Origin of the sequence: Coraliomargarita parva (assembly GCF_027257905.1) — a bacterium.
GTDB classification, from domain to species: Bacteria; Verrucomicrobiota; Verrucomicrobiia; order Opitutales; family Coraliomargaritaceae; genus Coraliomargarita_A; species Coraliomargarita_A parva.
In genome coordinates this window covers 403,701-461,371 of sequence record NZ_JAPZEI010000003.1, presented here as the reverse complement: position 1 = coordinate 461,371, position 57,671 = coordinate 403,701, and the positions used below count along the sequence as shown (strand labels likewise).

Sequence of the window (57,671 nt, the reverse complement as noted above, 5' to 3'; positions counted from 1 at the left end):
TCGGCGAACAGTTCCTGTTCAGTGCCCACATGGTGCAACACATGTTGCTGATCTATTTCACTCCGACACTCTTCTTTTTTGGCACCCCGCCCTGGTTGGTCGACTGGCTGCTGCAGCCCCTCCCAATTAGGAGAACCATGCGTTTCCTCACCCACCCGGCCTTTGGCGGGTTTACCTTCACTTTTGTCTATACGGTCTGGCACATGCCCGTCGCCTACGAAATCGCCCTGCACGACAAGCGCCTGCATATCCTGGAACATTGGACCATGTTCTCGCTCGGCACGCTGATGCTCTGGCCCTTCCTGACCAACTCAAGCCTCGTCCCAAAACGCAGCTACCCGGTCCGGCTCGTCACCATCTTCCTGCTCATGGTGGGACAGTTGCCGGTCTTCGCCTTCCTGACTTTTTCCGGCGACGCGATTTATCCGACCTATGCCTGGGCACCCCGCATCATCAATCTGGACCCGTTAAACGACCAAATTATCGGCGGAATCATCATGAAAGTCGTGAATATGGGATTTTCGCTTACAATTCTGGGAACATGCTTCTATTTATGGGCGAAAAGTGAAGCGACTGATGATGTGGAGGCATCGATTCCTCCCGGTAAGGCCGCGCTCACTCGGTAACAACATGACATGGGAAATTATTTTCGTCTTCCTGCTGCTGGCCTTTGCTATCGGCAGTTTTATATGGGAACGCATCTCGGCCGATCTGACTGCGATGACGGTTTTTGGCGTGCTCATCTTCGTGAGCATGATCACACACAGCGATCAATTGCCGCCCCTGGAGCAGACGCTCGGCGTCTTCAGTAATTCGGCGCCCATCACCATCGCGGCCATGTTCATCGTCAGTGCCGCACTCGAACGGACCGGGGCCATCGACCTGATCACGGCCTACCTGCGCAAGCTGGTAAAGTTTCCTTACAAAGGCTTTATCTTCATCATGATCCTCGGGGTCGCGGCCGTGTCGGCCTTCGTCAACAATACGCCGGTCGTGATCGTGCTGATGCCGGTCATCCTCACCCTCTCACGTGAGATGGGCGTCGCCGCCTCCAAGTTGCTGATCCCGCTGTCCTATGCGTCTATTTTCGGCGGGACTTGCACCCTATTGGGTACCAGTACCAACCTGCTGGCCTCAGGCATCCTTCGGGATGCCGGCCGCGAACCAATCAGCATGTTCGAGCTCTCCTCGGTGGGCCTGCCGATCCTCATTTTCGGCGCCCTCTACCTGGTGTTATTCGGCAATAAACTCCTTCCACACCGGGAAACACTGACCTCCATCCTCTCGGACGAGGAACGCAAGGAATTCATGACGGAGGCATTCGTCCGCGCAGGATCCGCATTTGTCGGTCGAAACGTTGCCGACAGCGGCCTGTTGAAAGGTCGCGGAATACGTCTGCTCGAAATCGTCCGCCATGGTGTGGCGATTCAAGGGGATCCCAAAAAGACCACCCTCGAAGCCGGTGACCGACTGGTCTTGGCCTGCCGCCCCGCCGGAGTGGCCGAAGCCCATGCCATCAAAGGGATCACTCTGCCCGGCGAACTCTCCGAAGGCCTGGAAACCATTGCCAGTGACGAAGGTGCCATTGTCGAAGGTGTGGTTTCCCCGCACGCCTCGGTCGTCGGCAAGACACTGGGTGAGATCAATTTCCGTCAACGCTTCCGGATGGTGGTCGTAGCGGTCCACCGGAAAGGCACAAACCAGCGAGAGCGCCTCGCCAGCTTGCGTCTGCAGCAGGGCGACACCCTCTTGATGATGGGCTCAACCAAGGCCATTGATTCCCTGGCCAATAGTGACGAAATCATCATTTTGGACCGCCCCCGCGTACCCGCACGCAGTGTGCGTGCAAAAATGCCGATCGCCATGGCCACTGCAATCGGCATTGTCGCCCTTGCGACAGTCAACATCGTCCCCATTGTTGCCGCCGTATCCCTGGGGGTCTGCATCCTCCTGCTCACCGGATGCATGAAGCCGAAGGACGCCTATGCCTCGGTCGAATGGAGCATCCTGATCATTATCTTCGGCATGCTGGCACTCGGCCAGGCCATGGACTCCACCGGAGCCAGCCTCTTGATCGCCGAAAGCTTGACTAATCTCGTCGAGAAAATCGCGACCGGCACAACCCAACACCTCATCATGCTGGCGCTCATTTATATCATTACCTCGACCTTCACCGAATTCCTCTCCAACAACGCCGCCGTTGCGCTGATGGTCCCGATCGCGCTGGGAATCGCCGCAACGCTGGGGATCGACCCACGGCCACTCGTCATTGCAACCTGTATCGCCGCCTCGGCCAGCTTTGCCACCCCCATCGGTTATCAAACCAATACCTATGTCTACGGGGTTGGCGGCTACCGCTTCGGCGACTTTGCCCGGGTCGGTATCCCGCTGAACATTATTTGCTTCATCGTTTCGATGGTCGTCATCCCCATGGTTTGGGAGTTCTAGGACGCCCCCGAATGGCACTACCTCAAGGATAAATTGAGGTTCAGTTTCATTAATCTGTGTTTGATCAGTGGCTTGAACGGCAATGCTCCATCATTGCCGTTCGTCTGCAACTTAGCAAGGAGCTTGCCGCCTTCTACATGCGCGGAAACGACGGAGCGTTTCCCTCCAACTTATGCTTCAATCTTCCTTAATGTAGTGACATTCAGGACGCCCCCGCGAGTAAATCAGATATAATACATCTCTCCGGGCTCCGCGACCACGAAGGCATCCAGACTGTACGAGCAGAGCTTCTTTTCGAAATCGGAGCCCAGTTCCTTCCAGATCGCCGAGACCCTGCCACCGGAATGCCCCGCCGTATCGAAATTGAGCTCCAGCAACTCCGGATCAATCGCCCGGACAATCTCGTCCAGTCCGATCCGCTCCGGCGCACGGGCCAGCGCATAGCCCCCCTGCTTGCCGCGTTTGCTCATAATTAAACCCGAATTCCGCAGCTCATTCAGAATCTGAACCAGATAATTTGCCGGGACATCCTCCGCCTCGGCCAGATCCTCAATGTGCGCCAGTTTGTCCTGCCCGTAAGTACGAGCCAACTGGGCTAGAACACGGCAGGCATATTCAAGTTTATGCGATAGCTTCACAACAACATAAGTTAGGCTCTTAACTAAAGAAGTAAACTTATTTCTCCGGTGAACTGTCCGAAGGGAGGTAGAAAGCCCTAAGACACTCGTTATCAAAAGGTTTAGGGCGCACAAAAAAAACACGGCAAAAGTTACTTTTTGGTGGCCATCGGCCGTCCAAAACGATAATTGTTTACGCTTATGTCAGAAGAAAAAGAACCCGAGAATCTTACCCAGGAAGCGATTGCTGCGCAGGCCGCCAAAGACGTCTATGACTCGTCCAAGATCCAGAAACTGGAAGGCCTGGAAGGGGTCCGCAAGCGGCCCGACATGTACATCGGTGATACCAATGAACGGGGGCTTCACCACTGCGTTTTTGAAATTGTCGACAATTCCATCGATGAAGCACTGGCCGGTTACTGCTCGCAGGTCACCGTCAACATTCATAATGACGGCTCCTGCTCCATTGAGGACGATGGCCGCGGCATTCCGGTCGACATCCACCCGAAGTACCAAATTCCTGCCTTGGAGTTGGTCATGACCAACCTGCACGCCGGCGGCAAGTTCGGCAAGGGTGCCTATCAGGTGTCCGGCGGCCTGCACGGCGTGGGTGCCAAGTGTGTGAACGCAGTTTCCGAATGGTTCGAAGTCGAGGTGCGCCGTGACCACAAGGTCCACAAGATGGAATTCTCCCGCGGCATCACCACCCAGAAGATGAAGGTGATCGGTGAAACCAAGCGCACCGGTACCCGCATCGCATTTTCACCCGACCCGGAAATCTTCCTCACGACCCGCGAATTCAAGTTTGAGATTCTGGGCAAGCGCCTGCGCGAACTCGCCTTCCTCAACCCCGGAATCAAGATCCTGTTCAACGACGAGCGGGTGAATAAATCCGAAACTTTCCTCTTCAAGGACGGAATCGCGGAATACGTTACTTTCCTCAACGAAAACAAAAACATCATCCACCCGGAGCCGATCTCCTTCCACGGTGAAGCGCCGACGCCGAATCCCGACCTGGATGCAAACATTGTTGTCGATATCGCCTTCCAATACAATGACGGCTACAGCGATCAAATCTACGCTTATGCCAACTCGATTCACAATATCGAGGGCGGTACCCACTTGTCCGGCTTCCGTACCGCATTGACCCGCGTGATCAACGCTTACGCGAAAGCCAATAATATCCTGAAGGACAAGGACCCGAACCTCTCCGGTGATGACGCCCGGGAAGGCCTCACCGCGGTCATTTCGGTCAAGGTGCCCGAGCCCCGCTTCGAAGGCCAGACCAAGACCAAGCTTTCCAACGGCGAGGTCGATGGCATCGTCCAGAAAATCACCGGCGAGGAGCTTAAGTATTACTTCGAGACCAACCCGCAGGTCGCCAAGAAACTCATCGACAAGTGCCTCAACGCCGCCCGTGCCCGTGAAGCCGCCCGCAAGGCACGCGAAACGGTCCGTAAAGGCGCACTCTCCTCCGGTGGTCTCCCCGGCAAGCTCGCCGACTGCTCGTCCAAGGACCCGTCCATCTCCGAGCTCTACATTGTGGAGGGTGATTCCGCCGGTGGTTCCGCCAAGCAAGGACGGGACCGCGCCACCCAGGCGATCCTGCCGCTTCGTGGTAAACTCTTGAACGTGGAAAAGGCACGCCTCGACAAGGTGCTCGGCAACAACGAAATCCGCGCCCTCATCACTGCAGTCGGTACCGGCATCGGTGACCATGAAGGCGACGGCGCATTCGATGTGGCCAAGGCCCGTTACCACAAGGTCATCATCATGACCGATGCGGACGTCGATGGCGCACACATCCGCACCCTCCTCCTGACTTTCCTCTTCCGTCAAATGAAGGGACTGATCGAAGCCGGCTATGTTTATATTGCCCAACCGCCGCTCTATAAGATCAAGCGCAAGCGTCGCGAGCAATACGTCGACAACGACGGCCAGCTGAACCGCATCCTGCTCGAGCTCGGTTCGGAAGACGTCAATCTCGTCCGCCTGCGAGACAACCGCGATTTGGCCGGCGAAGCCGTTGACCTCCTTGTGGAATGCATGTCGCGCCTCGATATGATCGGTCGCGGGGTGACCCGCTACGGTTGCGATTTTGCTTCGTATCTCGACCAACACATCGCCGAAACTTACGAACTGCCCCGCTACATCGTGCGCATCCGCACGGGTAACGACGAAGAGTTCCAGTTCCTCAAGGACGACGACGAGCGCAGCGCCTTCCACGCGAAATTCGATCTCACCGAGGCCGATGCCAGCGACACCATTCAACGCGAAGTCGTCACCGACGACGGCATGAAGGTGCAGCAACGCATCTCGCTGCATGAGATTTTCGAGTCCACGGAAATGTCGAAACTGCTCCGCGAACTGGCCGAGGCCGGCATGGATGTCACCAAGTTCTCCCGCACCGAAGAAGCCCGTTATCACCTCATCGAGAACAAGGGCGACGAGAAGAAGGAAAACATCATCGAACTGCACTCGATCATCGAGCTGGTCGATAATATCCGAACCATCGGACGCCGCGGCCTGCAAATCCAGCGATACAAGGGTCTGGGTGAAATGAATCCGAAACAGCTCTACGAGACCACGATGGATCCGAACACACGTCGCCTCCTTAAGGTCGACATCGCCGACGCCGCTGTCGCGGATGGCATCTTCTCCATGCTCATGGGTGAAGACGTCCCCTCACGCCGTGCCTTCATCGAAGACAACGCACTCAACGTCTCCCACCTGGACGTGTAACGGACCCGCTCACTCGTATCCCGCAGCACGCATCTCGAATCTCTTAAAAAAATGTCTGAACAACCTCCCATTGATCCCAGCATCCAACGCGCGGAGCCGACGTCCATTACCGAAATCATGCAGACGGCCTACATCGACTATTCGATGTCCGTTATCGTGAGCCGCGCCCTGCCCGACGTCCGTGACGGTCTCAAGCCCGTCCAGCGCCGGATCCTTTACGCCATGTTGCGCGAAGGTCTCCTCCACAACCGTCCGTTTGACAAGTGCGCCGGTGTGGTCGGGGAAGTGCTGAAGAACTATCACCCGCACGGTGACAGTTCCGTATATGACACACTCGTGCGTCTCGCCCAGAACTGGGTTATGCGCTATCCGCTGATCATGCCGCAGGGCAACTTCGGTTCGATCGACGGTGACTCGCCCGCTGCCTATCGTTATACCGAGTGTAAACTGGAAGCCATCGCCGAAGACCTCCTGAAGGATATCGACGAAGATACGGTCGACTTTGTGCCCAACTACAAGGAAAGCACAACCGAGCCGTCCGTCCTCCCGTCCGCGCTGCCCAACCTGTTGATGAACGGCTCGACCGGCATCGCGGTCGGCATGACCACCAACATCCCGCCACACAATCTTTACGAGCTGATCGATGCCACCTGTGCGATCATCGACGATCCTAAGATCGATCTCGATGAGTTGATCAAGCTGATCCCCGGTCCGGACTTCCCCGGCGGCGGCTATATCCACGGCAAGACCGGGATCGAAAGCTACCTGAAGACCGGTCGCGGCATTGTCCGCACACGCGGTATTGCCGAGGTAGTGGAGAACAAGGGCAAGGAAGAGATTATCATCTCCGCCATCCCCTACAATGTGAACCGCGCCTCCCTCGTCATGCGCATTGCCGAGCTCATCCAGACCAAGGCGATCGAAGGCATTTCCGACCTCCGCGACGAGTCTACCGAGACGACACGTATCGTCATCGAATTGAAGCGCGGTGCCATCCCACGGGTGATCATCAACCAGCTTTACAAGAGCACGCCGCTCGAAAGCTCCTTCGGCGTCATCCTCCTCGCGCTGGATAACCGTCGTCCGAAGCAGATGAACATCAAGGAGATGCTCAACTGCTACATCGACCACCGCCGCGATGTCATTTACCGCCGCACCCAATTCCGCCTGCGTAAGGCCGAGGCCCGCGCCCATATCCTTGAAGGCTTCAAGATCGCCCTCGATAACCTCGACGATTTCGTTAAGATCATCCGGGCATCCAAGAACCGCGACGAGGCTAAGGTCAACTTGATGGCCAAGTATCCCCTCACCGAGATACAAACCAACGCCATCCTCGAACTTCGCCTCTACCAACTCACCGGCCTGGAACGCGACAAGATCGAAGACGAATACCTCCAGCTCATGGCCCTCATCGCCGAGCTCAAGGACATCCTCGAAAACGAGCAAAAGCTTCTCGCCGTCATCAAGGAAGAGCTGGGCGAAATGCGCGAGAAATACGGCAACCCGCGCCGCTCCCAGGTGCTGGCCATCGACGGCGACCTCAGCATGGAGGACATCATCCCGAACGAGGGCTGCATGATCACCGTCACCCACAAGGGCTTTATCAAGCGCACCAGCCTCGACGAATACCGCTCGCAGAAACGCGGCGGCAAGGGCGTGATCGGTTCCGGCCAGTATGAAGACGACTTTGTCGAGCACCTCTTCACCGCATCAACCCACGACTACATCATGTGCTTCATGAACAGTGGCCGCGTCTATGTGGAAAAGGTCTATCACATCCCGGAAGGTTCCCGCACCTCCAAGGGCCGCGCCATCGCCAATGTCCTCGAATTGCAGGAAGGCGAACGCATCGCCGCCATGATCTGCGTCAAGGAATTCAAGGAATCCGAAGAGTCCATCGTCCTCGCCACTCAAAACGGTGTGGTCAAGAAGACCAAGCTTTACGACTTCCGCAACCACCGCAAGGGCGGCATCATCGGTATCAACATCGATGAAGGCGACAACCTTATCGGAGCACGTCTCACTAATGGCGCAGACGATATTGTGCTCGTCACTTCCAATGCCCAGTCCATCCGCTTCCATGAAACGGACCTGCGCGACCAGGGACGCGCCACACGCGGTGTCCGCGGCATCAAGCTCAAGAGCGACAACGATAAGGTCGTCGCCATCGAGATCGTGAACAACGACGCGAAGCTGCTCATCGCCGGTGCCAACGGCCTCGGCAAGCGCACCGAATTTGGCGAATACCGTCAACAGTCCCGTGGTGGCTCCGGTATCATCGCAATCAAGTCCGACAAGGTCGCCGGCGCACTCAGTGTGACCGACGATGACGAGATCATGATGTTCACCCTCAAGGGCCAGGCCGTCCGCTCTCCGATCAAGGACGTCCGTATCACCGGCCGCGCCGCATCCGGAGTCAAGCTGGTCAACCTAGGTGCCAAGGATGAGCTCATCGGCATCTCCAAGGTCATCGCCTCGGAGGAAGATGAAGCCGGCGAAGGTGAAGAAAGCGAAGCCGGTGAAGGCGAAGCTGAAGCGCCCGCCGAAACCTAAAGCATCCGTTCCAGACCTTTAATACAACTGTCAGAGGCCGCCCATACAGGGCGGCCTTTTTCTGGTTCAAACACAAAAAACTCCTCCACTGCTTGCAGGGGAGGTGGCTGCGCTCGACGCAGACGGAGGGGTTCCCAAAAACCTGCTTCTGAGCACTCACGCAGGAACATCGCTGCAACTACTTGCACAAGGCCGCCAGCGAAGCATAAGCCTAAAGCCAACGGAGACAGGGCATCCTGCCCTGTTCGCTAAGAACAAACTACGGAAGTCACGGTATACTCGGAAAGGACTAGAGTTGAAAGCTGAGACCTGAAGGGGGCGAACCACCGACGTCGCCCGGCGGCCTAGCCTTCCGTGTATTCTGTGTTTTCCGTAGTGATAAAATCGTCATGCCGGAATACCGGTAAGACTTCTCTAAAGTGAATACCAACGGAGGCAGGGCATCTTGCCCTGTTCGTTAAGAACAAACTACGGTAACGGTGCCCCCCCAAAAAAATCGCAGTGGCGCGGGCATGTTGAAGGGTTCCGGATTGTCCGGTTCGTTATTTTGAGTGGAGCTGCGACTTGTCCCGGGGCGACGAAGGCCGGGCCCGGAGCCGAAGAGCAACCCGGAGAACCATTTCCGCAGGTCCGGGATGCCGCATCCTCGAATCTTGCGAACTCTCAGTCTTCCTGAGCTGATAGCGCGTTCAATGAAAGCGCTGCCGCATGTGATCAGGGAGATGCTTCGGTCACCAATTCACGGTAGAACAGATGAGGGGTGGTGTCGGGATCGTAGAGGAGATCGAGGGTGGTCGACAGGGCGCCTGGCGAGGCGGTTGTGTAATCGACGCCTTCTACCATCGTTTCCCAGGTCACGAGGTCGATGCTCTTTTTGAACTGATAGGCGACATCCGAGGCGTTCCTGCGGAGTGCGAGGGTGAGCTGGGTGCCATCGATGCTCACCAGTCCGACCTGCCCGCCGGTCGCGAGTGGATCGCGACCGAAGGCATAATCTTCAAAGTTGGTCAGGCCGTTGCTGTTGTCGTCGTCGCCCTTTAGCAGCGAGGGATAGAGAATCCCGAAGGTGAGCGGATCCGCCACCTCGTAGGCGCCGATGTCGATCGTCCCGAATTGGATCCGCGCACTGCCGCCGAGATCGGCGGTGGTGGGATTGGCACCGTTGTCGCCGATGTCGCGAAGCGGTGAATTCACCGCCAGACCGAGGTTTCCAGCGGTGGTGGGAGCCACCCAATCGGGATCGACCGGGAGAATGAAGAGCGGGTCGTTGGCGGGATCGGTTCCATCGAGATTTCCCGTGCCGGTGGCGGTGAGGTCGAAGTTCTGGACCAGGCTGTGGGAGAAGGTCGGTTCCGGTGGGTTGTAGATATAGAATGAAGCGGACTGGTAGGTGGTGCTCGAGTAGGAACTGTTGTTCCACACGACGCAGTTGGTGATGATGGCAGTGCACCCGTTATTCCAGAACACGCCGCCTTCGTGTTGGGCGCCGTTTCCCTCGAAGGAGCAATTGATGGCGGTCAGGTTGTTGGCGTAGTTAAACATCACCCCGCCGAGATCTCTGGACGCATTGCCCTGAAAGACACAATTGTAGGCAACGCAATCGTTCCGGCTATTGTAAATGGCCGCGCCCGAGTTTTGGGTAAAATTTCCATTGAAGAAGCAGTTTTCGAAGTGGATCGTGCCGAAATTAGAGACCACGGCCCCGCCCGCATTGTAGGCCCGATTGCTGATGAAGGAACAGCGGGTGAAAACCGGATCCGAATCGTAACTGTAGATGGCGCCACCACTGTCACCACTGTCACCAGTGACACTGAAGGTCGCGTTTTCCTCGAATCGACAATCCGTGAACGAGGGCGAGCTTTGATTGGCCATATAGATGGCTCCGCCGTGGGTCACGTTCGCACGGTTGTTGTAAAAGGTGCACGAGGAGAAGGCAGGCGATGATTGATTCAGGCGAACCGCTCCGGCGAAGCTGGCATTGTTTACGGTGAATTCGCAGTTGCTGATGGTGGGTGATGGAATGACGGAGGGTGATGTCTGAAAGCAAATCAGACCAGCGCCGCTACCGGAGTTCGAGTCGCCGGTGCCGTCCGCATTACCTGACTTGATCGTGAAGCCGTCAAGCACGGCGGTAGGAGTTATGGGAACGAACGCTCCCGCGATTGCCGAGACCACATGGTAGGCATTCTCACCGTGGTTCACGAAGTAGGTGTCATCGCCATTGAGGTCTCCGGAGAGGATGGTCGGGTGGGTGCCGGGATCCCGCTGGGTGCGGAGTGTTTCCGAACCGTTGAATCCCCCATAGATCCGAACCCCATCGATCAGTTTGAAAGTGGCGTTGCGATCCCCCGGGGTCGCACTGCCACCCTGGTCAGGGAGATAGGTGCCCGCGGCGACCCAGATCTCGTCGTCACCGGAGGTGGCGGCGGCGAGCGCGTCCTGCAGATTGGTGTAGGCATCGGCCCATGAGGTCCCGTCGGCCGCGCCTGACGCGCTCGCATCGACGTAGCGGGCTACGAAGGTGATCGTATAGTCCCTGTAGTTCAGAGCATACGTCTCGGAGGGATCGATCACGTAAAGCCGAATCGTGGCGACGCCGGAAGCTCCAGCCGCAGCGGTAAAGCGGAGCGTGCCGTCGGGGTCGACGCTTGGATTGCTGGCGAAGGTCAGGCCGTTGGTCGTGCCCATCAGATACAGTGCGGCCGGGGTGTAACCGTTGCCAACGGGATCGGCCGCCCAGTTCGTGACGACGCGTTCCGCGCCGGATGAAAGCGGGAACTGCAGGTTGGCGATGGCGAAGCCGCCGATGCGATCACTTTCATAGGCCCCCAGATCAATCGCGGTCGGGACAATCCGCGGATTCCCGTCGAGATCCGTCGAGAAGGGGTTCGCGGAGTCCAGGCCGACACCATTGGCGGCCGAGCCTATTCCAAGCCGCAGGTTGTCGGCGGCGAGGAAAAGCGGATCGTTGTTGGGGTCGGTGCCGTCGAGATTGGCGGTGCCCACCCCGGTGAGGTCGAGTTCTTCAACCAAGCAGTGAGAGAAACTGACCGTGCCGGAAGTAGTCCTGATGGAGCCGGGTAATCCCGGGTCAGCCGTGTTTCCCCACAGGACACAGTTGGTCATGGATGGCGTGGAGACCGCGTCGATCGTTTCCATGCCCCCGCAGGTGTAGGCGCTGTTCGATCCGAATGAGCAGTTGATGAACGAGGGCGAGGACGCAAGGTTGAACACCGCCCCGCCTGACACGGCTGCCTGGTTGCCTTGAAAGACGCATTGGGTGACGATGGAGGGGGTATAGTTGGAGATATTCAGGATCGCCCCCCCCCTATTCCCGGCCGTGTTGTTCGTGAAGTAGGTGTTATCGATGGCAGGATATGCATTGCTGTTATACAAGGCACCGCCGTCGGTAGTCGCTTCATTGTCGGTAAAACGACAATGGGTGATGGTGTATGAAGGTGCGGCGTTGTTGCTGTGGATTGCTCCTCCGTCCGTGCCGTGGTTCCCGGTGAATGTGCAGTTCGCGATGGTGAACTGGCCGAGCTCGTCGCCCGCGAAACCGCCCCCATGGTTGTAGGGTTCAAAGCCGCCATTGGCGTTTCCTGCCGTGATGGTGAAGCCATCGAACACCGTCGTGTCGTAAAGTCCATATCCACTGACGACGTTGTAGGCGTTGTCGGCATTATTGGCGAAATTGGCCCCATCATTCCCGAGGAGGTCTCCCGACAGGATGGTGGGATGAAGCTCGGGATCGCGCTGCGCCAGTTCGGTCTCGGTGCCGGAAAACCCTCCGTAAAGCGCGAGCTCATTGACCAGGGTGAAGGTCGAGGTGCGGTCATTGTCGATCGCGGTTCCTCCTTCGTCGGGAAAGTAGGTGCCCTCGGCGACCCAGATCGTCGTGCCTGCGGTAGCGACGTCCAATGCATCCCGAAGGGTCGGGAAGGCATCGGTCCAGGAGAGGCCGTTGTTACCGCCCGTGGCGTCGGCATCCACATAAATGAGGCCTTGGAATTCATAGGCACCGAGATCGATGGTGCCGACGATTCTGGGGTTTCCATCGGCATCGGTGGTGGTCCCGTTGAGGGCGTTGATTCCCTTGCCGATGGCGAATGATGCCGGCTGCAGACGGAGATCACCGCTTGAGATTGGAGCCGTCGCCGGATCGACGGGATCGAGGAACAAGGGGTCATTGCCGGGAACCGTGCCATCATAGTTGAGACCTCCGGGGGTGAGTCCCTCGAAAAGGCAAAATTGGTAAGTCGGAGTGCCCGATAGAACGGAGATGGAGGCCGTTGCGTCGGTGGTGCTGCCATTGCCGCTGTTGTTCCAGATGATGGTGTTGTCGATTTGCACCGATGAGTTGTTGATGCAGATCCCTCCGCCATCGCTGATGGCGTTGTTGCCCTGAAGCGAGCCGTTGATCAGGTTCGTCGTGGAAGACCAGAAGTAGATGCCGCCTCCGTCATTATCTGCGAGGTTTCCCTGAAACACGCAATTGGTGAACGTCGAGTTGGCGTCGATCTCAGTGAAAACGGCGCCGCCATAGCCCGCCTGGTTGCCGCGGAAGTCGGAGTTGGTGATCGCTGCTGCCGTGGAGGCATACAGGTAGATGCCACCGCCGAAGTCGACAGCCTGGTTGCCCTGGATCCTGCAATTGCTGAGAGTCGGCGAACCTTGATAGAGAAAAACGCCTGCTCCCGTCGCATTCACGTCCGTGCTGTTGGCGTTGCCTGCCGTGACCGTGAATCCATCCAGTATGGCCGAGGATGTGACGGTGCTGTCGGCGGAAACCACGTGGTAGGCATTGTCCCCGTTGTTGGCGAAGTTGGCGCCGTCGTTCTGCTGCAGGTCACCTGAAAGAATCGTGGGATTGGCGTTGGGATCGCGCTCGGAGAGCTGCGTTTCTGCGCCTGCGAACCCGCCGTAGATCGCGACGTTGTCGATCAGGTAGAATGTCGAACTGCGGTCGTTATTGATCTCGCCGGCTCCTTCGTCGGGGTAGTAGGTTCCCGCGGCGACCCAGATTTCATCGCCTGAACTGGCGTTAGCGAGGGCATCCTGCAAGCTGGGGTAAGCATCGCCCCACGAAGAGCCATCGTTAGTTCCTGTGGCACCGGAGTCGACGTAAAGCGTCGTGGCCAGCAGGGAATGCACGGCGAAGAGGCCGGCAAGTAGCAAAAGTCTGAATTTCATAATTGGTAGGAAATTGACTTTTGGCGGCAATAGCCACCGGTGGTGAGAGTTGATCGCTGGGCCGAAAATCGAGCGCTTACGTAAAGAACACGACCACTCCGGACCCGGAATTTGATGGTAGTAACGTGGAAGTCAGCTAGAAATCAACCGATGTCAATCCGATAACGATGTTTAATATCCGTAAACAGTTGCTCTAATGTCGTTTCGTTTGGATGAGTCACAGTTGCGCGAGCCTCTGGACCGCAAGATCACCGAGAGTGTGGAAGATACGCTGAACGGCCTACTGACGCCGATGTCTGCGCCGCGCCCCTGGTAATCGTTCTTTCTTTTTATTGATTAGGTTCTTACTATAGCGGACTTTAACCACATTTATAGATTATTGGTATGCGCCTGTTGAAACGCTTCTATGTAACCCCATTCATCTTGCTCTGGGCGGCCTGTGTCCCCACCGCGACCAAGGACAGCCTGGTCGGCTTCTGGTCCATCGAGACAAAATCCGTGGAGGCATTGGTTTCTGAAATGGACGACGGCTCGGACGAGCCGAACCTCAAGATGGCACAGGCGTTCATGAAGATGGCCGCAAGTGGTTTCGCGGTTGAATTCACAGATGCCGGCATGCGACAGATCCGAAACGGCAAGCCCTCTGCCTATATTCAATACTCCGTGCAATCCCTGGAAGGGAATCGCATTACGCTGGAGGCCGGCGGACGTTCCTTTGTGTATACCTTGATCAGCGACTCGGTCATCGAATTCACCCCTCCCGGTAGTGAATTGAACCTGCGATTCCAACGCATGGGTGCGGCGGCAATCACAAAATTGGAAGAACGGATGGAGATGGCTGCCAATGGGCCGTCTCCGAGCATACCTGCATTGCAACGCTTCATGTGGGTGGTGAATGCCTCTCCTGAAAAAGCCAAGGCATACCTGGAGAAATATCCGGCTTTGATTTCAGAACGCGACGAGCATCAAGCCACCCTGCTCCATTACGCGGCTCAATCCAAGAAAGCCGAACTCGCCGGCATGTTGATCGAGCTTGGCGCAGACAGGACGGCAGTGAATGCCAATGGGAGGACCCCCTTCCAACTCTCCCTGCTATTTAAATTTAATCCGGAGCTTTCCAAGCTACTCTACTCCGAGACCGAGCTAAGTCCCAAGGTAAAGCGGAAACGCTCTGCGCTCAACGGGGTGCTCAACAAGCAAGAATTTGAAAAGGCTGAGTTTCTCTTCGAACTCGGCCTGAGCCCCGACGAAGGAAAGCCCCGGGGTGAAAAGACTGCATTCCTACTCGCGATTGAAAACAGCGAACTCGAGACGGCTGAATTCCTACTCAAGCACGGGGCCGACATCAATCACCGCTTGTTTGCCAACGAACAAAGCGCTTTGCATGTCGCCGCACGCTACGCTTCGCTCGAAACCATACAATTTCTCCTCGATCAAGGCATGTCCGCCCGGATTGAAGACAACCAGGGAAAGTCCCCCCTCACGGAAATCCGATTCCGCTCAAAAGATAAAATCGAGGCGACCCGCCTACTGGTCAACGCGGGTGCCGACATCAATGAACGGAGCGCAACCGGATCCACCCTGCTCAGCCACGCACTGCAACGAAAGGACCCGGTGTTTGCAAAAGAGCTGGTGCTTGCGGGTGCCGATTTCATAAGCCCGGTCCGAGACAACAAGAGTGCCTACGATTTGGCCAAAGAACTAAACTACGCCGAACTACTGGAGGCCATGGATGCGGCAAGCGCCGAGTAAGGACACGGTCTTAGCTTTCTTCGCGAATCGTCTGCACCTCATCCAACAGCTGTCTGGTGATATCGGCCAAGTTGTAGAGGGTCGTGTACTGCACCTGGGCGAGTTCCCTAGCGCTCAGTTCCAGATGGTACCGGATCAGAGCGAGCGTGTCCGTCACGCGGACGGACTCCTGTGCCTCATTGACCGTCGGCTTGAGCCAGTCGCAGGCATTCTCCAGCGCGCGCAGGATATCGTCGGCAAAGTCCAACAACATCGGCGACTCCATCGGCTGTCCCCGGTGCGCGGCAAACGCTGACAAATAGGACAATAAGGCATGGTTCAGGTAAGTCAGCCGAAACGCTTCGGTTTGCACTTTCTGGCGACGACCGGGTTCCAGCTGTATGTCCCGCCAGGCCAAGACCAGTGCGTTGTCCGCACGGTGGGCCGCCCGCCGCGCAATCCGGTACTCATAGTCGTCCCCCTCGCCGGCTTCCCTGTACTCCTGAAGGATGGCCCTGAAATAAGCGGTGTTCTTAACCAATGCCTCGGTCAGGAGCGCCGGCAAACGACGGGATTGCCAGTCCGGCCAAAGCAGACGCACCGTGATCAGCGCGATCAGGGAACCGATCAGGGTATCCGTCATCCGCGGCAACATGACCGCGACGCCCACCTGTGCGATCAAGTTGAACGCGCAGAGTACGAAGGTCGTGATGAAGATGACCGAGACCGAGTATTTCCGCTTCAGCCAGACAAAGAAGAAATAGGCGGATGCCAGCATGAAGAGCAACTGCCCGGCCGGCGTCAGAAACTGCACCGTCAGGACCCCGAACACCACCCCGCAGAAGGTGCCAAGGATCCGCTGCCAGAGCCGCCGCCGCGTCTGGCTGTAGCTCTGTTGCATCACAAACAGGATCGTCAGGACAATCCAGGCGCCCTTCGTCACATCGAAAACCTCCGAGACGGAATACCCGATGAGAAAAGCGGTGCTCAATCGCAACGCGTAGCGCATGCGCGGATGTGAGATCCTTAAAAGTTCGCGAAATCGTTGCCAAAGCGGCCTGCGGTCTTCGGCCAGGCGGGGCATATAGGAGGCGCGGCTCAGGTTGTCGGCATTCGCGAGTGATTCGCTGGAACGGCTCAGGTTCCGGATCAACAGCGAGAGCGGATGCTGCTTCTCCAGGCCATGCGACTGCAGTTTCTCGTTCAGCGCGTCCACGATCCATTCAAGCGCGACCGGATGCTGGTAAGGCTCATGCGTCAACAAGCTCTCCCCGTAGGAACGCGCCGCTTTGGACAACTGGCGCATGAGCTCCCCGATGCCGAAAAGCAAATCCCGGTTCTCCGCCTCCCGGCTGAGCAACTCGTAACGTTCGTGACTGGATGCCGCCCGCTCGTGTAGCCCCTGGAGCACCATAAAGCGGTAAAGATAGGACTTGATCGCCGTCTCGTCCGCTCCCGCGTTCCGGTAGCTGCTCAAGACGTCGCGGATGCGGTCCAGCGCACCGACCGTCTCCACATTCAGCAGCGCGAGACGCGAGCGGATTTCATCCTGCCCTGCCGCATCACTGGGAAAGAGCCGCGCTTTCTCGGCCATGTAATGGCCCAAAGCGGCAAAGCCGGCAGCCAACTGCTGCTCCAGCAAGCGGTAGGGCCTGAAGTAAAGAAGCGACAGGGAAAACAGTCCATACACAAGCGCACCGGTAGTGAGGAGGATGGGCTGCAAATACCAGTTCGGACTGATCTCCGAGCCAATCATGGTATAGATGCCGACGAGCTGGGCGCCGAAGGTGATGCCGCGATAGCGCTCCCCCATCCCACCCAGCATGACAAATCCGATGGTGGACAGGAAGAAGCCGGCCCCAAGCAAAATGGGGTTGAATTTCAGCAATTCGGCCGATGCGCTGGCCACGGCAAAACTCAGGACCTTCAAGCTCAAGGACTTGATCCGCCCCTTCGGGTGGTCATCCGTCTCGGAAAGCGCCCCGGCCAGAACCCCCAAGGTCAGGCACACCCCGGCAAAGGCATGGCCGGTCCACAGGAGCGGCACGACCATGACTGCCATCACCACCGTGACGTTCACCGCGAGCAAGCGGTCCGGCTTGAGCCAGAGCCCGCGCTTTAGACGGGCCATGATCGATGCTGAATCTGCAGGACTGGATGACATGTACAAACCTGTGACCGGGTACCTTAGGCCATGGGAAAACCTTCGAAAAGATCATGCCATATCCTGCAGGCAATCTCGATCTTTTATCCCCGCTCGGGCAGAAGCTTCGCTACGAACAACTATGAGCAGCTGTTCAGGAGTCATCGCCCCCATGAACAAACTTCCACGACTTCTACCTCTGCGAAACACCCACCCGGGTCCGCCGCTTCGGCAACCAGATGAGCACCGGGCAAAGTGCTTGGCCCGGCATCTTGAAGCACAAATAAGCCATGCTCATGATGTCCCGGTCCGCTAAAGCGGCATTTCGAGGGTTGCAACGCCCGCCCTTGAGGCGTATACATGACCGTTGAACTGAAAATCTGAACGCGGCTTCTATGGTTGGAGCCGCTAAAAACGTCTGAAGCAACCGTCGATCACCTACGCACAGCCGCAACCCGTGTTTCACATAGGGTGGAGCGCAACGAGCACCCAAAAACAAGGTGTCCGCATGGGTGCGGGTGAATCAAGTCGACATTGTTTTTCAAGCATAGGCTTAGCGTTCGCCGCAACTACCGATCATGCCCATGACTAGTCTTCGAGCGGGCTCTCCTCCTTCTCAACAAATTCAAGGAGAGGGAATTTGTTACGTAACTCATCGGTAATATGGCCGCGACCACCACATGAATCGCGCACCAAAAGTTTCAGTACCGGATCGGACTCGGTGTGGTCGCTGGAGTTACGCGTCAGTGCCAGTGCGTTGCGAAGCAGACCGTTGCTCGCATTCTGGAAATCATGGCCGAGGGTCGTCAGCGGAGGATCACTAAAACGTCCCGCCTCGGTGTCGTTGTGACCGATAATGGAGAAATCCTCCGGTGCCCGCAAACCTTGCTTGTGCATCGCCGTCAAAACACGCAAGGCGTGCTCATCGTCATAGCAAAGAATGCCGAGATCACCGGCATAGCCCTTCAATCGCTCTACCAGTTGGTCAACCGGCCCACTCTTGGGTTGAACCAGGAAGCTCAGGTTCTCCATGGAAGCCTCCGAAACATAATAGGTATAACCGGTCAACATGCGTTGCAGGATGAGGTCATCCGGTGCTGCCGGTCCGATAAAGGCAAGTTTTTTGCGTCCCAAGGTCTGCAGGTAGCCGCATAGTGCCAAGGTCGGTCGCAGCAAATTGCGCCCGAAGAGCTCGGGATTACCGAAATAATTGGATTCAAGCCCAGGAATCACCAGCGGAATGCTGACGGGCAGTGGCGACTTCTCGATAAATTGGCGGACCGTTTCCGACAAATTGTGAGGAAACCAAGGCAGAACAATTGCGACACAACCTTCCATCGCCATGGCTTTCGCCTGCTCCAGCGCTTCCTCGTCGTAATTCTTCACCCAGGTCGAGCGCAGCTCCAAGCCGAGCTCCATCGCGGAATGGGCCAGGCTCTGCAGGACCTTGTAGGCGTAGGCATTCCCGTCCTGGTAGACAAGTACCGCAATTTGGTTCCCGTTCCGAACCGGCGGAAGCACGGTATTGTGCTCGCTCGGCTCCGGGTGCTTGGCGATAAATGTGCCACTCCCGATTCGACGGGTGATGATCCCCTCGTCCACAAGAGTTTTCAACGCTTTACGCACAGTCAGGAAATTGCACTCGTAGGAAGAGGCCAAATGACGCTCGGACGGAATTTTGGACCCGATGGGGAGAGTGCGTGCCAATTGGCGGATCTCTTTTTCCACCTGTTCAAATTTAAGTTGTCGCCGACTCATGGGTATAAATGCTGGGCCACGTGCTATAGCATGCCAAATTGAGATACAAACCAATTTTGCGTGATCCAACTACGTTTGAGTCCTTGTCTATCAGTGGCTTGGCCGAACTAACAGTCAGGTGTCTGCCGTTTTTCTGCCGCATGGAATGGATGCTGCTCTCATGGTGATATGCAAACTGGCAGATATCTCCTGTGTTGCCTTCTCTTCCCGCTTTCCCTCTTCGCGGAAGGCCGTATTGCGATTGTCTCCGCTTATGCCGGTGAGCTCCAAAGTGTGATGAAGGAATTGGGCTTGGAGGAGTTTCAGAAAGTGGAGGAATTGAACGGCATCCGTTTCTATTTTGCAGAAGTATACGGAAAACAAATTCTCTTATTCAAAACCAACGTCAGCACGGTGAACGCGGCCATGAATACACAATTGGCCTTCTCTAACTTCGACATCGACCTGCTCATCTTTTCGGGCATCGCCGGTGGCGTGAACCCGGAACTGGAAAAAGGAGACATCTCCATTCCGGACCGCTGGACTTACCATACAGAAGGCGGCTACTTCAATGAAGAGATCGATCCTCGCCAATATGCAGGCTCGCGCTTCCGTGACGTCAATCCCTATGGGATGTTCTACCCGGCTCCGGTCCGTGTGGCACGCGGCGGACAAACCACCCCGGTGGTGAAGCCTTACTTTCATGCCGATGAGGACCTACTCAACCTCGCCAAAACCGTACTGCAAGACATGGATATGCTCAATGCCCATGGTGAGAATGCGACAATCAAGGTTGGCGGGCTTGGCCTCACCGGGCCGGTCTTCATGGATAACCGCGATTACCGGGACTGGTTGTACCAGGAATGGGCTGCGGATTGCGTGGCCATGGAGTCGGCGGCAATCGCACAAGTGTGCTGGGCAAACCAGGTGCCTTTTTTAATTATACGCGCATTGAGTGATTTGGCCGGCGGACAGGAAGGCGCCAATGAGATCGAGGAATTTGCCGCCGCGGCCGAGGACAACTCCGCCGAAGTAGTGGCCCGTATTTTAAAAGCACTCTAGGATTCGCACGCACTCTCGATTGCACCCCACGCCGCTTAAAGCACTTGCCTTACAGATCGACTACGCGAAGACACCTAGAACCCGTCAGAACCGAACGGATGCGCGCTAATCTACTGTCAAAAAGAGACTTGCGCGATAAAATAAGCGGACTCTTGGAGCGGAACCGACAGTCTTTCCGGAGAATGTCGAACTTGATCCCAACCCCGCAGATTGCTCCATCACGAGCTCTCAACTCCCGGCCACAGGCTGTCTGCGGCCAAAGCTGAGCCCTATGCATTTTAACATAGGCATGTATTTTTCCATCTGCCTGGTCACCGCGTCCGGGGTCTCCGGCACCTTGGTTCAAATTCTCCGTTTTGAAAATCAGGATTCAACCGACCTGCTTTCACAATCCGCCTCCTCTAAGGCAGACTTCCTCAATCAGTCGAACATTGATCGTTCTGGCCCGGTCCTTCAGGATTTGACCACGCCGCCCGAACAAGACCTCCAGCGTGTGGATCATCTATTGAGACGATTCGTTGAACTCAACGAGCAGGCATTACCTTCAAGCAGCAATCGCCAACTAACCAAGACGCTGACACATCCGAACGGCTTGGGCAAAGCAGCACTTCCGTCCAACCACCCCTCCATCAACCGGAATGGCGAACTGGTGGACCGCTGGCGGACCGCATACAAATTCATGGGGCGCACCGACGGAGGCATGGAGATCCGCTCCGCAGGCGCCGATAGGCTCTATTACACCGCAGACGATCTCGTCTGGCCGCAGCCAGCGGCGGGCAGCATGACAGAGTTGGCCCAGACTCGTCGCCAAAGCGGACATTGATCAAATTACTTTGGGGTTTCCCCATTGTCAGGACATTTGCATCGAGATAGACTCACGACTCCCTTGCACCGGCCATAAGGGGCAGACACAAGAAAAGGTGCCCACAACCTTATGGGCACCTTTTGCAGTGAGTTAGTAGGGAGAAAAACTACTTGTTAGGACGGTCCGGCTTTTCCGGTTTTTCGGGCTTCTCCGGTTTTTCGGGTTTCTCCGGCTTCTCCGGTTTTTCAGGTTTTTCAGGTTTCTCCGGCTTCTCTGGTTTTTCCGGCTTCTCGATACCTTCAGGGCGACCTGTGCTACGATCGAGCTTGGCTACGCTTGCTTTTTTGGCAGCACCGGTTTCTTTATCCGTACGGATTGCCTTGTTCTTGGCCGACATCAGATCGCCCACTTTCACACCAAGCAGCTCCTGGCTGATCTCGCCCCATCCGGCCCCTTCCGCACGCATTTCGAGAATACCATCTGCCAGTTCCGGGTCGGTACCAAAGAGTGCGGCACTGATACTCGCCAGATCACCGTCAACGCCGTTCTGCGACAACATCTCTTCAGCAAGCAGCATACTGAGCTTCACATTACCGAAGCCCATGGCTTCACCGGTATTCTCGATGATGACAGTTTCAACCACAGTCTCGGTAACCACCTCGGTTTGTTGAACCGGATTCCCACTATCATCCAGTATCTGAGCGCCATTTTCATCGACCAGGTAAACAGGATTGCCAGCGTCATCAAAGACAGGCTCCACCACAACTTGTGTTTGCTGGATCGGGTTGCCGCTTGCGTCCAGAATCTGGTTACCGGCATCATCCAGCAGATAGACCGGATTTCCGGCGTCATCGAAAACTAATTCTTCTACCGGCACTTCTGTTGAGACATCGTAGCTCATATCGCTACCGGTACGTAGGGCTTCAACCAGAATTTGTGAATCGTCGCCGGCAAATTCCTCGAATTCAGCGGCAATCGTGTCAATTACCTTCTGTTCACCCAGCGAGAGGACAATTGCTTCTTCGACAGGTGTTTCGGGAGTTTCATCGATAACAGGATCCTCAATATCCTGGGCGCTCAATGTCGCTGTCGAGTAGCACAGCGCACCAGCTATTAGGGTGGTATAATATACTTTGTATTTCATATGTTTTCGTTGAGTTAGGGTTAGAAGTAGTATCCGACTTGAAGCCCCCCGCCGATGTCAGGACTGCCGTCCGTCAACCCGGTGTAGCCATAGACCGTCAATCGCCAGTCTTCATCGAAGCGGTAGCCGAGGTAAGTGAAGATCTCAGTCGCGTCTTCCGAACTGTCCGTGCTGGCCTCCTGGTAGTCCAGGGTCGCACCCACATTGAGTGAATCACTTAGCTTGTAGTCGGCACCCGCCGAAACATAGAATACATTGTCCAATTCATAGTCATCCGGATCTGTCTTGATCTTGTAGGCCAAAGTCAGCATCGGCGTTAGCTTGCCGAGCGACTTGAAGAAATCCGCCTGTAGCGTGTAGTCGAACTCGCCTGTCCCCAATCCCTTGTCTTCGTCGGCCGTCGGGATCTTTACCTTTCCAACAAGATCAAGAAAGAACAGGTCACTTGGGATCGACTCGACGCTATAGGTCAAGGAGGTCCAGATATCCCCCAACCCGGATTGCGTATCCACCTCGGTATTACCACCGCCGATCACCACGCCGCCATCCCCAGCACCGACAACATCACCCGGGCCTTTGATCTGTACCCAGGGCACTGTCACTTTCGCCATCCAAGGTCCGGTCGTGTAGGACAGGTTCACCGGCAAATAGAGTATTTCCGTGTCTTCACTGTCACCGTAGTCTCCGGTGCTGTAGTCGAAGCCCGTACTGACTTTCCAGGCATTCGTAGAGTCGGCGCGCACACTTTGCGCATACACAAAGAGCGCGGCCGCGAGAAACAGAGGTAGTGTTTTCGTCATTGCTTGTTGTTGTTTCCGAGTCGTCGGATTTCGCAGCGACTTGAAACACTTCAACAGTCACACAACAATCACATATCACTTAACATCAGACCTTTGTGACTTTTTTAACTCGACTCAGGCAATCTTCCTTAGAAATTTTTAAATTCCCCCTAACGGTCCTAGGGAATCTACGATTTTACCGTGTCCGTATTCGTGCTTAAGGCATACCGTCTAGATGACAGACTCGACGGATTTGAAGCACGTAGAAAGCCGAAGGAGATCACGGATGTGACGTGAGGGCCCCATTCTCACTGCAAGCTCAGTCATCCAGCAGTGATTTGAGGTCTTCCAAACTTACCTTCGCATTAGCGGCGGCACTCTCCTCAAACAACTCGTTCAGCAACTCGGCTTTACGCGCCTGCAACTCGAGCACCTTCTCTTCGATCGTATTCGCGGCGATCAGTTTGATGCTGGTCACCACCTTCGTCTGCCCGATCCGGTGAGCCCGGTCGGTCGCTTGCGCTTCAGCCGCAGGATTCCACCAGGGATCATAGTGCAGCACCGTATCCGCCCCGGTCAGATTCAAACCGGTACCTCCGGCTTTTAAGGAAATAAGAAAGACCGGGATGGATTCATCCTCGTTGAATTGGTCGCAGACCGCGAGACGGTTTTTGGTATGGCCGTCCAGGTAGCTGAATTTAAGCCGTTTTCGCGTGAGGTGATCTGATAGTAATTTCAGCGCGGTTACAAAGGAAGAAAAGACAAGGAGACGACTACCGTTGTCCAGGCACTCGTCCACGATCTCGTCGAATGCAGCGAGCTTGGCGCATTCACTGTCATCAAACTGCTCATCCAGGATACGCGGATCCACGCAGGCCTGTCTCAGGCGGAGCAGTTCGGTAAAGGCCGCAAAGCGCACCCGTCCGGAATCCGCACCCGCCATTTCCAAGTTGAAGATTTCGCGGCGGGTCTTCTCCAGCGTGTCCTGGTAAAAACGGGTCTGCCGCGCGCCCAATTCGCAGAAGAATGTCTTCTCGATCTTATCCGGCAGCTCTGGCGCCACCTCCTTTTTCGTCCGGCGGAGAATATAAGCGGCCGCACGTGTCGTCTGGCGCTTGCTGTGCCAGATACGATCCTCCTGCGACAGTTGCGGGGGAGCCTTTTGAAGGTATCCCGGCATCAGAAAGGCGAAGAGCGAAAGCAGGTCGTCCAACGAGTTTTCAACCGGAGTACCTGTGAGCAGAAAACGCCCCTTACTGTGCAGGCTAGTCAAGGTGCGGGCATTCTGGCTCCGACGGTTCTTGATATGTTGGGCCTCATCCCCGATCACGACACACCAGTCCATCGTCGACAACAGCCCGGCGTCCTGGCGCAAGGTGCCGTACGATGTGACGATCAAGTCGTATGCCTCAAGGACAACCGGTTCTTTCGCGCGCCCGGCGCCATGGTGCTTGCAGAGCTTGAGATGCGGCACAAAACGCTTCGCCTCACGCATCCAATTCTCAACCAGACTGGCGGGACAGACTACCAGCGCCGGATACCCTTCCGTATCTGCATCCCGGATACACTCGACCAAGGCCAACGCCTGAAGCGTCTTTCCCAAGCCCATTTCATCAGCCAGGATCCCGCCGAGATCGTGTCGGTACAGGTGCCACAACCAGGCCACGCCAATGCGCTGGTAACTGCGAAGAATCGCATTGAAAATGGGGCGCACCGGTGCCTGTTCAAGCGCTCCGACTTCCTTGAGTGCGCGGCTGCGGGACTGCCATGCTTCCGGTGGTTGCCATCCTTCCACCAGTTCGTCGATCAATTCCTCTGCGTCCACCAGTTCGGCAGTGTTCAACTGTCGACTGAAGGTCGGAGTGAATGGCCGGTCGGCCTGCCCGCTCACCGCTTTTTCGATCTGGTGCAAACGATCCACGGAAGAACGGTCCAGCAGGATGACTTGCCCCGCCTCATCCTCGAGATAGTTTTTACCAGTCGCGATCGCCCGTCGCATGCCGGATTCCTCGCCTCCGTGGGTGAGATTGATTTCGAGCTTGAAAGTCCCTCCCTCCTCTTTGGCCCTGACGTCGAGCTCCGAAAAACGGATCCCCTTCATCTTAGTCTCGAAATTATCCGTGAACAGCGCCCGCCAATCCTCCTTGAGCGTGCGCCAATAGCCGGCGAGAAAATTCAAGGCCTTATGCCGGTCCCGCAACCACCACTTCCGGTTGGATGGCTCAAGCATGAAACCCTCGTTTTTCAGTATGCGCCGGAGCGGTTGAAGGCCGTCATCATTGGTGGGAAGGCGTACCGCGATAAAGTGCATCGATCCGTCGATAATAACTCGGTTCGAGGGATATTCGCTCATATCGGACTGGGCCTTGGCACCCGCGACCGGAAAATCACCTCCTTTGGTCTTCCAACTAGCGAAAGCGCCCGCTTCCACCTCTCTGCGGCGGTTGGTGCTTGAAGGCTCCCGAAGGCTGATGCCTTGTCGCAGGCGAGGCTTGTTGACCGGATCTTCGTCGACCTTCGCGACCGGCACCTCGGCTGCTGGCTCAGCCGGTTCATCCTCACTTAGCTTCAGAAGCGAATGCACGCCCTCCAGCTTGCCGGCCTTCCATGCGATGGGCTCGGACGGCTTCTTCACCCAGTAAACCACGGGCTCACCCTCAAGGCACCCCAGCAGCTGATTGAGTCGGCTATTCGTCAATTGCAACAGTCCTGCAAGCTTGCCCCCACACCATTGCTCGACGTAGCCCATCGCACGCTCCTGACCTTCGCCCGGGGCATAGGCTCTTCCCGCCTTCAACTTGTTCAAGGGCATGATCTCGCGGCCGACCGCGACATCCAGCTTGACCACGATGGCATCTCGCTCCACCGCGGCTTCCAGGTTGGGAGGTAGAAAGACAAGCATTCGCAATGGCTCACCATTCGGATCGAGCTTGATGCTCTTCAACCTTGGAGCGCTTTGCGCTGGTGCCTCCTCCGCAGTGTTTTCGTGCGACGCTTCGACCGCCCGTACCGTGGCCTCACGTCTCAAATCCCGCTGCACGGCTTCATAATGCAAGGCTACGGCGATCGCATGCGCACAAACTTTGTTCTTACGACCGACCGGACAATTGCAGCGACACTCGGCAAATACGGTCGAACGAAGATTCAACTGGGGTTGGTAGCTGTCACGCAGGCCCTTAACCCGTCCGACCAACAAGGGGCTTTTCCATTCCGACGATTGCACCGCATGGGCTTCAAATAGCTTTTCGGCCTGCTGGTAGACAAGACCGCCTCCCAGTTCGATCAGGAAGCTACGGTCAAATGTCGGTGCTGGCTTATTTGAGGGCGTCATGTCTGAAGGCAAGGCTAGCAAAAAGAAGCATCAATCAAGGGAGTCAAGGCCGACTCCCTCAAACTTCCAAGTTGTCGTCTAAATTCAATAATCTGCAGCGGTAGATCGGCACAAAAAAGCCGCTCCAAAGAGCGGCTTTTGAAATAATAGATTCGCCAATCAATCAGGATCCGGTGGCTCCGGATACCGGCTGATCCTGCTCAAAACTGAGCTGGTCGCCGCTCTCATTCACACCCACATGGATCAACTCACCATGCTTGATCTCTCCGTTGAGGATGGCTTCAGCCAGGGAATCCTCGACGTACTTTTCGATTGCACGGCGCAGCGGACGAGCTCCGTATTTCTCGTCGTACCCCTTTTCGATCAGGAATGCCTTGGCTTGGTCACTAAAGTCGAAGGTCAACTCACGTTCCTTCAGGCGGTTCGACACATTGCGAAGCTCCAGCTCGACGATGGCCTGCATGTCTTCACGCCCAAGTGACTTGAAGATCACAAGATCGTTCAAACGGTTCAGGAACTCCGGCTTAAAGACACGCTTGGTCTCGTCGAGAATCTTCTCGCGGATCTTTTCGTACTCGTTCTCGGCGGTGTTCTCGATTCCGAAGCCCATCGACGTATTGCGCTGCAGGATTTCAGCACCGACGTTCGAGGTCATGATCAGAATCGTATTACGGAAGTCGACCTTGCGCCCCAGGCTGTCCGTCAAACGGCCTTCTTCAAGTACCTGGAGAAGCAGCTGCACCACATCCGGGTGCGCCTTTTCAATCTCGTCGAAAAGCACCACGGAGTAAGGCTTGCGGCGTACCGCCTCGGTCAATTGACCGCCTTCTTCATAACCAACGTAGCCGGGAGGCGAACCCACCAGGCGTGAAACCGCAAACTTCTCCATGTATTCGGACATGTCGATCTGGATGATCGCGTCCTTGTCGCCGAACATTTGCTCGGCCAGCACCTTGGCGAGAAGAGTCTTCCCCACGCCTGTCGGTCCAAGGAACATGAAGGAGCCAATCGGACGCTTGGGATCCTTGAGGTCGGCACGGGAGCGGCGAAGTGCCTTTGCAATCACTTCGGTTGCCATGTTCTGCCCGATCACCTCGCCTTGAAGTTCAGTTTCGAGCTTCAGCAGCTTCTTGCTTTCCTTTTGTTCCATGCGGGACAGCGGGATGCCGGTCCAGTCCGAGACGACTTGAAGCATTTCTTCTTCATCCACCACAATGGTCGTCTCCTCACGGCTCTGCTTCCATTGCTCGATGATGTCGGCCTGCTTCTGACGCAGCTGCTTTTCCTCGTCACGGAATTTGGCTGCTTCTTCGAAATGTTGCTTGCTGATCGCCTCTTCCTTCTGCGAGCAGACTTCTTCGATCGTGCCGTTCATCTCCTCGATTTCAGGAGGACGCTTGAGCGATTCAATCCGGGCGCGGGCACCGGACTCGTCCAGGATATCGATGGCTTTGTCAGGCAGGAAGCGGGACGTGATGTAGCGCTCGGAAAGCTTTGCAGCGGACTCGAGAGCGGCATCGGTGAATTGCACCTTGTGGTGGTCCTCATACTTGCCGCGAATGCCCTTGAGGATCAGAATCGTATCCTCGATCGAGGGAGCATCCACTTTGACCGATTGGAAGCGGCGATCCAAGGCGCTGTCCTTCTCAATGTACTTGCGGTACTCGGCCAGTGTGGTCGCCCCAATGCACTGCAGCTCGCCGCGGCTCAGGGCCGGCTTGAAAATGTTGGACGCATCCATCGCCCCTTCGGCCGCACCGGCCCCGACGATGGTGTGCAATTCATCAATGAAGATGATGATGTTCTTGGCGCGGCGTATTTCATCCATCACCGCCTTGATCCGTTCCTCAAACTGACCGCGGTACTTGGTACCCGCCACCATGAGGGCGAGATCCAGTGTGATCACTCGCTTGTCCGCCAGAATTTCAGGGACCACCCCGGAAGCAATCTCCTGAGCGAGGCCTTCGACAATGGCCGTCTTGCCGACACCGGCTTCACCGATCAGCACCGGATTGTTCTTCGTCCGGCGGCAAAGGATTTGGACCACACGGCGGATTTCATGCTGACGCCCGATCACCGGGTCCAATTCGCCCTTCTTGGCCAATTCGGTCAGGTCACGCCCGAAGGCCTTCAATGCCGGCGTCTTGCTGTCACGCTTGTCTTCGGCCTGTGCAGCCGGATTGCCGGCGGCCGCTTCTTCGGGCTCGGCAGAGAAATTCGGGTCCAGCTCGGCAAGGATCTCGTTACGGCAGCGTTCGATGTCCACATCCAGCGACTTCAGCACTCGGGCGGCGACCCCCTCACCTTCGCGTAGAAGACCGAGGAGAATGTGCTCCGTGCCGACGTAGGAGTGGTTCAATGCCTTTGCCTCCTTCCCGGCCAGCGCCAGCACTTTCTTCACCCGGGGCGTATAGGGAATATTGCCGGAGGGCTTGGCTTCCGGACCTGTGCCCACCTGCTTTTCCACTGCGGATCGTACCGTCTGCAGGTCCAGACCCATTTTTTGCAATACGTTAACCGCCACCCCCTGGCCCAGATTGATCAGGCCAAGCAGGAGGTGCTCCGTACCCACATAGTTGTGATGAAAACGATCCGCCTCTTTGCGGGCAAGCGCCAGCACTTGCTGGGCGCGGGGGGTGAAGTTATTCATGGGTTCCATAAGCTATAGGTTTAATTAGCCGAGATCGTCGATCTTGTCAAAAGTAAGAGCGGGAAGCTTGCCAAATTCTTCCCTAAGTTTGTTTGCGCGCGTAATATCACGTGCTTCGGGCTCGATGCCTGATTTTGCGGCAAATTGAATGTGCCCCGGTTGACACTCGATAAATAGGCGATCCACCTCCGAACGGCTTTCTTCCGGCAACATCCCGAAGTCCACTCCCAAGCGCACGAGCGAGAGTAAGTTCATCGCCTCGTTGGAACTAAGCACATGGGCGTTTAGCAGTACCCCGTAGGCCCGGCCGATTTTGTCCAATATCTTCGCGCGATGCTCTTCCAGGAACTTGTAACGGGCGTTTAATTCATGGTCGATCACCGTCTTCAGTACATTACCAAGACGCTCTAATATCGCATCTTCGGGTTCGCCCAGGGTCTGCTGGTTGGAAATCTGGAAAATGTGCCCCGTCGCATCCGAACCTTCGCCAAACAGGCCGCGGACCGTGATCCCCAGCTGATTGACCGCACGGATCACTTTCTCCATGTGCTCCGCAATCACCAGCCCCGGAAGGTGCATCATGACCGATGCGCGCAGCCCCGTACCCAGATTCGTGGGACAAGCCGTCAGGTAGCCCAGTTCCTCGGAAAAGGCCACGTCCAGAAAATGCTCCAAATCGTTATCGAAGTGATCAATTTGCTTCCAGACCGTCTTGAGATTGAAGCCGCTGCGTAAACATTGGATACGCAGGTGGTCCTCCTCGTTGATCATCACCGAACAGCTCTGATCCTGATTGATATAAACGGCAGATCCGCTTTCCGATTCGCTCAACTCCCGGCTGATCAGGTGGCGCTCGACCAAAACCTGTTTTTCCAAGTCGGAAAGTTCATCAATATTGTAATATACCCCCTTGTGCAGCAATGGCAGACTGGCAAGGATTGGCTCAACCTTGGACAGAATGTCTCGCCGCTGCGACTTAGTGGCACGCTCAGGAAACGGAGGCCCCTGAAGATTGCGGGCCAGACGCAAACGTGTACTGAGCACGACGGGAGCCGCCTTTTTCGTATTCTGGGTCAACTCCGCGCGCTCGCATTTAATGAGATTTTCGATCATGCTTGGAATACTTCGACGTTCTGATCGGCTTCAATTTGCCGGATCTGATCGCGGAATTTGGCCGCTTCTTCATACGCCTCCTCTGCGACGGCACGCTCCAGGGCGGCCTGCAGCTCTTCCAAGCGCGCTTTGCCTTTCAGTCGCTGCAAGGCGAATTTGGGAACCTTGCCTTTGTGGGTCGTGCCAAAGTGCATATCTTCCAGCACCGGACGCACATGATCCGCAAAGTGTTGATAACAAACGGCACAGCCTAAGCGGCCCGTACGTCTAAAGTCCGCAAGGTCATGCCCGCAGTTGGGACATGCGATACCGGTTTCCGACACTTCACGAGTCGGGGTAAAATCCGATTTACTGAGCAGGTCCGCCAGAGAAAAGCCTTCGGGGTCCGTCACCCCCTTTTTCTGCGCACAGGACTCACACAGATCGATCTTGTGGATCTTGTTATTCACAATCTGTGTCAAATGCACCGTAGCTTCCTTGTTACAGATGCTACACTTCAAATTCTCAGCCATAGTTATAATCTAAGGTTCGCCGGAAAAATCGCAAAGTGAAAATGCACTCCGCACCCCCACTCAGGCAGTTTCCCATAATTTAACAATCGAATAACACGCCGGCAAATTACATGCCAAACTTGCTTCGCTTGCATACCAGGCGGTGCCCCCGCCTGGTCCTAGCGACAACAAACTCAAAGCATCGTTCCCTGCTTGGAGACGATACGGCGGAAGACCTCGAGGAAACGGCCTGTGATGGGCCCGGGCTTGCCGTTGCCGATCGGGCGCGCGTCGACCTCTACGATCGGAACGATCTCAGCCGCCGTGCCCGTGAGGAACAGCTCGTCAGCCACCCAGATGTCGTAGCGGGTCAAGTTGGCCTCACGCCAGGGGATGCCGAGCTCCTCGGCGATTTCAAGTGCCGTGTCGCGGGTGATCCCGCGCAAGGCGCCCGCGCTCGCAGCTGGCGTGATCAACTCGCCCTTGTGGACGACAAAGACATTATCACCCGTACATTCGGCGATGTAGCCCTGATCGTTCAACATGATGGCTTCATGGTAGCCCAGGTGCTGGGCTTCGATCTTGGCCAGAATGTTGTTCAGGTAATTGAGCGACTTGACCGTGGGTGGCAGGGCGGCCGGATTGGAACGGCGAGTCGGAACCGTAATGATCTTGAGACCGTTTTCGTAGAATTCCTTCGGATACAGTTGGATGGTATCCGCAATGATGATCAACTGCGGCTTGTCACAGTTCTTGATCGACAAGCCCAGGCTGCCGACCCCACGTGTCACAACCAGACGGATATAACCGTCCTTCAGGCCGTTGGCCCGGCAGGTTTCACAGACCGCCTCCGCGATTTCCTCGCGGCTCCAGGGCATTTGCAGCATGATCGCCTTGGCGGAGTACTCCAGGCGCTCCAAGTGCTCATCCAGCTTGAAGACACAGCCGTCATAGAGACGGATCCCCTCGAAGATACCGTCACCATACAAAAGACCATGATCAAAGACCGAGACTTTAGCGTCTTCACGGTCAACCAACTTATCGTTCAGATAGATCTTCATAAAAATGCCCATCATGCGGTGGCAGACGCGTTTGTCTAGTCCGCAACTGCATCTGGATCCAGTATTCCTATCCGGATCGTATTTTCATCCGCTTGTAGGCATGGCTGACGCCGAGATGTGCCTGAAACCGCGTGGCTCAGGTTTCGTCTTGGAACTGCGACTGCAAATGCTCCACCACCGAAGGATCGGCCAGAGTCGTGGTATTGCCCAACTCACGCCCTTCCGCAATATCACGCAGTAGGCGGCGCATGATCTTGCCGGATCGTGTCTTGGGCAGGTCCGAGGAAAAGACAATACGTTCGGGCCGTGCGAATTTGCCGATCCCCTTGTCGATCATGGCTACGAGTTCCTTGCGCAAATGCTCATCCTGCGCGCAACCGTCGATCACGGTGACAAAGGCGACAAGCCCTTGCCCCTTGATTTCGTGCGGAATGCCGATCACTGCAGACTCGGCCACGTCCTTGTGCTCGACAAACACACTCTCCAACTCAGCCGTTCCGATCCGGTGGCCGGACACGTTGACCACGTCATCCACGCGTCCGAGAATCCAGATGTAGCCGTCTTCGTCGCGCCGGGCACCGTCACCGGGGAAATAATATTTGCCGCCCCACTTGCACCAATAAGTGTCTTTGAAGCGCTGCGGATCACCATAGATGCCGCGCAGCATGCCGGGCCAAGGCTTCTTGATCGCCAGAATCCCTGCGTCGACTTCGTCCCCCTCTTCGGTCAGGATGACCGGCTCAATCCCGAAGAACGGAAGCGTTGCACAGCCGGGCTTGGTTGGCGTAGCTCCCGGCATCGGCGTTAACATGTGCCCTCCCGTCTCCGTTTGCCACCAGGTATCCACGATCGGACATTTTTCCGAACCGATCTTCTTGTGGTACCACATCCAAGCCTCGGGGTTGATCGGCTCGCCCACGGTGCCAAGCAGCCGAAGGGTCGAGAGGTCGTGCTTCTCCACCCATTGATCGCCCCACTTCATGAAGGCGCGGATCGCGGTGGGCGCGGTGTAAAAGATAGTAACCTTGTGCTTTTCGATGATGTCCCAAAAGCGCCCTTCGTCGGGATGATTCGGCGCCCCCTCATACATCACCTGCGTGACGCCATTCTGAAGGATTCCGTACACAATATAGGTGTGGCCGGTAATCCAACCGACATCGGCGGTGCACCAGTAAACATCATCCGGCTGCAGATCGAAAACATATTTGGAGGTCAGGTAGCTGAATACCTGGTAGCCCGCGGTGGTATGCATGATCCCCTTGGGCTTACCCGTCGTGCCACTGGTATAGAGCAGGAAGAGCAAGTCTTCCGCATCCATCTCCTCAGCCGGGCAGATATCATCCACTTGGCCGATCAGTTCATGGTACCAGTGGTCGCGCCCTTCCTGCATGGGGCAGTCCACAGGATGCGATTCGCCGCGGCGTACGACAAGGACATCGCTAATGCAATCACAGCTCGCCACGCCTTCATCCACGATCTTCTTAAGCTCAAGCATCTTCCCCCGCCGGTAGCCGCCATCCCCGGTGATGACCATGCGGGCTTCACTATCCAGCACCCGGTCACGGATCGAATCGGCCGAGAATCCCGCGAAGATCACGGAATGCACCGCACCGATGCGCGCACAGGCCAGTACGGAAATCGCCAGTTCGGGAATCATCGGCAGATAGATGGCGATGCGGTCGCCCTTCTTTACCCCGAGTTTCTTCAAGACATTGGCACAGCGACACACTTCCCGGTGCAAATCGGAGTAGCTCAGGTCTAGCGTGTCGCCTGGCTCACCTTCCCAGTGGATCGCGACTTTGTCGCCACGGCCTTCTTCGATATGCCGGTCCAGACAGTTGTAGGACAGGTTGGTCCGGCTCCCCCGGAACCACTTGAAAAAGGGCGCTTCGGAACTGTCGAGCACACACTCCCAGGGCTGGAACCAATGCAATTCGGACGCGGCTTCCGCCCAAAAGGCCTCAGGGTCCGCGATGCTCCGCTCATAGAGGGCCCGGTAGGCCTCCATCCCATTGACTCGTGCAGCACTGCTGAAGACAGCAGGCGGGGCAAATTTACGGTTTTCGTGCGAAACAGACTCCATTAAAGAGGGACTTATGGTAGACATAGGGGAATAGGTTAACGATACGGCTCATTAATAACAGCCTTAAGTTCGACTTATTGCACTCCTAAGCAACTCGCCATACCGGCAAGGTCAATCGAAAGATGTCATTTCCTTTCGTCACTGTGCGGATCAATTGCTGTTGACAAGGCATCGGTCCAAAACCATCAAAGCCAATTCTTCGCGTGCCAAAGACGCTCTCAGAGAATGGATAATTTTGCAGATCAGTGCCTCGATATGGCCCAATCGATTCTGGGTCATAATCTCGATTCAATTAGTGAACAGGGAACTATTTCCCCTGTCGCCACCGAAGCTAGCCGCCCGGACGAACCGGGCCACGCAGCCTTGGCGATCGGCGAATACTACCGCGCGACGAACGAGACCTCACTCAACGGCCACGACTTGGTAGACCTCGCCGCCCGCGCCGTCACCGCACAGGCATTTACCGAAGAGGAATTTGAGAATGGTTTGGCCTACGCGGCACTCGGCCTCCTCTCCTTCGGCCCGGCCAAGGACCGCAACGCCGTCTGGGAACGCCTGCTGGAACCGACCCGCGAACAACTGGACAAGCGCCTGCTCGAACGCAGCGACTACCAGAACCACTTTCAAAGCTTCAACATCGCCAAGGCAGTCACTCGATACAGTCTCGGCCTTTCGAAGAAGGATGAAACCGGCCGTCTGATCGAACGCTTCCTCGAACGCATCGATTCGAACTCCGCCGGTGGCTATTTCGACGACTCCGGCAATCCCGAAGGCAAGCTGAACGGCGCCTACGACATCTATGGTGTCATGAGTTTCGTCTTCATCCGCCAGGCCCTGCAGCTGCACGCCAATATCAACCTGCGTGACCGCAAGCTTCCCAGCCTTCGCACGTATGCCGGCAAGTACCTGAAGCTGATCCCGGACATCGCCCGTCAGGACGGCGTGGGCTGGGCCTATGGCCGCTCCCTTGGCGCATACGGCCAGATGCACTGCATCAGCCTCACCCTGCAAGCCCTCCGTGACGGCTGGATCGGTGAGTCCGAGCGCGACCTCTATATCGATACGGTGCGTCGACTCTTCATGAATTTCTTCGTCACCTACCTTGACCAGGAACACGGCTATCTCGTGATCCGTGACGAAGAGCGCAACACCGTGCCGTACCACACCACACGGATGGCCAACTTCGACGCCGCCCGCTACCTCTGCCAGTGGGCCCGGCTTGCCAAGTCCATCGGAGGCACCAGCGCACCGGCCAATCCGGTCGCGGCCCGCAAGGTCGCCCGCTACATCAATTTCGACAAGACCCACAAGAAGGAACAAGGCCTCTTCGTCTATCAGGATCCGGACTCCGGCCTGGCCTTCCAGTTGCCGCTCATCGCTTCCAGCGCACAAGGCAAGAACACAACCGATTACCTCGCCTTCCCGCACGCGCCGGGGATCTTCGACTGGCCGGTCGACACCTATGTGCCGATCATGATGCCGGAACTGACCTTCGGCGACAAGGTCATCGTCCCCTCCTTCTACGGCAAGAATTGCACCACCAAGATGGGCCTGCGCAACTCTCTTGTCTTCAGCTACGACCAACCGGAGCTGATCACCACGGATGAAGAGTTTGTCAACGGTCTGGGTTCCTGCAAGGTAACTTGGTCCTTCAAGGGCGGCACGATCAACTGCGAGTTCTGCTTCAGTGTAAAGCAGCAGACCCAGCTGGACCGCATGCGTTATATCTTGGCCATCGCCACTCCGCACAGCCGCTACCGCGTGGGTACCGCCTTCACCCTCGGTGAAGAAGGCCACCGCACCAACGTGGTGAAGGACGATTTCCAAGCCGAGTGGAAAGAGCTCGAAACCGTCACGGAAGACCCGAAGTACCGTACCTACTACGGGAACATGCACTACCTGCAAATCCTGGAGCGTGACCACCCGCTGATCATGCGTCCGGGCATGCAATACCGCCTCGCGCTGTCCTTCGAGCCGGACATCGTGTTCGCGGATGAGTAATCGCGTCGACCGTTGCTGCTAGTTCGTTGTTCAGCATCGCTTTCAACTGACAACAATCAACTGGCAACTCTCAAGATGTTATCCGTCCGGATTATTCCCTGCCTAGACGTCCACGGAGGCCGTGTCGTCAAGGGTGTCAATTTCGTCAACCTGATCGATGCCGGCGATCCGGTCGAGCAGGCCAAGGCCTACGAAAAGCAAGGCGCCGACGAACTCGTCTTTCTCGATATTACCGCGTCGTCCGACGAACGTGCCATTATGCACGACGTTGTCGAACGCACCGCCTCCGAGTGCTTCATGCCGCTGACTGTGGGCGGTGGCCTGCGCAACGTCGACAATATCCGCGACATGCTCAACGCGGGGGCCGATAAGGTCAGCCTCAACACCGCAGCAGTCGTGGACCCGGATCTCATCCTCAAGTCTTCCTCCAAGTTCGGCAACCAGTGTATCGTAGTGGCCATCGATGCCAAGCGGGTCGGCAATGAGGACCGCTGGGAAGTCTATACCCATGGTGGACGCCGTGCCACCGGGCTGGATGCGATCGAATGGGCGCGCAAGGTCGTCTCCTTGGGTGCCGGCGAAATCCTGCTCACCAGTATGGATGCCGACGGAACCAAGGCTGGCTACGATATCGGGCTGACTCGTGCCATCAGCGATGCCGTTGAAGTCCCGGTTATCGCATCCGGAGGGGCCGGCACACTCGACCACTTGGCGGACGCGCTCGACCAAGGACACGCCAGCGCCGTGCTCGCGGCCTCCATTTTCCACTTTGGAACCTACTCGATCCGCGAAGCGAAGGAGCACCTCAAAGCCCGGGGGCTGCCAGTCAGACTCTAAGCGGAAGCCTTCATTGTAGAGAAGGCGCGACAGCCGACTTCTTCGAAAGATCCTCTACTCTAGGACTCTTTTCCGGAAAGCGTCTAGCACCCAATCCCTCTAGACATTCTTCCGGTAGGGCCCACCGCCATCATGTTTGGGCAGCGACTCGACCGCGGCCCCCCAGGGAACATGCTCCTCCCAGAAAATCTGTGCGCTCGGACGGATGCCAGGGTCCTCATCCAACAAGCCACTCGGAACCACCCAAAAATCCTGTTTGCGGGTCAGGCACGGCACAAAAGAGCCGCAGTTCTTGCAGAACCATCTGGAGTAGCCGGGATTTTCGGTTTGATCCACATAACGTTGAACCAGATCCTCACCCTGCACCCATTCAAGGGCATCTTTTGCGAAAGCAATATTAGCCGCATGCACCGAGCCGGTCGTTTTACGGCATGAGCGGCAGTGACAATACAGGTAGCTGAGCGGGGCCTTCGCCACCTGAAACACCACCCCGCCACAAAGACAAGAACCTTGTATTGTTTTCATAGGGGCAGCCCAAGCACCTATCGGACCTAACTCGGAGAGCTCGCCAGATTTCAGCCACGCCCCCGATACCGTTGCCACTTTGGTGACCAGCAGGTGGTGCGCCCGCCGATCTCCTCGCGCACCAGCAGGGCACCGGTTTGTGGACAGGTGCCCCCATCCTGCCATCGGTGATTGAATAGCCAGCGATCCGGAGGTGTCGCCCAGTCCGGGGCGATGACTGCCATCGCATCTTCACACACTTCCTTGATGCGCGCGTAAAGCTCCCTGCGATACCGGGAGCCGATTTGCCCGGCACGCGTCCCCGGCGCGATTCGGGCACGCCAGAGAATCTCGTCCGCCATCCAGTTGCCGATGCCGGGAAACATTTCCTGCATCAGTAGGACCGCTTTAATCGGGGCCTTCCCGCGACGCTCGAGAAACTCCGACATGCGCTCGTAGGTAAATCCCTCCGACAGCACTTCCGGAGGGAGTCCGGCAATCCAGTCCGGCTCCGAATTGCCAACGGCAAAACGCACCCGGCCAAACATCCGTGGATCACTGAAAACCAGAGTGTGCCCGCCCTCACAATAAAGCACAAGGTGATCATGTTTCCCCGGGAGAAAGCCTGCCCCCTCCATCCGCAGCTTGCCGGTCATTCCCAAATGGACCCCAATCCAATATTGGTCTCCAAACCGGAAATACATCTGTTTCCCGTGCGTGGCGGAAAGCGTCATCGTCTGCCCGACCAGACCCGAACAGAGTCGATCCGTATCCACATCACGGAACAGGCGCTTGGCCGCATGCAGGGCGACCCGCTCCACGCGACAGTTGTCGGGAACGGTCCACTGTCTTCGGTAGTATTCAACTTCGGCTAGCTCTGGCATGAACAGCATGAACCGTGAATGGCCATTCCCTGACGTCAATCTTCGGACGCATTCCGGGATTCAACGGTCAAGGGGTTCAGCGTTATGAAGCAACGATCATGGTGAAAAGTTTTTGTGTCCTTCGCCTTTTTTTGTGACTATAACGCATACAAACAAATGTCCGCACCACTCCCCATCATCGATTGCCATACCCACTGCTATCCAATGGAAGTAGCTGGGGATCCCCGCACATGGGCGGAAGCCCGCGGCGAATTGCACTGGGCGGCCATGGTCGCTCCCAAGGAGCGCAAGTCCATCCAGGGCTGGGCAAGCCCGGGAGAAATGCTCCGCGCGATGGACGAGGCCGAAGTCGAGCAAGCCGTTCTGCTGGGTTGGTACTGGGAAAAGGAAGCGTCCTGCCTCTGGCACAATTCAGTCATGGCGGACTGGCTCACCGAAGCCCCGGACCGCTTCATCGCGTTTGCGTCCATTCTGCCCAACGAAAATACGCTCGAACAACTGGAAGCCGCACACGCGCTCGGCTTCAAGGGCGTGGGTGAATTGCATCCGGGCGTGCAACAATTCGATTCAACACATCCGGCTTGGCAAGCCTTGGCGGAATGGTGCGCCGCCCGGAATTGGCCCGTAAACCTGCACGCCACCGAAGCCGTCGGACACGACCTGCCCGATGCCACCCCCACCCCTCTCGACGATTTCCTGCGCATGGCTCGGCGGTCACCAGACCTGAAACTGATCCTGGCCCACTGGGGCGGCGGTCTCCCGTTCTTCGAGCAGAACCCGCGGCTCAAACCGGACCTTCGGAACGTCTACTACGACACCTCCGCCAGCCCCTTGCTCTATGAGCCGGCAATCTTCCGCCATATGGTCAACATGGTCGGCGCAGATAAGATCCTCTACGGCTCCGACTACCCCTTGAGGATTTACCCGCGCAGCAAAGCTGGACCGGATTTCAAGCGCTTCATCAAGAGTATACGAGAAGACTGCGGCCTCAGTGAGCCTGAACTCGAAAAGATACTCTCCGGGAATATCAGGGCAGTCCTGACTGCGAACTGACGGGGCCTATTCAGTCACCGCCCGGGCTTCCCCCTTCAGCGCGGCTTCGTAAGTATGCCAGGGCAAGCTGGCACATTTGACTCGGGCCGGAAACTTCCGCACCCCGGCCAACGCCGCCACTTCCCCATCCACAGACAAATCCGTGCCGGTCTCGGTCGTCAGGATCTCCGTGACACGCCCGGTCAGGCGCTCGGCTTCTTCCAGTGACTTTCCAGACAGCGTCTCCGTCATCATGGACGCAGAAGCCTTACAAATCGCACAGGCGGCGGCCTCGAATTGCACGGCTTCGACCTGTCCATCCACCAGTTTCAGGTACACATTCACCTTGTCGCCACAAAGCGGGTTGTAGCCTTCCGCCGTATGCGTGTAACCGCTGAGTACGCCGTAATGCCTCGGCCGCTTGTTGTGGTCGAGAATGATCTCCTGATACAGGTCGTGCAGATCGCCGTCACTCATGCTCGCAAACTAGAACCTGCCTAGCATGAAGCAAATGCAAAGACCATAAGATGTCCGCCCATATCAACGCTTCAAACAAGCCCAAAACACAACATTGGGCCACATGTTGTCATCGCCGGCACCCAAAAGTTAAAAGCCCTTGATAAACAACAACTTCCCTCTACTCGGGGAGGGACTTGAACCCTCACGCCTTACGGCACCAGAACCTAAATCTGGCGTGTCTGCCAATTTCACCACCCGAGCAGTAGAAAGCGCATATGTTACGTCCGGATTGGACCTTCATGTCAAGCGCGCGCCTGAAAAAAGCTCCGCTTGTTACACGCACAAATTCTCAGGGCATCGCCCCTCCCCAATATAACCGTTCGGCAACTAGCCCTCGCGGTAGAACGAGTGCTGGCCGATCTTAACCTTGAATTCCATCTGAGCCTGCCAGCTGGCTGGCGGATGGATGCAGTAATGGGTCGCACCCCCGGTAAGATCCGGTCCCAGGCGTCCGGCAACATAGTCATCGACCAATTTACGGGCCAGCGTCCAGGTACGATCCTGCATCGCGCGTCCAATCGCAGGACCGTAGTCCGGATTTCGTTGGGAAGTGATCCCGTTCAGACAGGAAAAGGCTTTGCGGCGGGCCACTTGGCCGATCGCTCGTTCCGGATTCCCCGAGGCACGGTTGTCGATAACGTGCAAAACTGCTCGCATCCCGATCTCCCCCTGATTTGCCGCCTCCAACACTAGGACGGAGGCAATGATTTGACGCTCATAATCCGTCACTTCCGCATGTACCACTTGAGGTCCGGCTACAAAAATACCGGCTGCACAAGCGAGTCCTTTGAGCAAACGCGTCAGTCCGTGTGTCTGGGTTGCTGGCATGGTACTTCGGGTTGAGAACGTTAGAGGGTCGAATTTGAAAAAGGACCGCGGAAGATGGGACTCCCCACAAAAAAAGCAAGCCGAAATAAGCCAACCATCGCCACAAAATACGTAAAAGGCATACCCCGCCCTAGGAAGAACCCCCCAGGCAACACCCAATAAAGCTTATAATTAATGACTTATAAAACAAAAGACCTGAGCTCAGCGAAAATCCAGGTTACAGCTATATTTCACAAGTTCAGGAGCGGGATCGACCGCTCAATTCAATTCAACGCGCGAAAATCAGCTTCGGGGCACCAACCACAGCGCCTGATAAGGGGCCAGCTTGATGCCTTTTTTGCCGGAACCATGCGTTTTTCCGGAAAGGATGTCGTAGAAGCTCTTGGTCTTTTTCAGCAATTCGGTGTCCGCCGGATTGGTAATCGCCTTTGCTTGGTCGCTGAAATTATAGATGCAGAAGACGACCTCGTCCCGGTTGAGAGAGATGCGGCTGTGCACAAACAGCTCCGGATCAATGTCGAAAACGTGCTGTTCCGCATCCGGATGGAAGGCCGGATGGCCGGCTCGACGGCGCAGCATCTTCAGGTAAGTATCAAAGACCCGCTTCGCCTTGGGCTCTGACAGATGCGCTTTCAACTCGGTCATGTCATACTTGTGCCGGTTGATGCGACGGTTGATTCCGCTCGACTCGACTCCTTCCAGATCGTTTTCGGTACCGACCAGGCTGTGGAAGTAGATTCCGGGAATGCCGCGAAGCGAGAGCATCAAGGCTTGGGAGCAAAGGAATCGGGCGACACCCAACTCCGGATCCCCGGTATTGGCCAATGCCGAGAAGTAAGTGACATTCAATTCATAGGGCTGCTTGCTCCCGTCGGGCATCGTACGCCAGTTGATCTTACCGCCCGATTGCTCAACGTGCTTGATCAGCTTCATCTTCTCCTTCTCAGGAAGCAGTCCTTCGACGGGACGGACCCCGACGCCGTCGTGGCTGGCGGTAAAGTTAAAGAAGGTGCAGCCTTCCGGCGGCGGTGCCAACTCGCTCGCCCACCTTGTCAGATAACTGGCATTTCCGGTAGCCAGACCGTGGAGAAGTAATGGCGGCAGACTGAATTGGTAGACCATGTGAGCCTCGTCACCGTAGCCAAAGTAGCTCACATTCTCCTCGTGTGGCACGTTGGTTTCGGTCAGCAGGATGGTGCGGGGAGCCACGATGTCTATGATATCGTGAAAGAGCTTCACGATTTCATGCGTCTCCGGAAGATGGATACAATTCGTCCCCAGTTGCTTCCAACAAAAGGCAACCGCATCAAAGCGGACAATCCGCATGCCCATCGAGATGTAGAGGAAAAGTATGTCGATGAACTCGAACAGCACGTCAGGGTTCTGCCAGTTCAAGTCCACCTGGTCTGCCGAGAATGTGGTCCAGACATGGGCATCTCCGTCACGCGTCCGGGTGGTGGTCAACAGCGGGGAGGTTCGTGGACGCACGACATCCGAATAGTCCAGATCCGGATCCATATCCAGAAAGTAGTGGCGTGCCGGTTCGATCCCAGCGACGAAGTCCTTGAACCAGCTGCTCTTCGCAGAGCAGTGGTTGAGCACCAGGTCGAACATCAGGTCGAACTCTTTGCCCAGCTTCTCGACATCAGACCATGTCCCGTTCTCCTCGGCCACCTTCCGGTAGTCGATCACCGAGAATCCGTCGTCCGACGACCAGGGGTAAAACGGTAGCAAATGGATCGTACGGATCGCTCCCTTCAGGTTCTTGTTCGAAAACTGGGTCAGTGCGTTCAGCGGACTGCCGCGCTCGGGGTCACGGACCGTGTCCGCATAGGTGATGAGCACGCTGTCACGCTCGTCCCACTTCCCGTTGTCGGTCAGGGATTCAATCGCCCCCACCCCGTAACGCCCGATCATCATGAAAAAGCGCTCCAGCAACTTGTCCGCACGTCCGCCATACAGCGCGCTGAGACGGCGACGTACGATGCGTAGTTGTTCTCTAGATACTGACTTGATCATAATTGTTCTTCTTGCGGGTATTCAGGCTCGGCGCATCCCCCGTCAGGGCGGCAATATGGTAACGTAAAACACGGCGCAGCACCGTGTAACTATAGTATTTGCGGGCGACCTTGTAGTTGTGGTCGACGATCGACTCGCGGTATTTCTTGTCCTCGATCACGCGCCGCACCTGTTCGACCAGCTGCGGGGTGATAAACCCGTCCATCTCCAATAACTTGAAGCCCTTGGGCTCGATATCCTGGACGTAGATCGAGTAGCGGTTGATCACCACCGGAACACGGAAATAGATGGCCTCCAGCAAGGCATTGCCGAAACCTTCGTAGGTGCTCGGATAGGTCATCAAATCCGCGTGCTTGTAGATGTCCCACAAGGTGTAGATTTTGTTTCCTTCGTGGTCCACCTGTCGCACTTCGCCGATCCGCGCGGAAAAGAAACGGAGGTCCACCCCTTCCTGCTCCGCCATCTCCTGAAGCCGATGCTTGTAGTCGTGCCCTTCGTCGCCGGCATCGTGCGAGATCACCAGCTTGTAGCGGTTGTCGCCCAGCATGCCGACCAGCTTGATGGCATGCTCGATCCCCTTCCGAGGTACGATGCGGGTGGGTTGCAGGATTAGCACGTCATCCTCGCTGATCCCGATCTCTTTGCGGATATCGGCCGTATAGGGATCGTGGGTCGCGGGAGGCGGGTTATCGAAGTCAAAGACATTGGGCATGAGTGAGGCGGTCACACCTTTTCTCAAGGCCAACTGTTCAATCGCGGCCTGGTTGATGCCGACATGGTGCAAATGCGGCAGGCTTGGCGGAAACGCCATGTCCAGATAGTCCTTGATCGCGCCCACGGAAAATCGCGTGCGCTCCCAATAGAAATCATGCTGGTGCGCGATCGCCGGCATCTGCGTCTCGGCGAGAAACTCTGTGACGGCGATACCGAGCGGCACGTGCATGGGAATCGCCAGGACATTTTGGGGAATGAGGATGTCGATCTGGTGGTAATCGACAAAGTCGTAAAGCGTCTGCTTTAAGTAGTCAGCCAGCTCTCGGATTCGGGACGTTACCTTGGGATCACGTCGCGTGTGCCCCCAGATTCGCTCGTTGATCCATTCGTTCTCCGGATGCCCGAAATAGGCCTCCGGCACACAGTAGCTGCACCCCGGGTCGCGGTCATTCCGACCGCTGTACCAGTAACTGACATGCTTGTCGTCCCAGAGTACTTCGGCCCATTTGGAACTTTCTAAAGAGACTCCATCCGAACCGGCAAAACGGGTAGAAACAAAACCGATATTTTTCGACATTGAGTAATCTGGCTAAGGCTTAAGTCCTTGGGTAAAGAACTTAAAAACAGTTCAAGCCGGAGCAAGCCATGATTGTGCCAAATTGGCAGGGAATTCCCCTATTTTGACATCGTTGTACTCCGCCGGATTCAGGGCCGCTTGGCTCGCGGATGATAGAGTGCGTGTTCATCGGCCAACCGGGCGGATTGCACTGCCGTGTAAATCTGTGTGGTTGCGATATCCGCATGCCCCAGCATCTCCTGGATGGCACGCAGGTCCGCGCCGCCTTCTAGCAAATGCGTCGCGAACGAATGGCGCAGCAAGTGCGGCTTGATTGGTTTCTGGATGCCCACCTTGCGGGCATACGCCTTGATCATCACCCAGACCATTTTGCGGGAGATCGCAGAACCCCGCTGGCTCAGGAACAGCTCACTGCCGGTTTTCGACTGGATAAAATGTGGACGTCCGGCACTCAGGTAGTCTCGGATCGCATGGGTCGCGGGGTTGCCAATGGGGGCAATCCGCTCCTTCGAGCCTTTACCGAAGACACGGACATATCCGTCGTCCAAATTGACATTCTGAAGCAGGAGACCGCACAACTCGGACACCCGTAAACCGCTGCTGTAAAACAATTCGAGAATCGCGCGATCCCTCAGCCCGTGTGGGGTACTGGTCTGCGGTGCCTGCAACAGGCGCTCGACTTCTTCACGGGTGAGGACGTCAGGCAATTTGCGGTTCAGCTTCGGCGACGTGCTCAACTCGCTGAAATCATCCTTGCGACGATTCTCGCGTACCAGATGCCGGGCAAACATGCGTACCGCCGACAACTTGCGGGCCTGACTGGTACGTGCATACTGCTCGCGACTCAGTTGCGAGGTCCAGGCACTGACCGTTTCGCTGTTTACCGCGCCCCAATCTTCGATGCCGCTGGCTTTGACAAAGTCCGCAAATTGCACGAGATCCTGCGTGTAGGACTTTAAAGTATTCTCCGAAAGCCCACGCTCCAGCTCAAGCCAGACCAGAAATCCCTCTACATCTTCGACGAGACTGGCAGGCATATTTTCAAGCGGATCGGCGGGCATGCACCACAATACAGATGCCAAACATGCGCCTTGCAAGCTTGCAGCAAGCACGCAAACATAAGAGCCAGAGTTTCTTGCAGCAACTAGATCGAATACGACATGAGCGACAACAGCACAGCTGAAAGCACGATCAAGCCCACCGATTTGCGGGGCATCTTGAAATATGTTCCCATGTTTCGGGACCATATCTTTGTGATCGCACTCGACGGCAGTCTGGTTGCCCATGAGAATTTCCAGAATGTGCTCCTCGACATCGCCGTTCTGCGCTCGCTGAACATCAAGATCGTCCTCGTTCATGGAATCGGCCAGCAACTCAATGCGCTGGCCACCCAAAAGGGCGTCACTATCAGCAATGCCCACGGCGAAGGACTCACCGACCCGGCGACTCTCTCGCTTGCAACCGAGGCCTCTGCCCTCGTCAGCCTCGAAATTATGCAAGGGCTCACGCGCAATGGTTTACGCTGCGCCACTTGCAACGGCGTGCGCAGCAAGGAAGCCGGCATTGTAAAAGGCACCGACCAGCAATGCAGCGGCGTCGTCGACAAACTCGACATCACACTCTTCACCCGCCTGCTCGACGGACATACGATCCCGGTCGTCACACCGATCGCATTCAGCCGTAACGGGGCCCCCCTGCGTATCAATTCTGATCTCCTCGCAGCAGACCTCGCATCGCAACTGGAAGCCTCCAAACTGATCTATATGACCACGCAGGATGGCTTGATCATCGACGGTGAACCGCTGAAGAACATGCCAGTTGCGGAACTAAAGGAGCTCCTGACCGAGAAGATCGCGGAGATTCCGGATCGCTTACTGAGCAAGGCGCAGCATGCGGTGCGTGCTATCGAGGCGGGCACACCGCGGGCACACATCCTCGACGGACGGCTCTTTGGCGCCCTGCTCAATGAAATCTTCGATAAGGTCGGTATCGGCACGATGGTCTACAGCAATGAGTACCAGTCGATCCGTCCGGCCGTGAAGGCCGACGCCTACTCCATCTACAACATCACCCGCAACGGCGTGAAAAAGGAGATGCTGCGCGACCGCTCACAGGAATCCATCGAAGCGGCCATCGACAACTTTCTGGTCTATGAGATTGATGGCAGCATCGTCGCTTGCGTCAGCCTGCAGGCCTACGAAAATGCCACGGTCTATGAGGTCGGCAGTGTCTATGTGCAGCCCTTTTACCAAAACAAGGGTGTTGGACGTAAGATGATTGAATACGCCTGCGGTGAAGCGTCCCGCCGGGGCGCCAAGCGCGTATTGGCCATGACCACGCAAGCCAACCAATTCTTTACCAAGATCTGCAACTTCAGTGAAGGAAGCGCCGCAGACCTCCCGCCGGCCAGACGCAAGGACTACGAAAGTAACGGACGGAACTCCAAAGTGCTCTACCTGGACCTCGAGGTCGACGCCTAGCGTCTAACTGAACACCTGCCTGCGTAGCGGATTGATCACGGCAAGGTCGCCCCAGTCCGCCCCCTCCAGAGCGAGTGCCCTGGGCGGGTATTTCCTGCGTTTTTGGGCCTGCCAGGCCTCGGCAAAGCCCTGCACGAAGTCCTGCGAGCCCAGGATGGCCCCGTCAGTAAAGTAGCGCACCCGGCAGCGCAGCACCGAGGCCTTCGGCAGCTTGCCCTGCTCCTGTTCCAGTACCTGGACTGCCTGCTCCCGGGGAATGCACACCCCCTTGGCCGGCACACTGCCCTTGCCGAAGAGCAGCATCCGGTGCTGGCGCAGCGCATCCGCCACCTCCCGCACGTAGCCCGACCACACAAACTGCAGGCCCCGCTGCGCAGCCACCTGACCGGCCACCGCCTCGGCATACCCGCAGAAGCGGTAGTCCTTCGGATCCGAGACCAGGCCGGCACGCACCGGATTCAAATCGATATACGCCGCCATCGTCTGCAGCGGATTGCCTTTTCCCTCCACCAGCACGCTCTTGAAGCGCTCCGACCACAAGGTCCCGTAGCGGCCGTGCCGGCGGTTGAACCACACCGAAAACCGCTGCTTCACCGTCTTCATGTACTCCGAAACATCCCCCATCCGGGCCAGCAGCTTCGAACGAATCGCCACAGCCTCCTCGCCCCCCGCCGCCAGCTGCCGCGCCATCTCCACCGCCGAAGCAGCCTGGTACTTCGTCGGACGCGGGTACAGCACACGATACCGCCGCATCAGCTCCGCATCCCCCACCGACTCTCCATCCGGCACACGCAGCAACACATGGAAGTGGTTGCCCATGATGCAGTAAGTTAGCACCTGCACCCCGCAGAAATCAGCCACCTGGTGCAGCATCTTACGCAGCACCTCCTTCTCCACCTCACCAAACAAACTCTCACCGTTCACCGTACGCGTCATACAGTGATACACCGCCTCACAACCACTCACCTTCAATCGACGCATCCGCATCACTCAAACATGCACAAAATAACGCCCCATGTCGAGATCTTTTATAGACTGTCCCTTAGAACTGTAATTGAGATGATTGGAGATTGCACTTGTTTGTGGGGGTGAAAACCTTGGTGTATGGATTTTTACCACACCACGGACATGGACGGGACATCGGAGTTAAATCCGGATGCGAACCGGCTGCGTGAATTAATAGCAGAACTGGACGGTCCGAATGTCGACGATGCCCCCCACCCGGACATTTCATTGGTGCATAATGCCAGTGGGTGGTCCTTGACTCTCTACCCCAGCGGCATCGTGACCTTTGAAAATTTGGATGAGCCTGATTGCTTACCGCGCCATCTGGTCAATGTAAGTCGTCGCGAGGCTTTGAAGCTTTGGCTTGAATTGTCGAAAGGTGAAATTGACTTGATTCACAGCCGGCCTTGGATGCGAGACACTCCCTGAGATTGAGGCACAGCATTAAAGATAGCCCAAAGTGCGCAAAGGTTCCGACAGTTTCGATTCGATCAAATGACGGTTCTGCTCAGACAACTCACTTTCCCAAGCACCAGCACGTCCATTCCGGAGAAAAGTCGTCTGCCTCGTATTCCCCTCTTGCTCAAATGCAGATTTCCTTGAATCAAAACTCTGCATTCTGACTGCTTCCTCAAGCTCGCAATCACTTCGCTTCAAACCTAGAAAACGACAGATTTCCCGAGCACAGGACAAGGGGTCCCGCAGCATGGACTCGTAACTCATATGCAGCACATCCCGACGGCCCTCGTATCCACGGACATGCTCATGCCAGGGAATCTGAAGCCAGAAGTTCAGAGAACTGCCGAGAATCAAGCCTTCGGCCATAAGTTTTTGCAGCCTCTGATCCCTCATAAAGCACTTTCGATACAGCGCTTTCCCGCCTGGAAAAACACGAAGCAGCTTGAAGATTCTGGGATCCAAGGGCTTCAGCTGCGGCTTAAAGTAATGTGTCGCAGAAACCACGACATCACGCGGATCCCTCCAAATATAGATAATTTTCTCCTGACCATTACCGATGCGCTGCAAGGTTTCCATCAGCGCATCGTAGCTATGATGTGCCTTGTAGCATTCGAAGGATGACACACGCTCCTGGCCTTCAATCCCGATTTCGTTTGCATTCGGGTGATCCCAGTAGCCAGACACCGGGCAGCCGACAATTTCAGCAGTCAGTCGCGTCAGCCAAGTGTTCCCACTTTTCGGATAACCACATATAAGGATTTTTCGCTTCACGTTTTTGCCCGACATCACAGAAGCAAGATGGATCCGTCCTAGCGTATTATTCAAGCAAAGTTATGCCGAAACATAACAGAGGCTGAGCACGTAGCTACCACATAGCCCCAGTCGGAATTCCCAAAGTGCTTGTGAAATTTCATTATTGGCGACCAAGGGACCGTGCATGGACTGCACCTGCGCAGCCCCCCGTTCCAGATCGACAATCAAAGAAAGGTCATGGAAGTTCGCATGCAGGCCCCAGCACGGAAACTGCGCCTTGTAAAAGGCCTCTTTCAGACTGAATAGCACGCTTGCCCTCAATTGCAGTCCATCCACCCACTCGGACTCGTCTTCATGCACAACGCGTTGCATCGCAGAAGTTGACAAGCGGTCAGCCCTCTCGAAATCCAAGCCCACGCAAGACAAATGCCGTTTCGAGGCCACAACCGCGCCACAGAGGCCCTTACTGTGTGTAATCGATCCGAGATAACCTCGCGGCCACACCGGTAAACCATCCTCCGTTCTTAAGATCGGAGCGAACGTAGCCCCGGCCTGCTCTAAAGCCTTTCGCGCACAAAACCGCCCCGTCTGAAATTCAAGTTTACGCGAATCACAAGCTTCTTCAAGTAGGTCCTCTTCAGGAAGAGATTCCCATGACTGATGAGAGGCAACTTCTACCGCAGCATAAACCTTCTCAGGTAACAGCTGATTCAGTGTCGTATGATAGTCCGGATCCATAGTGCGATCGTTGTACTTACAATAAAGATGCTTCGGTAAAGAAGGCAATTCAACGAACTTTTATCGCGAATCGCTTGCTAGCACAGCCTACTGATGTAAAACGTAGCTATGATTCGCCTAACTCACAGGCTCATTGCGCAGATATTCCTCCTGATCTCTGCATCAGTCCTGCCAGCAAGAGAAGTTTCAAGCCAATGGGAAGTATTGCCTAATTGCCGAATACTTCCATCCAAATCAAACGGCGGCGACAGACTGATGATTCAAAATGGGACTCAAAATTCCTCATTTCGCCTCTATTTTGTCGAAACACCAGTCACCCAAGTATCAACTGAAAGCGGGGAGCGCGGCAAAGATCAGGCTCAATATTTCACGCTCGACGAAGCATCAGTGCTGGCCTGCGGGCAAAGCGCAAAAAAATTCACAGGAGACTACCTAAAAGGGGAGTTCACCGTTCTAACAAGATGGGAGGATGCGCGAAAGAACGAGCAGCCTTGCTACTATGCCTGCATCATCAAGGACGGTCGGTATCTATCGCAGGAACTGGTCCGGCATGGGCTTGCCCGCATTTACGGCATGCCCAGCTCTCATCCCCTCCCCGGCAACATCACCCCCCGCAGCTTTCTAAATGCCCTGAAACGTGCCGAGCGACAGGCCCAGCGACAGTACGCAGGCATCTGGGCAAGCGCTCAAGGCACAGCGCAAATGGCGGGCATGGAACTCGTGGCCCCCAACACCGCAACAAGCACATCGGCACTTCCTGCTATGGCCGGCCTGAATAATGGACTGATCAATCTAAATACGGCCACAAGTGCCGAACTGGAAACCCTCCCGGGAATCGGCCCCAGTTATGCTGCAGCGATCATTCGGAAACGGCCGATAGAAACACTCGAGTCACTCACGAAGATCGCCGGGCTGACACCCCGAAAAGTCGATGCGATCCGCCATCTGGTCAGATTGTCCGATCCTTTACCCCCCCCGCAAACCGTAGCCTTCTACAAAAGAGAACTGGAATCCTACTTAAACACGAACGTAACTGTCCTCGTGGATTCCATCGCCAAAATTGAGTACAATGCACCTGAGACTTTTCAGGCGATACAGATGAAAACAGCCAATCAAGGACAATACGGAGGCCAGATCACCTGCCTAATTCCCGAAGAATTCTTTGAATCCTTTCTGAAACACTACAGTTTTCCGGGCCGAGAATTCACGGGGCTACTGTACCAATACCAAGGTGAAACGGTATTGGTACATCCGAGGCAGTGAGTATTTGACCCCGGCCCGAAAAACATCTGGATTAAACGACGTATGAGTCTTCAAGAGTTTGACCGCTACCTGATTCGCAAGGGCCAGAATGACAAACTGGCCAGAATCGAATCGGATCCATGGAACGATTTGCCCGACACAAAGAGAAAAGCACGCGAAGAACTCAGCGAGTTACATATCCGCCTTGCCGAACTCCAGCAACGTTTCTTTGTCGATCGCAGCAAGAAGCTGCTATTCGTCCTTCAAGGCATGGATACGAGCGGCAAGAACGGCACAATCAAACACGTCTTCCGGGGCGTCAACCCGCAGGGTGTTCACGTTGCGAGCTTCGACAAGCCGTCCAGCCGGGAACTGGCCCATGACTATTTATGGCGGGTACACAAACGAACGCCCGCAAATGGCGAAATCATGATTTTCGACCGCAGCCACTACGAAGATGTGCTCGCCGTACGCGTGAACAAGCTCAAGCCGGAAACAATCTGGCGAAAACGCTACAAGCATATCAACGACCTCGAGCAAATGCTGATCGATGAAGGCACCACGATTATCAAATTCTTCCTGCACATCGATCAAAAGACACAGAAAGAGCGGCTTCAAGAACGCCTCGATATCCCCGCAAAGAACTGGAAATTCGACCCATCCGACCTTGTCGCTCGCAGCCGTTGGGAAGAGTATGAAACGGCCTACGAAGAAGTATTTGAAAAGACCGGCAAGCCTCATGCCCCCTGGTACGTGATCCCCGCAAATAAAAAATGGGCCCGCAACCTGCTGGTGGCCCGAATCGTAGTCGCCTGTCTCGAAGACATGCACCTCAGCTACCCGAAAGTCGATTACGACCCTAGCAAGGTCGTCATCCAATAAGCCTGTTTTCTGCCCTTTATGTCTGAAGCGTTTAATAAGATACTCGAGTCCATCCCCGCACACCGGGAAAGTCTACACTCCGTACGGGAGCTGCTCCTCGCCAATGCTTTGATGATCGGCGAAATCCCCTCAGCTACGTTTGAGGAGGAAGAGCGAATTACCTTCCTGAGCAACCGGTTCATCGAAGACGGGCTGCAACATATCTCCATCGACGAAGCCGGTAACGGGATGGCCATCCTTCCCGGCCGCAAAGGCAAGTCCAACATCCTAATCTGCGCCCACGCCGATACGGTGTTCAGCGCTAAAGTGGACCATGCCATGTCGGTCGGCCCGAACTCGATCAAAGGGCCCGGCATCGGCGACAATAGTCTCGGCCTCGCCGCGATTGTCACATTGCCCGAAGTCATTCGACGTCTGGGTATCCAATTCGATGATAACCTGATAATCATGGGCTGCTCCAAGAGCCTGGGACACGGAAACTTGGGTGGTATGCGTTTCTTCCTGGAGAACAACACTCTGCCTCTTCGTGCCGGCGTCTGCGTCGAAGGCATCCAATTGGGACGACTCAGCTATGCCTCGGTCGGAATGCTTCGTGGCGAAATCAGCGTCAACGTGCCCTCCGAATATGACTGGACCAAGCTAGGTGCGACCAGCACGGTGGCTACTCTCTCCAAAGTCGTGCAGCGGATACTGGAGATCCCGATTCCGATGGAACCACCGACCAAAATACTATTTGGCTCAATCAACGCCGGTACATCCTTCGGAACTCAACCCACCAGCGCCAACCTTCGTTTCGAGATCCGCAGCGAGCAAGTCGGGATGGTCAGCAAGCTGAAAGCCATCATTGAGGACATCATCGGAGAGATCGCCAACCGCTCCGAGACCGAGATCGAGTTATCAGTCATTGCCATGCGTAAACCGGGAGGTCTCGCCTACGCCCACCCCATGGTGAAATCCATGCGAAAGATACTTGGAACCCTCGGCGTCAAACCGCACGTGGAGCCCAGTGTCGGAGAGTTGAGCGAACTGATCCACAAAGGTATACCCAGCGTGACACTCGGATTAACCAAGGGGGATCATAAGAATGAATTCAAGGAATCGATTGAAATCGAGCCGATCTTCGACGGGCTCGCACAATTGATCGCACTCCTGCAAACTATAGACGGAGGCCTTTGTGATGAGCAGTAAGATCGAAAAATGGCTGGAGACCAACACCTTCCATCACGGAGAGTTCTGGGACATTCTCAAGCTGGTCAAAACCAAGGAGGAAAAGGGACTCAAAATCTCCCTTTGCATCCCAACGCTGAATGAGGAAAAGACGATCGGCAAGGAGATCGTGATCTTCAAATCCGAGTTGATGGAGCGGTACCCCCTCATTGACGAATTTGCCGTCATTGACTCAGGATCCGAGGACCGCACTCTGGAGGTGGCTGCCTCCTTTGGCGCCGACACCTACAGTGCTGCCGACATCTTGCCGGAAGTCGGCGACAAACGAGGCAAGGGTGAAAATCTTTGGAAAGCGATCTACCAGTTGAAAGGCGACATCATCGTCTATGTAGATGCCGACATCAAAAACATCCATCCGCGATTCGTCACCGGGATCGTTGCGCCACTCATCAACAACGAAACGATCAAGTACTGCAAGGCCTTCTACGACCGTCCCATGGCTTATTCTTCCGGCATTCGAGCGAGCGGCGGGGGACGTGTCACGGAGATACTGATACGTCCGCTATTCTCACTCTTTTTCCCTGAGCTGACAGCCTTGATTCAGCCGCTTTCAGGGGAATTCGCGGTGCGACGCGAAGTGCTTGAGCGCATCCCCTTCCCCATCGGTTACGGGGTGGAAACCGCCCATATTCTCGACGTATATAAGGAATGGGGCCTGGAGGCATTTGCCCAAACAGACCTGGACCAACGGATCCACCGCAACCAGAGCACCAATGCACTCGGCAAGATGTCCTTCGGCATTCTTCAGACATTCCTCAACCGCCTTAAGAGCTACGAAATGGTCGACCGACTCCCCGACATGGCGACAATCTACCGTCAATTCCAGGCCGAAGGCAACCGCTACGAGCAATTGACACGAGAGATAGTCGAGTACGAACGTCCGCCGATGATCACGATCCCCGCATATCGTGAGAAATACGGCATCAAGGAATGAGTCGTCCCCTACGTGTCGCGATTGTCCACTACCACCTGAAGCGTGGCGGGGTCACTCGGGTGATCGAATCGACGCTACGCGGCTTCGAGCAGGAACCGACGGCACCACAGTGCGTTGTTCTGGCGGGCCAGGTCCCAAACGACTTCAGCCATGCGAGCCTAGCCCGCTGCGTCCCCGGCCTGCGTTATTCGAACGACCAGGAAGCGACGCCCGCTCCTCAGGAATTGCTGGAGCAATTACGGACCGCAGCGGAGGATACACTCGGGGCCCCACCAGACATATGGCACATCCATAATCATTCCCTAGGGAAGAACAGCTCCGTACCAGGCCTTATCTCTCTGTTGGCGCAAGAAGGAGCACGCATGTTACTCCACATGCATGACTTCGCCGAAGACGGCAGGCCTGAAAACTACAAGCTGAACCAGCTGGAAAAAACCTATTCGGATCATCTGTATCCAGACATGGATACGGTACATTACGGCGTACTCAACGCACGGGATCATGCGATCTACAAAGCAACCGGAATTCCTGATGCGCGATTGCATCTTCTTGGAAACCCGGTCGAATCTTCCCTCCACCCGGAGCGAGACAAGGAAGCCGAGTCCATCCGCAAGAGCCTGAATGCAAGAAAGCTCTATCTGTACCCTGTCCGGGCGGTACGCCGGAAAAATTTCGGAGAATTGCTGTACTGGGCGGCACTGGCAGAACCCGGTGACGTGTTCATCACAACCCTGGGCCCCACGAACAAAAACTTCGTCGAGGCCTACGAGCGCTGGAAGAACTTGGCACAGAAATGGAACCTGCCCGTAGAATTTTCCGTGGCAGAGCAACACGACTGGCCATTTGAAAGCATCATGGCGGCTGCGGACCAAGTGATCAGCACGAGTATTGCCGAGGGATTCGGACTGGCCTTCCTTGAGCCCTGGCTTTTCAACAAAGGGATCACAGGGCGTGACCTCCCCAGCATAACCCAGGATTTCAAGGAGCACGGGATCACTCTGCACCAATGCTATCAAGCTCTGCCGGTGCCCAAATCCTGGGTCGACTCCACCCTTCTAAGCCAGTACATCCAAAAGGCCTTACAAGTCTCCTATGAAGCCTACGAGACGAAGCTTCCAGACGACGCCCTCAATTGCGCCATCGCCGCAATTACCCCAATGGACGGCTACTATGATTTTGGTGGACTCAACGAGGACCTTCAAGAATCCGTAATCGAAAAACTGGTCAAAGACCGGGACGCGAAAGAAGCACTGCCGGTCGCAGAGCTTCCCCCTCCCCTTCAAGCGGAACAAATCGACAGAAATGCGCGGCGAATCGAAAAGAGCTACAGCCTTTCCGGTTACTGCGATCGCATCCTCTCAATTTACCAAGTACTCGAAAATTCATCACCCGGCAAAGCGGCATTCCTCAACGCCAAAACCGTCCTGAAAGGATTCCTTTCCCCGGAACGCCTACGCCTGCTTCGAACATGATACACTCGGACACCACTCATTGGCTGAAACTAATTGCGTCACGGCGCCAGAGCGGCCCGGTGGAATTGCCTAGTGACGCTACCCCGAAGCTGCGACCGTTGAAGGGGATACGCGCCGTGGTATTCGACATCTATGGCACCCTGTTCAGCTCTGGAGTGGGAGACATCAGTTTGGCCACGGAACAAAACCGGGACGCCGCGCTCAAGAGGACCTTATCCGACAATGGCTACGAATTGGCGGATAAGTCTACATCCGTTCGTTTTGACGATCAGTTGCACCACATAATCAAGTGCCACCAACAGCTCCGTAGGGATGGTGGCATCCAGTATCCGGAAGTCGAGATCCGCAGCGTTTGGCAGGAACTGATCGAATCATTGCTCGGGGAAGGCCTCATCTCGTGTGCTTCCCCAAAGGACAGCTCAAGCTTAGCGATCGACTATGAGAGCCGGGTAAATCCGACCCAGCCTATGCCCGGTCTGTCAAACTGCCTTGCAGGCTTAAAGGACAAGGGAATGATACTAAGCATCATCTCCAACGCCCAATTCTATACTCCCCTCCTCTTTGAGACCTATTTGGATAAGACATTGAAAGCCTTGGGCTTCTGCACGGCTTGCGCAGTTTGGTCTTACAAAGAACTGGAAGGAAAACCATCCCAAGCACTCTACCGGCTGTCGGCAAAGCGAATCAAAGAACACCACGACATTGCCCCGGAAGAAGTCCTCTATGTGGGGAATGACATGCGCAATGACATCTGGCCCGCGCAAGCCATTGGCTACCAAACCGCCCTCTTTGCCGGGGACCGGCTCTCCCTACGACGGCGCACCGACGACATCGATTGCGGAGAGCTTCAACCAGACCTCGAAATCACATCATTGATGCAGATCCTCGACTGTCTCTCCTAGGCATCCCGGGCACAACGAAAGCCGAGATTTGTCGTCGCCGAATCCGGCGTATTTGCGGTACGAGCCCCCAGGCGATAGCGATTACAGTAACTTTGGTGACAAAGGAATGATCCGCCCTTCATGACTCGGCTCTCGCCTGAAGCAGGGCCCTTGGGATTGATCCGAGTCTCCTCTCTATCTGCGGCATGCCAGTTGGGACTAAACCAATCCGAGCACCATTCCCAGACGTTGCCGATTTGATTATAAAAGCCCCAGTCCGACTTTCGGAAGGATCGAGCGGGTGCCGTCCAGGCATAACCATCATCCTCCGTGTTCTGATCAGGAAACAAGCCTTGCCACACATTGCAGCGGTGCTTTCCTCCCGGCTCCAACTCATTCCCCCAAGGAAACATTGTTTGTACGGATGGCCCACGCGCGGCATATTCCCATTCGGCTTCAGTCGGCAAGCGCTTGCCAGCCCATTCGGCAAAAGCCACGGCATCATTCCAAGACACACTGACAACCGGATGATCCATGCGCTTCTTAACATTCGACCCCGGACCTTCCGGCTTACGCCACGAGGCACCATCAATCGCATACCACCACTGCAGCCCCTGGACCGTTTTCGACTCTCGCAACTTGCGTTGCTTCGATCCGGAAAGCTGACCTATAAAAACAAAAGCCCAGCCAAAGCGCTCCGATTCGGAGACATATCCGGTCGCATCCACGAACTCGGCAAACTGTGCGTTCGTTACGGTGGTTGTGTCCAACCAGAACGGATCCAGGCATACCTCCCGAACGGGCCCCTCCCCATCTTCAATCCAGGCCTCGGGGCCTTCATAGCCCATCAGGAAGCGTCCACCATCCAAACGAACCATCCCTGAAGTGGAGGCATCCTGCTTCATACAACAGGCCCCCGAAGAAGCATTGCCCTCCGGCGTCAGATGCAAATGCTCCGACCTCTGCGGTGTACAGCAGCCTTTCTTGCCCTCAAAATGCTCATACATAAGTCAAATTAATCCCTCAAATCAGCCCGCCTTCAAGAAAAACTCACCAAATCAGAGGCCGAACTTGCCAAGGAAAGTTCAAACTCTAGCGTCACAGATCATGTCCAGCCCACACGAGATCATCCTCGCCCCCTCCATCCTAGCCGGTGACCATGCCGATCTAAAGAGCAGCATACGTGAAATAAAAGATGCCGGATTGGATTGGGTCCATTTGGACATCATGGACGGACACTTCGTCCCCAACCTCAGTTTTGGCCCTCAAACGATCAAGGCGCTCCGAAGCGCATCCGACCTATTCTTCGACGTCCACCTGATGCTGGATAATCCGCATCTCTACATCGACGCGTTCCTCGATGCAGGCGCCGAGCAAATAACAATTCACGTGGAACCGGACTATCCGGTCGCGGAGACGCTTGAGAAAATTCGAGCCAAGGGGTGCAAGTGTGGCGTGGTCTTGAATCCGGACACCGCGGCCGAGGCAGCCGTGCCCTACCTTCCCCTCTGCGATATCGTGCTGTTGATGACGGTCCAACCCGGCTTTGGTGGTCAATCCTTCAGGGAAGACGTTTTGCCAAAAATGGAGGCGCTGTCCGCCCTGCGGGAAGAAGGAAACTACAAGTTCCGCCTGGAAGTCGACGGCGGAATAGACGCCAAGACCGCAGCACCCTGCACGGCGCGGGGCGTGGACACTTTGGTAGCGGGAACAGCATTCTTCAAAGCGCCCGACCGCAGCGCCTTCATCCAGACAGTCTGCAGCAAAAGCTAATAAGTTTCCGGACGCCGGTCTTCGATACTGTTGAATGTCGATCGGGCCTTATCGAGGAGCCCTGCATCGATTTCGATAATCCCGATTTCCTCGTCCTCTCCTGCCTCAAAAAGTATTTCGCCATAAGGGCCCACGACCATGGAATGCCCGAAATACTCGACCTTTTTATTCGAGGGATCATTCCCCTCGACTCCAGTTTGATTAACCGCGATGAAGAACGACTGGTT

General features: G+C 56.0%; 43 protein-coding genes and 1 tRNA gene (2 of these 44 cut by a window edge). 19 read left to right on the top strand and 25 right to left on the bottom strand.

Translation table 11 applies throughout. From position 1 onward, the window contains the following. Both O2597_RS06265 and O2597_RS06260 read left to right on the top strand, forming a co-directional pair. Positions 1-626, top strand: partial view of a cytochrome c oxidase assembly protein gene (locus tag O2597_RS06265; protein ID WP_269523406.1) — the 3' portion only. It extends 196 nt beyond the left edge of the window; 626 of the gene's 822 nt are visible here — the last part of the coding sequence; the start codon falls outside the window, past its left edge; the stop codon is at positions 624-626. Positions 627-630: 4 nt separating this feature from the next. Further along, the gene (locus O2597_RS06260; RefSeq protein WP_269523405.1) at positions 631-2,448 is read left to right on the top strand and encodes an SLC13 family permease; all 1,818 of its coding nucleotides are present in this window, start codon (positions 631-633) and stop codon (positions 2,446-2,448) included. Between the two features lie 224 nt (positions 2,449-2,672). Here O2597_RS06260 and O2597_RS06255 read toward each other — a convergent pair whose 3' ends face one another. Further along, positions 2,673-3,086, bottom strand: coding sequence for an RrF2 family transcriptional regulator (locus O2597_RS06255; protein WP_269523404.1), 414 nt, complete (start codon positions 3,084-3,086; stop codon positions 2,673-2,675). 180 nt (positions 3,087-3,266) lie between these two features. Between O2597_RS06255 and gyrB the strand changes: the two genes are divergently transcribed. Further along, on the top strand, positions 3,267-5,807 hold the full coding sequence (gene gyrB, locus O2597_RS06250; protein WP_269523403.1) for a DNA topoisomerase (ATP-hydrolyzing) subunit B: 2,541 nt from the start codon (positions 3,267-3,269) through the stop codon (positions 5,805-5,807). A gap of 51 nt (positions 5,808-5,858) precedes the next feature. Further along, positions 5,859-8,360 carry a DNA gyrase subunit A gene (gyrA, locus tag O2597_RS06245; protein ID WP_269523402.1) on the top strand — a complete coding sequence of 834 codons (2,502 nt, stop codon included), beginning with the start codon at positions 5,859-5,861 and terminating at the stop codon, positions 8,358-8,360. Between the two features lie 714 nt (positions 8,361-9,074). On the opposite strand, the gene O2597_RS06240 is transcribed toward gyrA, so the two are convergent. Continuing rightward, positions 9,075-13,553, bottom strand: a complete 4,479-nt coding sequence (locus O2597_RS06240; protein ID WP_269523401.1) for a right-handed parallel beta-helix repeat-containing protein — start codon at positions 13,551-13,553, stop codon at positions 9,075-9,077. A 384-nt stretch (positions 13,554-13,937) separates the two neighbouring features. Between O2597_RS06240 and O2597_RS06235 the strand changes: the two genes are divergently transcribed. Continuing rightward, positions 13,938-15,305, top strand: coding sequence for an ankyrin repeat domain-containing protein (locus O2597_RS06235; protein ID WP_269523400.1), 1,368 nt, complete (start codon positions 13,938-13,940; stop codon positions 15,303-15,305). Positions 15,306-15,315: 10 nt separating this feature from the next. On the opposite strand, the gene O2597_RS06230 is transcribed toward O2597_RS06235, so the two are convergent. Both O2597_RS06230 and O2597_RS06225 read right to left on the bottom strand, forming a co-directional pair. Then, positions 15,316-17,448 carry an FUSC family membrane protein gene (locus O2597_RS06230; RefSeq protein ID WP_269523399.1) on the bottom strand — a complete coding sequence of 711 codons (2,133 nt, stop codon included), beginning with the start codon at positions 17,446-17,448 and terminating at the stop codon, positions 15,316-15,318. 567 nt (positions 17,449-18,015) lie between these two features. Next, positions 18,016-19,185: a substrate-binding domain-containing protein gene (locus O2597_RS06225; RefSeq protein WP_269523398.1), complete on the bottom strand. Its 1,170-nt coding sequence runs from the start codon at positions 19,183-19,185 to the stop codon at positions 18,016-18,018. A 168-nt stretch (positions 19,186-19,353) separates the two neighbouring features. On the opposite strand from O2597_RS06225, the gene O2597_RS06220 reads away from it, so the two are divergent. Beyond that, entirely contained in the window at positions 19,354-20,226 is an 873-nt protein-coding gene (locus O2597_RS06220) for a 5'-methylthioadenosine/S-adenosylhomocysteine nucleosidase (protein ID WP_269523397.1), read from the top strand. A 289-nt stretch (positions 20,227-20,515) separates the two neighbouring features. After that, positions 20,516-21,049 (top strand): hypothetical protein, encoded by a 534-nt coding sequence (locus O2597_RS06215; RefSeq protein WP_269523396.1) that lies wholly within the window; start codon positions 20,516-20,518, stop codon positions 21,047-21,049. Positions 21,050-21,197: 148 nt separating this feature from the next. On the opposite strand, the gene O2597_RS06210 is transcribed toward O2597_RS06215, so the two are convergent. The 8 genes from O2597_RS06210 to acs form a co-directional block, all read right to left on the bottom strand. Beyond that, entirely contained in the window at positions 21,198-22,175 is a 978-nt protein-coding gene (locus O2597_RS06210; RefSeq protein ID WP_269523395.1) for a hypothetical protein, read from the bottom strand. 20 nt (positions 22,176-22,195) lie between these two features. Next, a complete protein-coding gene (locus O2597_RS06205; RefSeq protein ID WP_269523394.1) occupies positions 22,196-22,975 on the bottom strand; it encodes a transporter in 780 nt (259 codons plus the stop codon). 298 nt (positions 22,976-23,273) lie between these two features. Further along, on the bottom strand, positions 23,274-26,285 hold the full coding sequence (locus O2597_RS06200) for a DEAD/DEAH box helicase (RefSeq protein WP_269523393.1): 3,012 nt from the start codon (positions 26,283-26,285) through the stop codon (positions 23,274-23,276). A gap of 163 nt (positions 26,286-26,448) precedes the next feature. Further along, positions 26,449-28,944 carry an ATP-dependent Clp protease ATP-binding subunit gene (locus O2597_RS06195; RefSeq protein ID WP_345783000.1) on the bottom strand — a complete coding sequence of 832 codons (2,496 nt, stop codon included), beginning with the start codon at positions 28,942-28,944 and terminating at the stop codon, positions 26,449-26,451. A 15-nt stretch (positions 28,945-28,959) separates the two neighbouring features. Next, the gene (locus O2597_RS06190; RefSeq protein WP_269523391.1) at positions 28,960-30,048 is read right to left on the bottom strand and encodes a protein arginine kinase; all 1,089 of its coding nucleotides are present in this window, start codon (positions 30,046-30,048) and stop codon (positions 28,960-28,962) included. Further along, positions 30,045-30,560, bottom strand: a complete 516-nt coding sequence (locus tag O2597_RS06185; RefSeq protein ID WP_269523390.1) for a UvrB/UvrC motif-containing protein — start codon at positions 30,558-30,560, stop codon at positions 30,045-30,047. Before O2597_RS06185 ends, O2597_RS06190 begins: the two co-directional genes overlap by 4 nt. Positions 30,561-30,733: 173 nt before the next feature. After that, entirely contained in the window at positions 30,734-31,600 is an 867-nt protein-coding gene (gene ilvE, locus O2597_RS06180; RefSeq protein ID WP_269523389.1) for a branched-chain-amino-acid transaminase, read from the bottom strand. Between the two features lie 136 nt (positions 31,601-31,736). Beyond that, positions 31,737-33,707, bottom strand: a complete 1,971-nt coding sequence (gene acs, locus O2597_RS06175) for an acetate--CoA ligase (protein WP_269523388.1) — start codon at positions 33,705-33,707, stop codon at positions 31,737-31,739. A 201-nt stretch (positions 33,708-33,908) separates the two neighbouring features. On the opposite strand from acs, the gene O2597_RS06170 reads away from it, so the two are divergent. Continuing rightward, a complete protein-coding gene (locus O2597_RS06170; protein WP_269523387.1) occupies positions 33,909-35,684 on the top strand; it encodes a hypothetical protein in 1,776 nt (591 codons plus the stop codon). 75 nt (positions 35,685-35,759) lie between these two features. Continuing rightward, positions 35,760-36,521 (top strand): imidazole glycerol phosphate synthase subunit HisF, encoded by a 762-nt coding sequence (gene hisF / locus O2597_RS06165; protein ID WP_269523386.1) that lies wholly within the window; start codon positions 35,760-35,762, stop codon positions 36,519-36,521. A gap of 99 nt (positions 36,522-36,620) precedes the next feature. Here hisF and O2597_RS06160 read toward each other — a convergent pair whose 3' ends face one another. Together O2597_RS06160 and O2597_RS06155 are read right to left on the bottom strand one after the other, a co-directional pair. Continuing rightward, complete coding sequence (locus O2597_RS06160) at positions 36,621-37,046, bottom strand: GFA family protein (protein ID WP_269523385.1); 426 nt, start codon at positions 37,044-37,046, stop codon at positions 36,621-36,623. 50 nt (positions 37,047-37,096) lie between these two features. Next, the gene (locus O2597_RS06155; protein ID WP_269523384.1) at positions 37,097-37,918 is read right to left on the bottom strand and encodes an Fpg/Nei family DNA glycosylase; all 822 of its coding nucleotides are present in this window, start codon (positions 37,916-37,918) and stop codon (positions 37,097-37,099) included. 147 nt (positions 37,919-38,065) lie between these two features. Between O2597_RS06155 and O2597_RS06150 the strand changes: the two genes are divergently transcribed. Continuing rightward, the gene (locus O2597_RS06150) at positions 38,066-38,962 is read left to right on the top strand and encodes an amidohydrolase family protein (RefSeq protein ID WP_269523383.1); all 897 of its coding nucleotides are present in this window, start codon (positions 38,066-38,068) and stop codon (positions 38,960-38,962) included. A gap of 6 nt (positions 38,963-38,968) precedes the next feature. Here the strand turns inward: O2597_RS06150 and sufU are convergent, their stop codons facing one another. From sufU to xerD, 6 genes are all read right to left on the bottom strand, one after another. Continuing rightward, positions 38,969-39,418, bottom strand: a complete 450-nt coding sequence (gene sufU / locus O2597_RS06145; protein ID WP_269523382.1) for a Fe-S cluster assembly sulfur transfer protein SufU — start codon at positions 39,416-39,418, stop codon at positions 38,969-38,971. A 161-nt stretch (positions 39,419-39,579) separates the two neighbouring features. Then, positions 39,580-39,661 (bottom strand) — tRNA-Leu (locus O2597_RS06140). Between the two features lie 126 nt (positions 39,662-39,787). Next, complete coding sequence (locus O2597_RS06135; protein WP_269523381.1) at positions 39,788-40,288, bottom strand: cell wall hydrolase; 501 nt, start codon at positions 40,286-40,288, stop codon at positions 39,788-39,790. A 282-nt stretch (positions 40,289-40,570) separates the two neighbouring features. Next, positions 40,571-42,307, bottom strand: a complete 1,737-nt coding sequence (locus tag O2597_RS06130; protein ID WP_269523380.1) for an alpha-amylase family glycosyl hydrolase — start codon at positions 42,305-42,307, stop codon at positions 40,571-40,573. Continuing rightward, entirely contained in the window at positions 42,288-43,598 is a 1,311-nt protein-coding gene (locus O2597_RS06125; protein WP_269523379.1) for a glycosyltransferase family 4 protein, read from the bottom strand. The genes O2597_RS06130 and O2597_RS06125 overlap by 20 nt, the downstream gene beginning before the upstream one ends. A gap of 128 nt (positions 43,599-43,726) precedes the next feature. Further along, positions 43,727-44,635 carry a site-specific tyrosine recombinase XerD gene (gene xerD / locus O2597_RS06120; RefSeq protein ID WP_269523378.1) on the bottom strand — a complete coding sequence of 303 codons (909 nt, stop codon included), beginning with the start codon at positions 44,633-44,635 and terminating at the stop codon, positions 43,727-43,729. A 123-nt stretch (positions 44,636-44,758) separates the two neighbouring features. On the opposite strand from xerD, the gene argA reads away from it, so the two are divergent. After that, entirely contained in the window at positions 44,759-46,078 is a 1,320-nt protein-coding gene (gene argA / locus O2597_RS06115) for an amino-acid N-acetyltransferase (protein ID WP_269523377.1), read from the top strand. 3 nt (positions 46,079-46,081) lie between these two features. Here argA and O2597_RS06110 read toward each other — a convergent pair whose 3' ends face one another. Beyond that, positions 46,082-47,059 carry a transposase gene (locus O2597_RS06110; RefSeq protein WP_269523376.1) on the bottom strand — a complete coding sequence of 326 codons (978 nt, stop codon included), beginning with the start codon at positions 47,057-47,059 and terminating at the stop codon, positions 46,082-46,084. Between the two features lie 123 nt (positions 47,060-47,182). Between O2597_RS06110 and O2597_RS06105 the strand changes: the two genes are divergently transcribed. Next, positions 47,183-47,512: a hypothetical protein gene (locus O2597_RS06105; protein WP_269523375.1), complete on the top strand. Its 330-nt coding sequence runs from the start codon at positions 47,183-47,185 to the stop codon at positions 47,510-47,512. A 15-nt stretch (positions 47,513-47,527) separates the two neighbouring features. On the opposite strand, the gene O2597_RS06100 is transcribed toward O2597_RS06105, so the two are convergent. Further along, positions 47,528-48,328 (bottom strand): sulfotransferase domain-containing protein, encoded by an 801-nt coding sequence (locus O2597_RS06100; protein WP_269523374.1) that lies wholly within the window; start codon positions 48,326-48,328, stop codon positions 47,528-47,530. A 45-nt stretch (positions 48,329-48,373) separates the two neighbouring features. Continuing rightward, entirely contained in the window at positions 48,374-49,033 is a 660-nt protein-coding gene (locus tag O2597_RS06095; RefSeq protein ID WP_269523373.1) for a 4'-phosphopantetheinyl transferase family protein, read from the bottom strand. A 108-nt stretch (positions 49,034-49,141) separates the two neighbouring features. On the opposite strand from O2597_RS06095, the gene O2597_RS06090 reads away from it, so the two are divergent. The 6 genes from O2597_RS06090 (at position 49,142) to O2597_RS06065 (ending at position 55,692) form a co-directional block, all read left to right on the top strand. Next, a complete protein-coding gene (locus tag O2597_RS06090; RefSeq protein WP_269523372.1) occupies positions 49,142-50,296 on the top strand; it encodes a helix-hairpin-helix domain-containing protein in 1,155 nt (384 codons plus the stop codon). A gap of 42 nt (positions 50,297-50,338) precedes the next feature. Then, a complete protein-coding gene (locus tag O2597_RS06085; protein WP_269523371.1) occupies positions 50,339-51,157 on the top strand; it encodes a PPK2 family polyphosphate kinase in 819 nt (272 codons plus the stop codon). Between the two features lie 18 nt (positions 51,158-51,175). Further along, a complete protein-coding gene (locus O2597_RS06080) occupies positions 51,176-52,345 on the top strand; it encodes a zinc-binding metallopeptidase family protein (RefSeq protein ID WP_269523370.1) in 1,170 nt (389 codons plus the stop codon). After that, positions 52,335-53,318: a glucosyl-3-phosphoglycerate synthase gene (locus O2597_RS06075; RefSeq protein ID WP_269523369.1), complete on the top strand. Its 984-nt coding sequence runs from the start codon at positions 52,335-52,337 to the stop codon at positions 53,316-53,318. Before O2597_RS06080 ends, O2597_RS06075 begins: the two co-directional genes overlap by 11 nt. After that, positions 53,315-54,790, top strand: coding sequence for a glycosyltransferase family protein (locus O2597_RS06070; RefSeq protein ID WP_269523368.1), 1,476 nt, complete (start codon positions 53,315-53,317; stop codon positions 54,788-54,790). The genes O2597_RS06075 and O2597_RS06070 overlap by 4 nt, the downstream gene beginning before the upstream one ends. 98 nt (positions 54,791-54,888) lie before the next feature. Beyond that, positions 54,889-55,692: an HAD family hydrolase gene (locus O2597_RS06065; protein ID WP_269523367.1), complete on the top strand. Its 804-nt coding sequence runs from the start codon at positions 54,889-54,891 to the stop codon at positions 55,690-55,692. Here O2597_RS06065 and O2597_RS06060 read toward each other — a convergent pair. Next, a complete protein-coding gene (locus O2597_RS06060) occupies positions 55,689-56,678 on the bottom strand; it encodes a formylglycine-generating enzyme family protein (protein ID WP_269523366.1) in 990 nt (329 codons plus the stop codon). The genes O2597_RS06065 and O2597_RS06060 overlap by 4 nt on opposite strands. Positions 56,679-56,778: 100 nt before the next feature. Between O2597_RS06060 and rpe the strand changes: the two genes are divergently transcribed. Beyond that, a complete protein-coding gene (rpe, locus tag O2597_RS06055) occupies positions 56,779-57,444 on the top strand; it encodes a ribulose-phosphate 3-epimerase (RefSeq protein ID WP_269523365.1) in 666 nt (221 codons plus the stop codon). Here rpe and O2597_RS06050 read toward each other — a convergent pair. Further along, positions 57,441-57,671 carry the final stretch of a nitrilase-related carbon-nitrogen hydrolase gene (locus tag O2597_RS06050; protein WP_269523364.1) on the bottom strand. 558 nt of this gene lie beyond the right edge of the window, so 231 of the gene's 789 nt are visible here — the last part of the coding sequence; its start codon lies off the right edge, out of view; its stop codon occupies positions 57,441-57,443. The genes rpe and O2597_RS06050 overlap by 4 nt on opposite strands.

Excerpts from the sequence above, each read along its gene's own strand:
- O2597_RS06085 (WP_269523371.1), top strand. The coding sequence starts at position 50,339 with ATGAGTCTTCAAGAGTTTGACCGCTACCTGATTCGCAAGGGCCAGAAT.
- O2597_RS06230 (WP_269523399.1), bottom strand. The coding sequence starts at position 17,448 with ATGTCATCCAGTCCTGCAGATTCAGCATCGATCATGGCCCGTCTAAAG.
- O2597_RS06215 (WP_269523396.1), top strand. The coding sequence starts at position 20,516 with ATGTATTTTTCCATCTGCCTGGTCACCGCGTCCGGGGTCTCCGGCACC.
- O2597_RS06220 (WP_269523397.1), top strand. The coding sequence starts at position 19,354 with ATGCAAACTGGCAGATATCTCCTGTGTTGCCTTCTCTTCCCGCTTTCC.
- O2597_RS06100 (WP_269523374.1), bottom strand. The coding sequence starts at position 48,328 with ATGTCGGGCAAAAACGTGAAGCGAAAAATCCTTATATGTGGTTATCCG.
- O2597_RS06235 (WP_269523400.1), top strand. The coding sequence starts at position 13,938 with ATGCGCCTGTTGAAACGCTTCTATGTAACCCCATTCATCTTGCTCTGG.
- O2597_RS06095 (WP_269523373.1), bottom strand. The coding sequence starts at position 49,033 with ATGGATCCGGACTATCATACGACACTGAATCAGCTGTTACCTGAGAAG.
- O2597_RS06185 (WP_269523390.1), bottom strand. The coding sequence starts at position 30,560 with ATGGCTGAGAATTTGAAGTGTAGCATCTGTAACAAGGAAGCTACGGTG.
- O2597_RS06150 (WP_269523383.1), top strand. The coding sequence starts at position 38,066 with ATGTCCGCACCACTCCCCATCATCGATTGCCATACCCACTGCTATCCA.
- O2597_RS06170 (WP_269523387.1), top strand. The coding sequence starts at position 33,909 with ATGGATAATTTTGCAGATCAGTGCCTCGATATGGCCCAATCGATTCTG.
- ilvE (WP_269523389.1), bottom strand. The coding sequence starts at position 31,600 with ATGAAGATCTATCTGAACGATAAGTTGGTTGACCGTGAAGACGCTAAA.
- O2597_RS06225 (WP_269523398.1), bottom strand. The coding sequence starts at position 19,185 with ATGAGTCGGCGACAACTTAAATTTGAACAGGTGGAAAAAGAGATCCGC.
- acs (WP_269523388.1), bottom strand. The coding sequence starts at position 33,707 with ATGTCTACCATAAGTCCCTCTTTAATGGAGTCTGTTTCGCACGAAAAC.
- O2597_RS06060 (WP_269523366.1), bottom strand. The coding sequence starts at position 56,678 with ATGTATGAGCATTTTGAGGGCAAGAAAGGCTGCTGTACACCGCAGAGG.
- O2597_RS06160 (WP_269523385.1), bottom strand. The coding sequence starts at position 37,046 with ATGAAAACAATACAAGGTTCTTGTCTTTGTGGCGGGGTGGTGTTTCAG.
- O2597_RS06125 (WP_269523379.1), bottom strand. The coding sequence starts at position 43,598 with ATGTCGAAAAATATCGGTTTTGTTTCTACCCGTTTTGCCGGTTCGGAT.
- O2597_RS06080 (WP_269523370.1), top strand. The coding sequence starts at position 51,176 with ATGTCTGAAGCGTTTAATAAGATACTCGAGTCCATCCCCGCACACCGG.
- O2597_RS06210 (WP_269523395.1), bottom strand. The coding sequence starts at position 22,175 with ATGAAATACAAAGTATATTATACCACCCTAATAGCTGGTGCGCTGTGC.
- argA (WP_269523377.1), top strand. The coding sequence starts at position 44,759 with ATGAGCGACAACAGCACAGCTGAAAGCACGATCAAGCCCACCGATTTG.
- O2597_RS06070 (WP_269523368.1), top strand. The coding sequence starts at position 53,315 with ATGAGTCGTCCCCTACGTGTCGCGATTGTCCACTACCACCTGAAGCGT.
- xerD (WP_269523378.1), bottom strand. The coding sequence starts at position 44,635 with ATGCCTGCCAGTCTCGTCGAAGATGTAGAGGGATTTCTGGTCTGGCTT.
- O2597_RS06240 (WP_269523401.1), bottom strand. The coding sequence starts at position 13,553 with ATGAAATTCAGACTTTTGCTACTTGCCGGCCTCTTCGCCGTGCATTCC.
- rpe (WP_269523365.1), top strand. The coding sequence starts at position 56,779 with ATGTCCAGCCCACACGAGATCATCCTCGCCCCCTCCATCCTAGCCGGT.
- gyrB (WP_269523403.1), top strand. The coding sequence starts at position 3,267 with ATGTCAGAAGAAAAAGAACCCGAGAATCTTACCCAGGAAGCGATTGCT.
- sufU (WP_269523382.1), bottom strand. The coding sequence starts at position 39,418 with ATGAGTGACGGCGATCTGCACGACCTGTATCAGGAGATCATTCTCGAC.
- O2597_RS06130 (WP_269523380.1), bottom strand. The coding sequence starts at position 42,307 with ATGATCAAGTCAGTATCTAGAGAACAACTACGCATCGTACGTCGCCGT.
- O2597_RS06090 (WP_269523372.1), top strand. The coding sequence starts at position 49,142 with ATGATTCGCCTAACTCACAGGCTCATTGCGCAGATATTCCTCCTGATC.
- O2597_RS06205 (WP_269523394.1), bottom strand. The coding sequence starts at position 22,975 with ATGACGAAAACACTACCTCTGTTTCTCGCGGCCGCGCTCTTTGTGTAT.
- hisF (WP_269523386.1), top strand. The coding sequence starts at position 35,760 with ATGTTATCCGTCCGGATTATTCCCTGCCTAGACGTCCACGGAGGCCGT.
- O2597_RS06135 (WP_269523381.1), bottom strand. The coding sequence starts at position 40,288 with ATGCCAGCAACCCAGACACACGGACTGACGCGTTTGCTCAAAGGACTC.
- O2597_RS06195 (WP_345783000.1), bottom strand. The coding sequence starts at position 28,944 with ATGGAACCCATGAATAACTTCACCCCCCGCGCCCAGCAAGTGCTGGCG.
- O2597_RS06105 (WP_269523375.1), top strand. The coding sequence starts at position 47,183 with ATGGATTTTTACCACACCACGGACATGGACGGGACATCGGAGTTAAAT.
- O2597_RS06200 (WP_269523393.1), bottom strand. The coding sequence starts at position 26,285 with ATGACGCCCTCAAATAAGCCAGCACCGACATTTGACCGTAGCTTCCTG.
- O2597_RS06075 (WP_269523369.1), top strand. The coding sequence starts at position 52,335 with ATGAGCAGTAAGATCGAAAAATGGCTGGAGACCAACACCTTCCATCAC.
- gyrA (WP_269523402.1), top strand. The coding sequence starts at position 5,859 with ATGTCTGAACAACCTCCCATTGATCCCAGCATCCAACGCGCGGAGCCG.
- O2597_RS06155 (WP_269523384.1), bottom strand. The coding sequence starts at position 37,918 with ATGCTGTTCATGCCAGAGCTAGCCGAAGTTGAATACTACCGAAGACAG.
- O2597_RS06260 (WP_269523405.1), top strand. The coding sequence starts at position 631 with ATGACATGGGAAATTATTTTCGTCTTCCTGCTGCTGGCCTTTGCTATC.
- O2597_RS06110 (WP_269523376.1), bottom strand. The coding sequence starts at position 47,059 with ATGCGTCGATTGAAGGTGAGTGGTTGTGAGGCGGTGTATCACTGTATG.
- O2597_RS06190 (WP_269523391.1), bottom strand. The coding sequence starts at position 30,048 with ATGATCGAAAATCTCATTAAATGCGAGCGCGCGGAGTTGACCCAGAAT.